Consider the following 57,671-nt stretch of genomic DNA (forward strand, 5'->3'; position numbering starts at 1 on the left):
TGTTTCCTTTTTGTAAGGGTTATATACTTTAGTATCCCAGTGCTCTGTTAGTAATGGATTTTGCATGCTATCGGTTTTAGCATTTAACTTAGTAATAGAGTCTTGTACTATTAATTGGCCTACAATATCTTGTTGTATATTGAGGATGTCTTTAGTTTGTCCGTAGCCATTTATATAAATACAAATGGAACATAAGAATAGGAGAGCAGATTTCATAATACTATTTAACGTGCTTTATTGGGCATAATTGCCTTACACATATAAAAATTATAAGTAGTTTAAAATTATTGTTCAAGGCTTTATTAATAATTGGGTATTTTACTATGTGTTTAATAAGCCATTTTTACAATTGCTTCTACATTGTCTGGTGTTAAGGATTTATGTTCACCAATACCTAACCAACCACGTTCTGTAAAACGTTTTGAGATTTTTTCGGCAGTTCCTTCATATTGAGAAGTGTATTCAGATAATTTAGTATCTATACCTAAGGAGTTGAAAAAGGCTTCTGTTTTTTCTATAGCAATATGTGCAATAGTTTCAGTATTTCCTTCAGTAATATTCCAAACACGTGTTCCGTATTGTGCTAGTTTTTCTTTTTTAGTTTCAAAATTAAACTTGTAATGGCTAGGCGCTATTACAGCCAATGTTCTCGCATGGTCTATACCAAATAACGCAGTTAATTCATGACCTATACCATGTATGGCCCAATCTGTAGGGACACCTTTTTGTATTAATCCGTTTAAAGCCATTGTACAACACCACATAAAGTTTGATGTTGCTTCATGATTAGTTGGATCTTCTAAAACTACTGGTGCTATTTCTATTAAAGTCTGTAAAATACTTTCTGCAAAACGATCTTGTAGTTTTGCACCAATAGGGTAGGTCATGTACTGTTCTAAAACATGTGTAAAAGCATCAGTAATACCATTGGCTAGTTGTCTTTTTGGTATAGAAACTACTACTTGTGGATCTAAAATAGAAAAGGTTGGGAATAGTCCAGGTCCTCCCATTCCTAATTTTTCTTTTGTTTCTGCGTTGGTGATAACGGCTCCCGAATTCATTTCCGATCCAGTAGCTGGAAGTGTTAAAACGGTACCAAATGGCATACCTTTAGTTGTGCGGATTCCGTTTTTAAGTATATCCCAAGGTGTATCTCCTTTATATAATGCTGCTGAAGCCAAAAACTTGGTGCCATCTATTACAGAGCCACCACCAACAGCTAATAAAAATGTTATATTTTCTTCTTTAATAATTTTTAAGGCTTGCATTAAAATGGAGTATTCTGGGTTAGGAGGGATGCCACCAAACTCTAATATTTCTGTATTTTTTAATGCTGCTGTTACTTGATTGTAAATTCCATTTCGTTTAATGCTTCCGCCTCCATAGAGCAGCAACACTTTAGCATTTGTAGGTATTTCTTGTGCAACTTTTTTTATAGTGTCCTTACCAAATATAATTTTGGTAGGGTTTACATATTCAAAATTATTCATAATGTTTAATTATTGTACCTTAAAGAGTTTTAAGGTTTAGTAATTAAACAAATTTAAGAAACCTTGAGACTACTACTATTAAAGGTGGGTTTAATTAACTTTTTATTTAGAAAATATTTAGAATAAATTACAAATAGAGGAGTGGTTTGTTATTTAATATAAGGTATAAGCTTAGAGTTGTTTTGTTAAAAAGAAACTCTAAGCTTTTATGTTTTTGTTTAATAACAGGTGTTTTCTTTAAATTTTATCGTTTTAAAACGTTGCCATATATTATGATTAAACGCCTGTGGAGATAGCTTAAAAATAATATCTGATGTGTTTAAAACCTTACAATAGCGATAGGTTACTTGTATGTTAAAAGTAATAATTGTTTTAGTATGAAACGAATCGTAAATTTTAGCTTTCCCTACATAAAGTGGTGATTTATCTAAAGTTTCTGTTTCTATAAATAGAATATTACTGTCTGGAACTTTAAACGTTTTATCTTTGTTAACAACGCCCATGAGTCCATTATAATAATGTTTTAAATTGGTTTCTAATGTTTCCACTGTTGGCTTTATTTCACCTTTTACGTGCCATGTAAATAGATAAGACCAAAATTCGGGATGTGTTTTATCGCTCCAATGTTTCGCAAAACGGAGATCTTCAAAGCCTTGATATTTAATTTCTGGAGCGAACCTTATAGGAAAAGGAATAACCTCTTCTAACCAAGTGGTATCTGCTATAAGTACACTTTGTTTTATTTCGTCTTGTTGTGCGTTACTTTGTAAAGCACATATTAGTAATGCGATAGATGCAATTATATGTTTCATTACTTTAAGTTTAAAGTTGCTTCAAAACCGATAGCATCAGATATAGCGTTATCTTTTATATCGCTATTATAGTTTATTCCCCAACGGGTTCTGTCTATTTTAAAGCGTGTTGTCATTTGTTCTTTTTCGAAATCGACTTCTGCATTAAAATTTATAGGTTTTGTTATGCCTTTAATAGTTAAATTGGCAAATACCTTCATAGTAGTTGCTGTGTGGTAGTTTACACTTGTAATTACTAGTTTAGCTTCTTTATAGTTTGCAACATCAAAAAAATCGGGATCTTTTAAATGCTTAACAAGACCATCTTTTGCCTTTTGAGATTCTAAATCATTACATATTATAGAAGTCATATCTATAATAAACTCACCTCCTGTAATAACATCTCCTAATTTTAGAAAATAACCTTCTTTAAAACTAATAGTGCCATCGTGTCCGCCAAAATAAAAAGTATATTCACCAAACCATTTTAATTGACTTGTAGCGGCATTAATATTTAAAGGTTGTTCTTGTGCTGTACTAAATGATAGTGAGCAAATTGTAATAATAAATAATAGAATACGTGATTTCATGTCTGTTTGTTTTATGATTAATTCTGATGGTAAAACTATTGGTAGCACTCGCAAAAAGTGTCAAAAAAGTGTAAAAGAAGTGTCAACGGTTGTAAAATGTCATGAAATTGCATGTTATTTGCATAAACTATGAGTAAGAAAAAAACATATATTTATATCGTACTGCTTTTATTAGTTATAGCAGCTGCTTTATTTTTTAAATCGAAAAAAGAGCAGGAGACATTTAACGATCGTGCTAAAATTGCAATTAGAGAAATAGGGAATCAATTATTGTTATCTAATAAAGATTCTACTTCATTAATTTTACCTATAATAGAGAATAAAAAGAGTACTTACCTATTATCTTTTGAAAAAGAACTGTCTTTTGAGCCTCATAATTTGGTATCTATTGTAGATAGTGTATTTACTAAAACCGATTTGTCCAAACATTATCGTGTGTCTGTATTGCAGTGTTTTGAGCAATTAGTAGGTTATAGTTATGAAATGAGTATTCTTGAAGAAAATACAATTATACCTTGTTCTGGACGCTATTTACCTAAAGGTTGTTATACTATTGAAATAAAATTTACTAAACGAGATCAGCTTTTTTTTAAGACGCAAATAATATTATACATTATAGGTTTTGTGTGTTTACTATTATTATTAGATGTTTTTATATTAAAAAAGAAAAAACAGCAAACAAAAGAAGCAATAGAAACAATAGAAACAATAGAAACTCTTGATGCAACGTATACACGAGTAGGACGTTTTCGTTTTTATCCTGAACAAAATAAATTGGTTAAAGAGGCCGAAGAGATTAGTTTATCTAAAAAAGAATGTGAACTTTTAGAGATACTTGTGGCTAATCCAAATCAGATTATAAAGCGTGATGAGTTTAATAAGAAGGTTTGGGAAGATAATGGTGTTTTTGTTGGTAGAAGTTTAGATACTTATATTTCTAAATTACGTAAAAAACTGCAAGACGATGATGCTATTAAAATTACTAATATTCATGGTGTTGGTTATAAATTTGAAATAGAGTAAGTTTATATTATTACCAATTTTTCCGTTCGTCTGCTTTAAAAGCACCACGTTTGTGTAGTATCCATTGCGCTTCGTCTAGTGGCGACACTCCTTTATAGTCTCTTATTTTTTCTGTAGTAGTGGTAGTTTTTTCATACCCATCTAAATTTAATTTTAAACGTCCCTTACCAGAGGTTGTCGCAGAGAATTTAATACCGTAATCCATAGCTTGTTCTACAGGAACTCTTCCTGTTAAAGTAAAATGATTCTCGTTAAATTCCGGAGCATCAATTTGAGCATTCATTTTATTTAAATCGCTAGAAATAGCACCCAATGTGTCTTGATCTGCTTTTATTTGAAAGGCATACATGGGCTCTAACAAATCGGTATCTGCTAGTTCTAAGCCACGTAGTATTCCCATAGGGGTCGCTAGCAGAAAATCTCCTGGATTAGAATGTATGTTATGTTCAGATCCTTCTATTAAAGTGATTTTTACATCGGTAACTTCCCATCCTTTAATGCCTTGACGTAATGCCCATGGCACTGCTCGTTTAACTTCGTTCTGGTATTTTACAGAAATGTCTGTAGTGCGCACTTTGGAGTTAAATTGTACACCGCTTCCTTGGTCTCCGGGTTCTATTAAAAAGGTCATTATAGCCCAGCATGGTTTTGGCATCCAATAGCGGACATATCCTTCTGCAGCTTGCTTAGGCGTTTCTTTATATATTACTTTAGGCTTTAAAAAGTGTGCAGCAATATTAAAACGCTGTAATAAGCTGTCTTTAAGTACTTCTGTTTGAATAGGGCCTAGTATTCGTAAATGAAACTCACGATCTTCTTTATACCATTTAAAGTCTAGTTGAGGATCTTCTATATTTAATAAGTCTAAAGCCTCTCCAAGTTTTTGGTAGTCTTTATCATTATCGGCGATAGCTTGTACACTTAATACTGGTTGTGTAATTGTAGTATAGGTATTAGCATAAGTAGTTTCACCTAAAACGTCTCCAGCTAAAATAACATCTGAAGTTGTTATAACGCCAATATCTCCAGGATATAATTCTCCTACGGGCTCAAAAGTTCCTAGTTTACGTTTAAGAATCTGATTAATTTTTATATCCTTTTCTAATTGTTGAGACCAAATACTGTCTTTGTTTTTTATATAACCACTATAAAGTTTAATGTGAGCTAATCGGCCATACCTTGAATCGTATTCTACTTTAAATACTTTCGCTGAATTGTTACTGGTGTTTTGTGTATTGGTTTTAAAGACGGAAGTAATAGTGTTTAATAAAGGCGTAATACCCATATCTAATTTAGCACTTCCAAATAATAATGGCACTAGTTTTTGTGAAGCAATTTGGCTAATTGCTCTATGTTCTATTGTTTTTAACTCTGGAAGATTATCGTTTAAATAAGCGCCTAAAAAAGTATCGTCGTATTCTGTTAAATTCTCGAAGCTTTTTTCAATAATCGACTGAGATAGGTAAGGAGTTGTCTCTAAAAATGGCACTAGTTTTGGTGCATCTGGATTGCTTAAATCTGCATAATTTAAGGCAAACAAATGTGTATGTAAATCGGCTTCTAAATCTGTAAATACCTCCTCAATATCGGCACCATTTCTATCTATTTTATTAATAAAAATTAAAACAGGAATGTTCCGTTCTTGTAACGATTCCCATAAATTAAGTGTATTGGCTTGTACGCCTTCTACAGCAGAAACCACCAATACCACAACATCTAATACAGAGAGTGCTCGATCTACTTCGGCAGAGAAATCTATATGTCCTGGTGTGTCAACTATAGTAATTATAGTGTTATTCCACTCAAAATCTACCGTAGCCGTTTTTATAGAAATACCACGTTCTTTTTCCATTTCTAAACCATCGGTAATAGCAGAGCCTTTATCTACATTACCACGTAGTCTAGTTGCACCAGCTGTATGTAACATACCTTCAGTTAAAGTTGTTTTACCTGCATCTACATGAGCAAGAATACCTATCGTAATTTTAGTTTTATTTAAAGACATATTCATGAATAAACAGATAGCAAAAATAAACTTTTAAGTAACGCATAGTTAAATGACATTAATATATAGTGTATTAATTAAAATAGTATTAATTATAGGTTTGTTAAATTATTCTTAACATTTTAATTACTTTTATTTTGTTTAATTATATTTATTTTAAATTAAACAAAACTATTATGGATATTTTACGAGAAGCTACACAGTTTGAAAACACGAAAATGAGTCATATGTCTACAAGTGATAGAGTAGTTGCATCTAGAGAAGCTAAACGACTTATATTGGCTATAAATGAAATATATAAAAAGACAAAAGATTCTGCTTTAATGGATGTAATGAAAAGATTAACAGTTAAGAAAAAGAAAATTGAAAAACGACTTCAAGGAAGACCAACAGTGTAAATAATTATATGTATTTAAAAACCAAATTCCAATGCTATGTTTGGATTGTTCAAAAAAAAATCGGAAAAAGAAAAGTTAAGAGCTAAATATAAGAAACTACTAAAAGAAGCGCATAGTTTGTCTAGTATTAACAGAAAACTGAGTGATCAAAAAACTTTTGAAGCTGAAGAAATAATAACACAGCTCGAAAAAATGAACTAACGTGTTTATAATATGATTATTGGTAAAGTATTTAAGGTAAATAGAAGTAGACTGTAATTTAGTTTCATAAAAACTCTATTTTACATAATATTAATTATAGTACATTTATACAACAGATTGGCGTATGCTTGCATTTTACATAATTGAAGATATAATAACACGCTAGTGTTTTATATCGACAGCCATTATGTAAAAGCCAATTTGTGTCTTCGTTAGAATAATTTAGATGTGTAACTATAATGTTATATTATGTAAAATATCCCAGAGTATTTATAGCTCATTATAATATTTAGTGCTTGGGTCGTTAAACTTCATCGTTTTTGTTTCTCCTATAATTTTAATATTCTGTACAATCCTTCAACATTTTTTAAATACGTGATTCTCAAGAAACATTAGAACTAAATAAGTGTACTATAATTATGTAAAATAGACATTCAGCTTTTGAACTCTTTAAGGTTTCATGATATCTTTTTTTCTTGATAAAAAAAGAAACAAAAAAATCAAGGCTGCATAAAACTTTGGAAACAATTACGGCTCAATCGCTATATTTTAGAAAACATTGTAACTTGTTAATATTCTTTTGAAGTAGCCTTAAACACTATAATTATTAATAAAATGGATTACTAGCCCTCTAAAATATGTACGCTCTCTCGCCTATTGTTTTACCAAAGTTTTATGAGGCCGTTTTAACATCGTGCTTCTATTTTAAATTTTTTCTCCAATTCCAATTCTTTTTTCGATTGAATCATGGAAATACATAATCAGTCCGATTAATATGTGATAAATTATTAGAGTTATTCCAAATAACTCGCTAGAGTTACTAGAATATAAAATCAGTAATCCAGTAATTATATGGTATGCTGTTAAGATAAAAAGTGCAATATTAGACTTTTTAATAATTAATGCTATGAGAATAAATTGGAAAATCAACCTACCAAATTGAGTTGGCATTCTCTCGCTACCAACCTTATTATAAACTAAAATTATAAAAAATACTTCTACTATTATAGTTAGAATAATTGCATAAAATAAAACTGGTCTTTGTTTCATAATTCATTAATCATATTTTCCAATGAGAATTTGCTTAGTTCTGGAATGGTATTACTAGATACTTTAATTTCCCAATTGGATAAGCTTGGCATTAAACTTACTTCGTTTTCTATAAAGATATTATTATCAGACTGTGATAATTGTTTGGATGGAATTAAATAAACAACCCTTAGTTGTTTCTCCATTATTAATACTAAAGCGATAAGCAAGTTATCTTTTAATTCTCCTAAATCTTGTTTAGAGATTTTAATACTGCGCTGTGTAGTATCTAAATCAATTGATTGTAGATATAACTGATTATCTCCTATTAAAAAATCTACTCCTTCCCTCCCATTGGGTTTTGTGGTTAATTCTAAATCAAAACTTGCTAATTCAGATTTTAAGGAGTTTAATAAATTATTCATTGTATATTAATAATAAATACTAAGTTAGGTAAAAGAAATATCTTTTATCTTTATTAATTATTATATTAACCTTTAGTACGCTATTAGTATATTTACACTATGAATGTAAGATTATCCAAGGAACAAAAAATTAAAATACTCAACTCGTCTGATATCTATAAAGTAATGCAACAGGTATTACTTCGTGAGAATAAAATTAGGCGTAATCAAGAACATTTTTGGGTTGTTGGATTAGACAATGAGAACAAGATTTTATTTATTGAATTAATAGGTCTTGGAGCTGTTAATAGAGTGAATGCAAATCCGCCCGATATATTTAGAATGGGGATTTACAAGTTAGCTGTAAAAATGATTCTTGTACATAATCATCCTAGCGGTAATATTGAGCCTTCAAAAACGGATAAAGATTTTACCGATAAAATATTAAAAGTTGGTAAACTTATTAATATTGAAGTGGTTGACCATTTAATTATTTCCGAAGAAAAATATACAAGTTTTGCAGATAGCGGTATTATTACTGAATTACAAGGCTCTGGAGCTTATGAAATCATTGATAAAGAAAAGAAAGAGTTTGCAGAATGGCGTATAAAAGTGGAAAAAGAGCGTTCTGTTAAAGTTGAAATTGCAACAAGCTTAAAAAATCAAGGAATTGATATTGACACAATAAAAAAAGCTACTGGTTTGACTAAATGGGATATTAGGAAATTGTAGTAATATGTTTTCCTGAAATTTCATCAACTAGTTTTATTACTTTTTTCAACTAAAGCAGAAATATTTGATATAAGTTTGTTATTAAGCTTACCATTTGCTTGATAATAATCAATTTCGTTAGAAATAATATTTATAAAACTATCTAAATGTTCTTTGTTAGTAAATAAATTTTTATAATCATCGAAAAGGGATTTGTCTTTATTAAAATGGTTCGTAAGTCTAAAGAATATTAAATCAATAACAATTGGCCTTTCATCAGGTTTATCACTTGCATTTGCTGGAAATTCGGGTTGTTCATCTACTCTTTTTATTTCTTTATCTCTTAAGTTATTTAATTTGTTTATGTATTCAATTCCTACTTCGTCATCAAAATTTATTATTGAATTTATAGAATCTAATAAAGATTGTGTTTGTTGTACAAAATCAGAATCTTCATCCAAAATTGAGAGTATTTCAGTCGTTATACATTCTGGTTCTACTTCAAAATTTAATAGAGAATGATTACTAATAAATTTAGAAGGAGTAAACATAAACCACTTTGTACAACTTCTATTTTCTTTAAAATATTCTTTTCTTACTTTAAAAAAAGTTTTATCCCAAGTAATAAAAATAGGGTCAATTGGATGTACATCTACATTATCATCTGCTAAAAATTCAAGCATTCTTGAGTCATATGTAACTGCTTGTTGTTTCTTTTTTCTATTCATTCCAGCTCCATCTTTTGCTTCAAAAAACCTAACTGCATCGCCTATAGAATATTTTCTAGGGAAATCAATTATTTCAATACCACTAGCATTTAAAAGGTATTTAACTTTATTAAAGTAATTATTAGAACCATTATGGCTTTTATACCTGAACCCTAAAATTTCAAGAAATCCTTCATATGTAACATTTTCATCTATAAAATTATTTTCATTAAGCACTTCATAAAATTGAAAAAATACATTTTTACTTTTTCCAAGAGATTGATATTTATCAAATTTTGTAAACGGAACCAAATTCAATGCGTTTTTAAAATGATTTATTACTTCATAAGCATAATCCTTAGATGTACTTAAGTTTAGGTTGTTTTTTTCACTATAATTAATAAGGTTTCTTGTAGACCTTAAAAAAGGGCTTTCGAATTGTAATTTAGGGTTAAAAGAAACACAAATTGACCTTAATAGAATTTGAGTATCTAAATATATCTGAGTTAATCCAGACTTATATAAACTAGCAAATCTTTGCATGTTTTCTGGTCTTGTTACTTTAGAAAAGAAATTTCCTGCACTAATTTTTTGAATAAAATCATTAGATTCACATATAGAAAATAAGTCTTCTAATAACTCATTTACATTTTTAGTGTTAGATATTTTTTGTAAAAATTTTTTAAATGATTTTGTTTCTTTTTCGAATGATGTAGTGTCTGAGTCTCTAGTGTCAATTTCTCTAATATTCACCGCATAATTTGTGTCATAAACTTTTTTTAATGCATTTATAACTTCCTTTGTTTTTCCATTAATTCCTTTTTCCTTTAGCTTTTTTTCAATAGATATAACAAATAGGTTTTCAGTTAATTCGAATTTTTTAATTACATTTTCTAAACGCTCTTTTTCTTCATCAGTTAGTTTTATTCTATTGTTTGTAACTTTTATTTTGGAGTTTGAACTTAAATTATTAATTATATTATCATAATAAGATTTAACTCCAACTGTCTTAAAATACTTATCAATTCTTTCGTAAACTTCAAGTTTAGGAAGTTCATCTTTTTCAATTAAAAGTAAATGTAAAATGTATGATTTTATTAAATCTCCTTTTATATCAACTGCACTACCAAATGATATTAAATCATAAAGCATTTTGTATTTTTCATCATCTTTACCAAAAACATCTTTCTGAGAGCTAGTAATATTTATTTTGTTTAATTTAAAAATCAGTTCTGCAATAGCTGGATAATCAAAAGCAGACTCCTGTGATATTTGTTTTGCTTCTATTAATATTAATATTATACCATAGTTAAGTAATGCTTTTCTAATTAACTCATCACGTTTAACATTTGTCAAAGGTTTAGAATAAAAAAAGATTAAAGAATTTGAAAAACCATGATTTTTATGATTTTTTTTTGCTTTGTCTAAATCTTCATTTAATTTACTTTCAAAATTAGATTTTTGAACTGTTAACTGGTATTGATTTCGTACTCCTTGAATATCAAATACTCTAATATCATTTCCTCCATCGTTTTTTCCATCAGTATTAATTATTCTTTTATAATTATATACTTCAGATAAATATAAACGTACGACTTCATCAAATTCTGGTTTTTTTAAAGCTTTAATGTTTTCAAGAAGTAGGTTATCTAATGACATATTTATTGTGTTAGTAACATAAATATATTATAATTAAAAATGATGTCAAAGTATTTTATTCCCACATTCTATCTTAATGTTAAAAATGATTAAGAAATCTAGTGTAATATAACCATTCCATACACATTTTGCCTCCACACCTCTGCCCTTTCAGCAAAAAGAGTATTCCATTACATTTTTTAAAGAACCATTTGAGAAAAAAAACAAGAAAATTTGTCTTTGATAAAAGCTTTTTACCAAAGCAAAGTTACATAACGCAGAACATTATAGTACATTTTATAACAATTAGCGTAATAGCGCTTTTGGGAGCCGCTACTGTAATTAAAGCTATAAAAGTAACACTAATACTTTATATGCCTTAATATTAGTTTTAATTATATTAAAGATATTGTATTCATTGCGCAATGTGCAATAATAACAGGCCATAAGTTTCGGTCTAGTTTTACATAAGCAATACCCATAATGATCCCGATTAGGAAAACAGAAATTGAGCGTTCTGAAATATCATACGAATGACGAAACCCCCAAATACAAGCCTGAAAAACAATAGCAATAATAGTTTTAAATTTTGTGTTAATGCACAAACCCTCAACCCAAGTGATAAGAAATCCACGTTCTAATAATTCTTCTAAAGCAGATTGTAACCATACAAAAATGATAATTGAAAAGACATAGCTATAATCTCCGTTGCACAATGAATGTCCTGTATTAGTACCACTAACTGCTTCGCTACTTTCTTTAGTAATTGCAAATGAATCTTGTATGAGGTTAAAAACAAGTAATGTAGCTATAATAGTAATAAAGATTACTACAGAACTTATAAGTGCCTTTTTAATACTTTTTGGCTTAACTAAACCCAGTGCTTTCCATGTTAAACCACGTCTTTTCATCATCAAAGTAGCTACCAATAAAGTAGTACCTGAATATAAAAAACCGGTTACTAAATAGTGAGTATTGGGAATGGATGTTTCCCTAATTAAAAACATAATAGCTATGTAAATAATGAGGTCTAATGCATACCCTTTCCAATTTGATATTTGAGCAGTATTCTCCTTCATATTAATTTTTATCCTTTTTATAGACCTCTCACCTACCGCAAACAGTTTTAGCAGTCAATTCCAGATCGTTATTTTTAATTGAAAAAATAGTCTTACATCTGTAAGTTTACCGTAGATGTCTGTTTTTTATTAATACATCAAAATTGAAGAATCTTATTTTCTTTTTAAAATGAAATAGATGTCTATGGATGATTAATAGACGTTTCGAGGAATTTTACCTATTATTGAAAATCTGATTTGATAAATTTTAGAAAAGTGTCTTTATATTTTTCTGAAACAGGAATGTATTTATCACCAAAAACAATACGATTGCGCTCTATTGTAGTTATCTTTTTTAAATTTACCATAAACGACCGATGCACACGCATAAACTGGCTTTTTGGCAACTCTTCTTCTAAAGATTTCATACTTTTTAGGGTAAGAATTGGTTTTTCAGAATTAACTGTATAAAATTTTAAATAGTCTTTAAGTCCTTCAACATAAATCAGATCTTTTAAATCAATCTTAATTAGTTTATAATCTGATTTAACAAAAATATAATCATCTATAGCCACTTGGCTAGTATCTTGAAGTAGTTGTTGTTTGGCTTTGTTGGCAGCAGTGAAAAACTCAGGATAACTGATGGGTTTTACTAAATAATCAATGGTGTTGACTTTATAGCTTTCTACTGCAAATTCTTCAAACGCAGTCGTAAAAATAATTTTAGCCTTGTTATTTAAAATTAGTTTTGAAAACTCCATTCCAGATAAATTTGGCATTTGAATATCTGTAAAAATTAAATCAACAGGTTCTTTTTCTAATATTTCAATGGCAGTAATAGCATTATTACATGCTGCTATCAGCTTTAAAAATGGTGTAGCTTTAACATAATCTTCTAACAAGTTAAGCGCTAAAGGCTCGTCATCAATTAAAATACAGGATAGCATTACTCTTTATATTTAAATGTTAGTTGTGCAATATAGGTGTTGTTCTCTTCTTTGGTAATTAAATTGAATTGATTTGGATATAAAATATCTAATCGTTTCTTTAGGTTTTCTAGCCCAATTCCAGAATCTGTGATTTTTTCTTTTTCTGGAAAGAATGAATTAATTACTGAATAGTTTATGTGGTCTTTTTCAATTGTCAAATTAATAGTTATACAACTGTCTTTTATTGCGTCAATTCCGTGTTTAAAAGCATTTTCAATAAAAGTGATGAATATGAGTGGAGCTATTTTTATAGGTTGATTAATAATTGGGAAATTTTTTTGTACCGTTACATTAGAAGATACTCTCAATTGCATTAAATCTAGGTAACGCTTTAAAAATTCTATTTCTTTAACTAGTGGAACTTTATTATTAGAAGCGTCATGTAATAAATAACGCATCATTTTACTCATAGTATGTATGGATTGTTTGGCTTTAACAGGAGATGTATCAATTAATGCATATATATTATTAAGTGTATTAAATAGAAAGTGTGGCTGAACTTGGTATTTTAAATATTTAATTTCTGCGTTTAATTGAGTTTGTTTTATTTGTTGCAGTAATAACTTATTTTTATTTAAACGTGTATTTACTTTCAATGCGACACACATACCAATACTTAAAATTATAGGTAAAATAACTTGAACTGTAGTCATTGCACCACTTCTAATTTCACGTTGTGGCTCTCCAGTGAATGATGGATGAAATAAATTATTACCGACTATATTCCCTATTAAAATATATAGAAATACAATAAGAAATACATTTAGTATATAAAATTGAAGTTTTCTATTTTTTAGAAAATAGTTATCCACTAAAACAAAAAAATTAAGGTAAAAGGCTATAAAAATAGCGCCTAACGATAACCAATTTCTAAAAATAAGATATTGCTCATTTAAAGATGTCAACGGATAAATGAACAATAACAGCCATAATAAAAAATGCAACCCTATTTTTAAATATTTTAATTTCATTTTTAATATTAAAATACTAAAGTACTATAAAGAAAATGAGTGTTATAATTTTATGGATAATCTCTAGTTTATTATAGAAGTTTATAAAGTTTTTATCTATTAATGAATAGATACCCCATATTATGTAAAATATCCCAGAAGCATTTGTTTTAAAACGAATTAAATTTCATGAAAAACGCCTCATTTAATGAGGCGTTTTTTTTATAAACTAGAATTATTATCCGTATAATTTTGATCAGATCTTGTTCCAAAGGGATCTATTGAAATGTATCTAGGTTTCTCTTTTACAATTAACTTAATCTTAGTTATTTCTTTATTGATGTGATTTGATTGAAAATATAAAATAGACCTATCATCTTTCACCTGAGAGGGATGCGTAGTAAAAACACCAATTTTTACAGGCTCATTAATAGCTATTTGTTTTACTTCTCCAGTATTTAAAGTCTGAAAACGCTTCGCTTTTATTGTTGCTGAAATTTCATAAGTTCCATTCTCTAATAGCTTATAAGAACTATCTTCTAAACTTAAATCGTAGGTAATAACGCGTTTAAACCAGTCCGCAATTAAAAGATGTTGCTCTTTAGGTGCTACTTTGTAAACTTCGTCTAAAAATTCAATGGTATTTGCTTCTAACTTATTAACATTACGATGTCTGTCTGTAATTGTTTTTAGTACTTCATTTAGGTTTTCTTCTCCAATTAAATCTCGTAATGCTAGCATAACAGTTAAGGCTTTACCATAGGCTATATAGTCTTCATTGTATACTTTATAAACAGGCGGTTCAATTGTAGTTGCAAATGAACGTCCTGAAAAATATCTGCTTCTGGCATTTTCAGTTAATTGATAAATGGCGCTTTTACCAAACAATTTTTCCATTACAACTGCTTCTGTATATTTTGCAAAGCCTTCAACAAATAAAGAAGCCCCTGCGACTGGTTTTGCTGTTAAAGTGTGTCCCCAATATTGATGAGCAACTTCATGAATCGTTCGCTTTGCGACCAAATTAAAGGTTTCAGGATGGCTAACATTTTTTAAATACAATCTGTCCTCAACCATACTAATCACTCCCGGATGCGCAAAGCCTCCAAATGGCCAATGTGCAGGAACTTCTACAATTCTTAAATAATCGAAATTATAGGATCCAAAATGATCTTGACAATAGTCTAAAGTTTCTTTGATGCTATTTTCAATGGTTTCAATATTAAAATCATGATTTGCATCAAAATATTGTTCAATTGAAATGCCGTTATACATCACTTTTTTTGTTTCATAATTTGCTGAAAAATAACCTACAGCTGGCATGATTTTGTCTTTAGATTTATAGTGGTAATAAAGCCTTCCGTTCTCAACCCATTGGTTTATTAAATTACCAGAACTAATTGCAGTTTGGTCACTTTTGGTTGAAATAATGGTTTCAAAATTCACTTTTTCAAATTGGATGTCTTCCATGACCATGTGTACATCTGAATTATCTTCTACTTCACGTTCTGGTAAATTCCTTTTTTTACGCTCTATATTATTTGCTATTTCTAATCCAGAACTATACCCTAAAATAGGTTCAAAATTGCTCATACGATTAATATAAGTGCCATTATTTACAATGGATATATCTGTGTCATACCCTTTTAACTCATGCTTTAAATTATACAAAAGTTTAACCGAATCGTTAGGTTGTAAAGGGGTGTTTAACTTAAACAAATACGTTTGGTAAACACTATCATGAGTAACTAGTTTTGCATTCTCTAAACGAATGTTTTCTAACGGAATCCGTTCTGTTATAAATACTTCTGCTAAAGGTTTTTCGCTTTTGTTTTTCAACATATTTGATGCTTTTACCGTATAACTTCGCTCTTTGGGGAAGATGGCTACTTCCGTTTTTATTGCTGTACGCACTAACCGTTCTAGGCTATCATATTTTTTAAAATTTCGTTCATAATTTTCACGAAAATCCAATCGTTCGCTTTTAGTTGTATAGTCATTTACAATATTTGTATTGTAAAACACTAAACTTCCAGAGCCAATAAATAATAACATAAAAAATGCAAATGCTAGTTGCTGTAATTTAGACCAATTTTGTTTTAATTGTTTCCATTTTAAAGAAAACGTAGCTACTACGCCTCTACTCCATATTTTAAAAGAAATAATGACTAACAGTACCCCTAATGCCAACCAAAACATAGCTAGATGATTAAATAAGTCAGAAAATGCATTAAACCCATCCATATTATTAGAATGTAACCTTGGCAAATAACCAATGCTCGTTAATGGATGCTCAAGACCTAACATGCTAGATTTAAAACTTAAAAGCACAACTAACCCAAAGATTCCCATGCCCAAATATTTATTTTTAACCAAGCTATTTACAAATAAAGCCATCATACAAAATACTGCTAGCTGAATTCCGTAATGATAAAAAAGCGAAGCATATAAACCGAATTCAAAATTTGAATAATCTAAAACTGATTTGAAATGCTAAACACATTAAAATACCTGTGGTTATCAATAGTATTGGCAACAATAATAAGGCGAAGAACTTTGATAAAAAGAACACCCAATTTTTGGCTGGTGTAGCATCAAGAATACTATTAAAGTTTAAGCTTCGCTCTCTCCATACGATTTCAGAACTATAGAAAACGATTAATATTAAACTAAAAATGGTTAATGGATCTACAATCAAGCTTATTAATTGATTGGTGAATGGATATATGCTTACACTATATTCGCCACCACTTACTACTGTGGCATATAATTCTGAAAAAACAATACATAGCCACATAATTAGCACCGCAATAAAAGGCAAGCTTCTAACACTATTTTTTAATTCAATTTTTAATAAGGTGAAAAAAGCCATACTTTGCCCTTTAAAATTATAGCATGCTTTTACTGTTTTATATGCTATTGGCAACTGCTGTATGTTATTTATTACGCTTGATTCTTTTTTGACTTTTTTTGTTAACTTTCTGAATGAAAACAATTTATAGGTAGCGAATAGAACCCCTATTGAAACAAGTATCCAAATAATTCTGTTTAGAAGAAATAATCCTGAAAACGACAACAACTGCGTATTTTTTTGAAAAGGAGTCCAATACTGTGTTTGCTCAAAAAATGCAGCAATACCAAAAGGATCTGCAATTGCTGCCAAAGCCATACTTTCTGGGGAAGCTGGAACAGATTGTGCCAATAATGGCGAGTTTAAAAAGATAGAACTCACAAAATATAGCATATAAATAAACACAGCACTAACATAAGTCGCTGTACTATTTTTGGTGAGTGTGCTCACAGAAAATATAAGTGTTGAACAGATAAAAATGTTAGGAATTACGATATAAAGAAACGGCTGTAAATACGTTAGCAAATTAAAATCTGCGAGGCGTTCTGAATCTAAATTTGAAAAATGCAATCCTAAAAAATACCCTAAAAGAAAAGGTGAAAAAGCAAGAACACTAAAAATAAAAGTTCCTAAAAAACGACTCCAAAAATAGTGACCTTTTTTAATGGAAGAGCTGTAAATTAAAGATTCCATATGATGCTGTTTGTCTCTAAGCATAGCACTTATAGCAAAAAACATAATGATAAAAACACTACCTAATGTGAAAAGACTGGCATGAAAATAGACTTGAAACGTAGCATTAAAGTTAATACCTGTTGGTGCATGACCTTGGCTAGCAACAAACATCCCCATTGCTAAAAATAAGATTGAAAATATAGGGAATGCGCGCTGTTTTAATTGATAAAAAACTTCGAATTGTAATAATTTTTTAAACATGGCTTACCCTTTTAAATTGTTGTGATTAAACAATGTTGCGAAATAATAATCTTCTAAATTAGGTGTGATGATGTTAAACCCAACTTCAGGTTTGTTTTCAGACAATACACGAATTTGTGTTTCTCCAGAAACTAGTTTTATAGAGATAACATCAAATGTTTTCTTGTAACTATCAATAGCTGTTTTAGGTATTATTTTTGTCCAAATTTTGCCTTCAATACTCGACACTAAATCTGTTGGGTTGCCTTGAGATATAATTTCTCCATCAGCAAGTATGGCCATTTTTGGACATAAATTTTTTACATCTTCTACAATATGTGTGGAAAGAATAACAATGACGTTCTCCCCTATTTCACTTAACAAGTTTAAAAAACGATTGCTCTCTTCTGGGTCTAAACCAGCCGTGGGTTCATCTACAATAATTAATTGCGGATTTGCTAATAAGGCTTGTGCTATGCCAAAACGTTGACGCATTCCACCAGAAAATGTATAAACAGCCTTCTTTCTGTGTTGGTACAAATTAACTTGTTGTAATAATGCAGTAACCTGTTCTTTACGTTCCTTATTATTAATAATACCCTTTAAAACGGCCAAATGATTTAATAATTTTTCAGCAGATATTTTTGGATATACACCAAACTCCTGAGGTAAATAGCCAAGATGTTTTCTAATTTCATGAGGTTGCTTAACGACATCTATAGCGTTAAACAGAATATGTCCTGAAGAGGGTTCTTGCAAAGAAGCAATGGTGCGCATTAATGATGATTTTCCTGCGCCATTAGACCCCAATAAACCAAACATACCATTAGTAATTTCTAGATTAATTCCGTTTAAAGCTTTTACACCATTGGGATAGGTCTTGGTAAGGTTATTAATTTGTAATGTATTCATAACTATTTGTTTTTAAATTGATTGATTTGTAATGTCTTTTTTATATTCCAAGTCACACATTAATGCATCTTGTTTCATTCTTATTTTAGTATGCTTTAAAGTGTGCTTTGTTTTAGATTTCATTTCATTTTAATACAAACATATAGGCATGATTTTGGGTATTAAAGTATATTTGATAAACAGGTTTATAAAGAGGTTACACGCTATGCCTACTACTATAAATTGGGTTGATATTAAAAAAGTACATGTTTATATTAAAAACAATACTGTTTGTACAATAAGTTGTGAAGACGAGATAACGTGACTATTTTTGAGGTATGATTCAGTTTTTAAAAAAATATAAAGCCTTTATTTTTGGGTTGCTCTTTATAGCCCCAATTTTCTATATTTTGGATTACTTTAGATTTATTCTACTTCCTAAAAACCAACCTATTGAAATTATTATTTATGCCCTATTTTGGGGACTTGTTATTGCTTTGCCTTTTCATCACTTTAACTACTTAAAAGAAAAAAGAACGACCGTTTATAAAATATTAGGGTTAGTTACGCTCTTTTTTATTGCGCTAATTGTAGATAGTTTAATGCGTCTTCCAGACAACCCAATAACCTTTATTTTACTAATAGGATTTTGGATTGGTTTGGCTTATGTTTTAATACCAACGTTTATTAAAAAATACTGGAAATTAATAGCTTTTATTTACAAACCATTATTGTTGTATTTTTTGTATTTAAGATTGTTTTCTGGCGATTTAGAAGCCTATTTAAAAATTAAAGAAGACTTTCCGTTTTTTATATTCTTTTTGCCAATTCCTGTGTTGTTTTTGGTTTGGATTTTTGAACAATGGAAATGGATTCAAAACTTAAAAGCTGAAAAATCTAAAACAGAATTGTCCCTATTACGAAGTCAGATAAATCCACATTTTTTCTTTAATACATTAAATAACTTATATGCTTTAACTATTAAAAACTCTAAACAAGCACCAGATGTCATCCTAAAATTATCTGATATGATGCGTTATACCATCTACGAAGGTGAAAAAGAAACTGTAAAAGTTGCTGATGAGATTGAATACCTTAACAACTATATAGAGCTTCATAAAATTCGATATAAAAAATCTGTTAATATATCATTTAAGCACGATATAAATACCGATGAATTAATAGCTCCTTTATTATTTATCATCCTATTAGAAAACGCCTTTAAACATGGTGTTGAAACGCTTTCTGAAACTGCATTTATTAATATAAATCTATATGAAGTGGACAATTTTATTGTTTTTGATATTGAAAATAATTTCGACCCTAAAGAAATTAGCTTATCAAAAGGAATTGGACTTACAAATCTAAAACGTAGATTGTCTTTAATTTACCCGAAAACGCACGAACTAAATAACTATAAAGAAGGTAATATTTATAAAACAACTTTAAAAATTTCTAAACATGCTTAAATACATAATTATTGATGATGAGCCTTTAGCCCATGAAATTATTGAAGAGTTCTGCAGTATGTTACCACATTTACAATTAGAAAAAAATTGTTATAATGCTATGGAAGCCATGCAGTTTTTAAATGAAAACACAGTAGATTTTATGTTTTTAGATATTAATATGCCTAAACTTAAAGGTCTAGATTTTTTAAAAACGCTTACAAACCCTCCAAAGGCTATTATTACAACAGCTTATAAGGAACATGCCATTGAAGGTTTCGAGTTGAATGTTGTAGATTATATTTTAAAACCTTTTAGTTTTAACCGTTTGGTGAAAGCTGTAAATAAAATAGCAGACACCTTAACTCCAAAAAGGGGTATTAATGAAGTTTCAAATTCTGAAAATACTGCAACACGATTCTTTGTAAAAGGTGATAAAAAGCAACATCAAATAGATTTAAACAACTTGTTATACATTGAGGCTTATGGCAACTACACCAAACTTTTTTTAGAGGATGAAATGATTGTAAGCCATGAAAAAATATCGCATTATGAAGAGGTGTTAAATACATCTAACTTCTTACGTGTTCATAAATCTTTTATTGTTTCCATTAGCAAAATAAAGTTTATTGAGGGTAACCGTATTTTGATACGTGAACATAAAATTCCTATTGGTCAAACGTATAAAAGTAGTATTAATAAACTATATGGTGGTTAATAACTACGCTATACACCTCCTAAGTCGTCGCATAAAAAGTGTTTAATTAACTATTGTAGTTGAAACTTTTTAATGTATTTATTCGTGAATAAAACTTTATTATAGCGTTGAAATAAAATCTACAATTTTTTGTTTGGTCATAGCATCAGCCTTCGCTTTACTTTTACTATAAAAGTTGCTATAGGTAAAATCAGTCCAGTCTTTACTGTTTTTATTTGCTGGAACCATCATTACAAAACTTTCATCATCGTAAGTAATCATATAAAGTCCTACAGCATTGTAAAAAACTGGTACCTCCATTATTTCGCTCTCTTCTTTATTGTATTTATACATTGCAGGCGAACACCGCTCACAAGCAGCTACAATTAATACCTTATCGCTTCCCCATGTAGCATATTGAAATAATTTTTCTTTAGTCATTTTACTCCCAATTCCTTTTTCTGCAGCCATTAAATAATATTTTCCGTTAATGGCTTCTGTAGGCGCTTTACTTTGAGAAAAAAGCATACAGGGTATTAGTAATACTATTAGGTATTTAAACATAATTTTAAGATTGTTTTGAAGTTAGTTGATATTTACTGTGTTACCACAACTCCAAGATGCTGTACTTCCAGCAGGTATTTTTGTTCCAGGATTACGGCTACCACTTGTGCCCACATAAATAGTACGGCTACTATTATTACGAAGCGTTACTACATCTCGTTTCTGAGCAGATTGATAATTTAATTCGTTCTGTCTTTTTCTTCGTTCTAAATCTTTATATTCTGGTGTTGCCTTAACAGAATCGTTATATCTTTTTGCTTCTGCCCATTCGTCTTTCTCGGCTTGAGCGTCTTTAGCAATTTGTCTCTTTTTAGCTGCTTTTACATTATTTTCTTTTTTTAATTCAGCAGGTGTTCTTGCATCTTGTTTCGCTTTCATAGCAACAAGATAATCGGTTATCATTTTATCTATATTCTGACTTTGTAAAGCGCTGTGCTCAGGACCAAAAAATGCACCTCCAGTTTTGGCGGCTTTTAAAGCTTTTAATTTATCTTTAAAAGAGAATTTTTTCTTCTTTTTCTTTCCGTCAGACTTTGGTTCTTCTGCTCCGTTCTTAATAAAAACTCTATCAATTTTTGTAAAAGAAACGCCATCTTTTTCAGCTCCCCAAAGCACAAAAACATAGTCATCTATCGCCACAAAGCTCCTTTTAGGAGATGGCGTAGTTAAAAGACTCTCGTACGGCTGTCCTTTACATACTACTCCTTCTGTTGTAGCATCTAATAAATACCTCGATTTTCCTTTGTGTTCACCTTCATTATCAACTATGATTTCTATTTTATAACCTTCTCCAGTAGGTAAATATTCTTTATGAAATTTAACTATCGTATATTTGTTTTTTATTACATATTTTCCATTTCTTCCTGATGCTTTAACAGAAGAGTATTCCGTATATTGATGCTCAGTAGAGATATTATCAAACAAATTGTTTTGTGAAAACGCAATTGTTGTTATTAATAAAGTAAGTGTTAGAATTATTTTTTTCATGATTAGGTTATTTTGGGTATCTATAGCAAATATCTCATACTATATCTGTTTAAAGTTAAGTGGACTTCTGAAGTACTCTTTTCAATTTCTAAAATGAAAAATCTCGTAAGCAAAAGCACTTACGAGATTTAAAACTTAATTATTGTTTAATAAAACGTCTTGTTAAAAGTTTCCTTGTTTCGTCTTCTATAATAATTAAATACATACCATTTCTTAAGGTAGTAGTAGTAATATTTTAATACCGTTTTAGAGTACACAAAATTGTATAAAAAACTCTTTAGGGTATTGATTACTCATTTATTTAATAATTTTAAATGAACGTTATGGTACAGTGTTTAAAAGATAGTCTACATATATTTCTTAATTAGTTTTCTAATATGTCTAGGCATGAAAAAAGCTCAGTCATTATAACCGAGCTTTAAACAGTACCTAATTTTGAGGTAAACTTATTTTTTAGCAAATCGTTTTACACCTATTTTACCATCTTTTGTATGCACTTTTAAGAAGTACAATCCTGAGGATAAGTTTGAAACATTAATACTAGAGATCTCACTTTCTAAAACTTTTTTTCCTACAACATTAAAAATCTCCATACTTACCAAAGTTTCTTTTAGTTCTATAAATAAAGTATTCCTTACTGGATTTGGATAAATAGAAATGTTTTCTAGTTCAAAATCATTAATACTTAGCGTACCACAATTAGTATTATAACTTGCAGTTGCATCTTTTTGCCAGTTTGCAGAAGGCGTAAAACCTGCGTCTATTTGTATACAAGTTAAATTAGCATTATTTAGAGTGCTAAAATTATTAATACCTGTATTATTACCATTTGCTATATTTAAATTGGTTAGTTGATTATTTTGAAGAAATAGTTGGGTTAATGCTGTATTTTGACTTACATCTAAGCTAGTTAACTGGTTATTAAGAGCCTGTAAAGCGATTAACATAGTATTTTGACTTATATCTAAACTAGTTAATTGATTGTTATAACAGTAAAAATATTGTAACATAGTATTTTGACTTACATCTAAACTAGTAATTTGATTATCTTGAGGATAAAGTTCTGTTAATGCTGTATTTTGACTTATATCTAAACTAGTTAATTGATTATCTGCACAACGAAGCATTGTTAATGCCGTATTTTGGGTTATATTTAAGCTCGTTAATTGATTTTCACCACAATTTAACTCTGTTATATTTGTAAAAGCCTCAATACCAGTTAAATTTGAAATGCTTTTATTATCGGCATACATTGTTCCTGTAAAAGCACTTGCTTCGCTACATTGTATTTCGGTGTCGCCATTGGTATTTATGGCGGTATTTCCTACTAAATAATTTTTAAAGTTAGTATCTGGGATGGTTACTAAACATTGTTGACTAAACGTAGCAGTTACTATTTTGTCTGCATCCATAGTAATGCTTATTGAGTTTGTAGTTCCTGTAACGTCTCCACTCCAACCATCAAATTGATAACCTGAAGCTGGTGTTGCCGTTAATGTTACTACCGTTCCATCGGCATAGGTTCCGTTAGTTGGTGTAGGGTTGGCAATTATGCTACCATTGGTTGCGTTGAGGGTTAAAGTTCTTGTTACTGGTGCTGCTCCTCCAAATTCATAAGCGCCTATATCTACTGTAGTATTAAAAATACGTTGGTTTCCTGCTAAATCTAGTGTAATTCCTGTTGGAACCCTAGCATTATTACCAGCATCAATTGCTGGAGAAGACCCTTGCAAACTGTAATTGTTTTGAGAGGCATTTAAAAATAATGGATTATTATTTGTGCCTAATTGCTGTCCTCCCTCAACAATAGTGTTTGCTACTTGTGTTGTATTACCAGAAATTAAAAATGGAGTTGTACTACCATTGCCCCAAATAATAGAGTTAAACATATAGTACTGTAGGTTTGTACCACTATTATTATTAATTCTTATAGTATTACCATTTAAACCTGTGTTATTAGAAAATGTAGAATTAATAACTTGAACGTTTATGCCATTTGAACCTGGGTTACCTCCTCCACTAGTTGTTACATAAAATACTGACGCTCCATTGGCTGATGTATTATTATTAAACAAACAGTTATTTATAATAGAATTAAGTCTTTGAGAATATCCATCAGCACCATTAAGTAGAAAGGCTGAATTTGTAGCAGAATAATTATCTCTAACTATGCACGATTCAAAATTTATTGTAGATGAAATATTTTGCTCGCCACAAGGGTAAAAACTTGAAAACACTGCAGTATCTGAAGCCGTATTTTTTTCAAATACACAGTTTACTATTTCAGCTTCAATATCACCAGAATTGTAGGGCTGAGTATATAAAGCGCCGCCTCTTCTATTATCGTATTGCGAGCTAGGTGTTATATTACAATTACTGACTATAATACCATTTGCATTTCCGCCAGAAATAGTAAATCCATCTACAATTATATTTTTAACATTACCTTTTAGTGTTATAACATGAATTGCGTTTTCTTGTCTTGTAGCTTCTGTATCTATTAAGTTAACAGTATCATCGTTATTAAAATCGCCACTTAAAGTTGTAATATTTGCTCTAAAATCACGTTGAGAAATACTGGTCTCTGTACCAACAAAACCACCATATAATTTTGCATTATCTGGTAAATTAAAGGTACGGTTTCTCCCATTGCCCCCAGTTGGAACAGTTGGTAAATAGGTGCCTTGTGCTACCCAAATTTCATTAGACGAATTTGCTAAAGCAATAGCATCGGTTAAATCTGTAAAAGCGTCTGCCCAAGAAGTTCCATTATTATTTCCTGTAGCATTTTGGTTAACATAAATTATTGGTTGTGCTGGTGTAGTGGGTGTAAAGACAATATCGTCTACCCCAAAATTAGAACTTGAACCGTTAGTTCTGGTAATCTCAATAAGGCGAACATTTGTCCAATTTAATGTAACTACACTAGCGTTTTGGCTTACGTTTGCGGTTGTTGTATTAAGTACATTTCCAGAAGCATCTAAAGATTTGAATGTCCAATTTTGATTATTACTTCCTTCAAACACCTTAATACTTTGTATGTTAAGACTACTAACTGTAGTACCTACACTTTCATTAACACCTATAGTTACAGAAGTTTCAAGTTGTTGGTTTATAACCGATAAGCCAGATGTTCCTTGACCTGCTGTGGTTAAAAGAATAGGACTCTGGTTAGGTGTACTAAAACTCGCAAAGTATTGCCCATTTATAACTTGGCTTACATATGAGTTAGGGTTTTGACTGGTTCCATTTAGTGTAGCAGTTTCCCAATCAAAGGTTTGCGCATTTGCACTAATAGTAAAAACGGCAAGCAGCATATAATAAAGTAGTTTCTTTTTCATTTTAAATAGATTATGTTTTTATAAAAACCAAAGAAACTATGCTTGTGTGAAATACTTACAAAGAACTTTATAAAGAGCCATTTGGCTTTGTAAAAGAAAAAAACATGAAGTTTAGTAAAATTAAAACCCTCAAAATTCAATTGAATTTTGAGGGTTTTATAATTTATAAAAGCGATTACCTATTTGCTATTTATAAAATAAACGCTTTATTTTTTTCTAGGACATTGTCTATTACAAAATACAGATCTATTTACTTCCTTACTTTCTACTTCAAGTAAATACTAAACACCATTAATAGCGATCGTAGATCCACATCCTGAATTTGAGCTATAGACTTTATTATTTGTAGTGCTATAATTATAGCTGCCACCAGATTTTGTTTCTGTTTGCAAGTAAGCATCTACATCACAACTCCAAGTTGCTGTACTACCACTTTCAATTTTAGTTCCTCGATTACGGCTCCCAGATTTACCTATATAAATGGTGTTTCCTGTATTATTTTGGAGTGTTACTTTATTTCTTGCTTTTGCGCTTTGATAGTTTTGCTCGTTTTGCTTTATTCTTCTCTGTAAATCTTTATACTCTGGTGTTGCTTTTATAGAGTCGTTGTAACGTTTAATCTCTGCATCTCCTGGATTACGTGCTGCTTTAATTTTAGCAATATCGTTTTTATCTTTAACGGTAAGTGTATAGGCATTTTGTTTTGCTTGCATAGCTTCTACATAATTGGTAAACTTTTCTACAAGATTTACACTTTTTAAGTATTTATGAGTTGGGCTAAGTCCTGTACTCTTAAACTTCTGTTTCATTTTCCTTAGAAGTCCGCCTTTCTTTTTTTTATTAGTGGTAGTTTTATCATTTTTAACCAGTACGTAAATCTTAGTTATATCGTTAACCGAAGGTAATCCTTCATCTGGAATTTTATCTAAAACAAAAATAATATCGTCTATAATAACATAGCCTTCTTTTGTATGGGTATGTTTCATATACATGGTATGTGGGTAACTATCCATTCTACCATAATCACTTAATTCTGTCTCACCTATTTCTCCCCAATCTTTCGATACTGGTTTTCCAACAAAACCAACAGGAATTCCTGTACCTATACGTTGTATGCTTATGTTAACTTTTGGTAGCGATCTTGCAAATTTACAGGTACCACCTCCATTTGGAGAGATACCAGCAAAACCCTCGTAAATTGCATTTTCTCCATTAGCTTCAAGGGCTTCAAAGAATGATTTTTGTGCTTGTAATGTAATTGCACATAAGATGCAAATATTTAATAAAAGTACTTTTTTCATTATATATTTTTTTAAGTTTCTAACAATATTAACGTATAACACTTGTTTTAAGAGAAACTAGTTAATGAATAGCACTTTGAGTTTGTAAAAAGATTAATAATACAATTTCATCTAATCAAAATAACGTTTTAAATGGCATTGAAACAATTACCTTAGTACCTATAGCCATTCCTTCTTTATATAAGTCTTCAATATGATACCCTATATTACCATCATATTGTTTTTTAAAGGCTTCTAAACGCTTTTTTATTGAATTTAAAGCAAACGATTCGTGTTGGTTACCTTGGCGCTTGTTTATTCCTTTACTTTTTTCTCTTCCTACACCATTGTCTGTAATAACGCATTGCAATACATTATTAGTAAAATTAAATGTTACAGAGAGTTCTTTTTTTCCTGCTTTATGCATTAATCCGTGAATTAAAGCATTCTCAATAAAAGGTTGAATTAGTAATGAGGGGATTTCTAAGGCTTCATTGGGGTTAGAAGATATTTGGTAATTAAAATCGTCTCCAAAGCGTAGTTTTTCTAATTGTAAATAGATATTTAAAAACTCGATTTCTTTCTCTAATGGAATAAAATCTTGACTAGAATAATTAAGTGTATTTCTTATTAATTCAGCAAATAATACAATATAATCGTATGATGTGTCTGTGTCTTGTTTTAAAACTAAATCTTGTATTGAATTTAAGGCATTAAATATAAAGTGCGGGTTCATTTGCGAGCGCAAGGCTGTTAAATTCTGAGAAATTAATTCTTTTTCTAAGTTTATTTTTTCTAATTGTGCAAGGCGTTCTTTTTCTTTATTTCTTATTTTTTGTTTATAGTATAGGGTGACGCTTCCAAAAACAAATAATGAGACGCCTAAAATAAACCACCAAGTTTTCCAAAACGCTTCTTTTATTGTAAATTCTAACTCTTTTATGGCATATTCTTTTTGGCTACCGTCTATATATGGTTGTACCTGAAATGTATATTTTCCTGAAGGTAAACTATTATATTTTACGGTACTTATTCCTGTTTCTGTAGTGGTCCAATTATTATTTAATTCTTGTAATCGGTATTTGTATTTTCCGTTTTGATTAAATGAAAAACCTTTAACATTAAACCCGATTTTTATAGTATTTTGAGTATGATTTAAAACATATCCTAATTTTACCAACGTATCTTTCTCATTAATTTGAAAAATGTTAAAATAAACATCTGGATTATATGTTTTAAAGCTTTTTTTCTTGTCTAAAGAAAATAATCCAACATTAGAAGAGAAAAATACTTTATCGTTAACGAATTCTATACCAGAGATATCATAAGAAGGAATACCTTCTTTTTTTGTTAATTTTTTAAATTGTAGACTAGCACTATTAAACTTTTGAATGCTATTATCTGTTGCAATCCATAATTCATTTTCATCTGCTTTAATTTTTTGAATGCTATTTGATGTTAATCCATTTTTAGTAGTGTAATGTTTAATTACGGAATTATTTTTTATTTTGAAAATACCATTTTTAAAAGTACCAACCCAAATAACACCATTTGCTGTTTTTGTTATAGATTTACCGTAAATAGTTTTGTTTTTATATTGAATTCGTTTAGCGTTCCAAACGCTGTCATAAACCATTAAGCCATCCACATAAGAAATATAAACTTCTCTAGTTTTCTTATCATAATAAGAAGTATAGGTTCTTTTTTCGTCAGAAATAAATTTAAATATTTCTTTGTTTTCTTTGATAGCAAATTCATTGATAGATTTAGCTTGAATATGATTTGTGTATAATAAATCACCTTTACCTAAGTTTAAAAAGCTTTTTACATTGTTAAACATTCTAGTTTTTAGGCGTTTAAGGGTTTTGTAGTTTATTATATAAGAAGATTGATCTTTACTTACAATAATATTTCCACTTGGATGGTATATAAGATTAGAAACTCTATCCTTAGTAGGTAAGTTTATAATTTTTGGTAGATGATTATGAGTGTTATAAAAACCTATATTACCATTTTTGAGTCCAAATAATAGGATACTATCATTTATTTTATCTAAACTACTAATGTTTTTATTTATAGTTGAGATATTACCTTTTTCAATATTAATATTAGGAATAATATATATACCAGTGTTTAATGTAGTACACCAATAATTATTATCTTTATCTCTTATGATGCTAGTGACATTTTTATCTTTTAAAAAGTGCTTTTTAAAAAGAAAACGTTTCCCAATATATTCATACACCCAAACTCCGGTTCTAGTTCCAAACCAAATTTTATTATTAATTACATATGTTTCATAAATTAAGTTATTAGCAATATTTTCTAATCCTTTTACAGTCTGAAAACTTTTTTTTGAAACATCAAATTGAAAAAAAGTATTAGTACCTGCTCTATTTTGCCTAAAAAATAGAGAAGTTTCAACTTTAAATATTTGAGATTTTCCTTGAACAATTCTCCTTCCGTTTTTGTTTTTAATATCTAAGTTTATTTTTATTAATTTTTTAAGGGAGTTGTCTGGTGAGATTTTAGAGATGAAATCGTCAGAACCCAAAAAAATAGCCTTATTATGTACAAAAGGATTTCCATAACGTTTTGTAGGATCATTAATAACACTAATAACTTTAGTTTTTATGTTTATTTTATAAATCTTTATCGCAGTAAATACCCATAAATAATTAGGTTTAATAATAAAACTTGCTAATTCTCCTTTTAGTTGTTTTTTTAAATCTATAAAAAGTTTTAATTGATTGTTTTCCGTATAAAAAAACTGTCCAGAAATATTATTACACCATATATTGCCTAAGTTATCTTCCTGAATGTTAAAAGTTGATAAGCCTCTTTGCTTGGTATTGGTATAACTCTTGTATTCTTTGCCATCATAACGAAACAGTCCTTTATCTGCACATAGCCATATAAAACCTTTACTATCTTCTAGGATATCATAAAATTCTTTATCGGGTAATCCTTCTTTTTCTGAGAGGTGTATTGCTGTAGGTTTTTGTGCATGCAGTATAAAAGAAGTAAAAAAAAGTATTAGTATTAAAACTTTAGCTAGGAAGCGTATTATTTTTAATAGAAAACTATTTAAGAGCTTTTTCAAAATCTTCTATCTTGTTTCTTGATATTTTTACTTTAAGACTACCTTTTGCTAAAATTACAACTAAATCTGTTTTATTTAAAGAATCTACAAAATTTAAGTTGATAACCCATCCTCTATGAGAACGAAAAAAAGAAGATTCTTTTGAAAGGATTTCTTCAAAATATTTAAGGTTTTTACTCGTAGTAATTTTTTTATTTTCTTTTAAGTGTATAATACTATAGGCACCACTAGCTTCAAGAGCAATAATGTTTTTTAAATCAACAATATGTCTATTACCTAATTCGGGAAGCACTATTTTTTTATAGTTTTTATCTTTTATAGTTTTTAATAATGAATGGTAATCAATTAATTGCTTTTGTTGTTTTAACTTTTTTTGTAATTTTTCAAGTGAGATATTTAATTTATTTCTATCAATAGGTTTAACTAAATAATCAATAGCATTTAACTCAAACGCTTTTATAGCGTATTGATCGTATGCGGTTACAAATATAATTTCGAAGTTTATTTCATCAAAAAAACGTACAATTTCGTAACCCGCATAGTTAGGCATTTGAACATCTAAAAAAACAACATCTGGTTGAAGATCTTTTATTTTTTTTATACCCTCTTCTAAATTACTGCAAGTAGCAATAATATCTATATTTGTAGTGGCTCTGTTTAATAAACTTACCAAAACGTCTCTGGCTCTCTGTTCATCATCTATAAGTATTGTTTTTATTACAGTCATAGGTACAAATATATCCAATAGCATTGAAATTTCTTTAAAAGACCTAATGAGGAGTAATTTGGGTTTGTAAGCAAGTACAAGTTGTAGATAAAAGTAATTCTTTAAAAAAGAAGTTATTTTAAACCTGTATTATTAAATTCTTAAAAAGTAAGCAACAGAAAGCCCTGCTTGACCTCCTCTTATTATTAAATTATCATATACCTTTATTTTATCATAAAGCCATTATAAATTTAGCATGAAGCAGAACAACAATCATTATTTGTTTCCTCTTCATTAAAAGAACAATCTATACCTTCATCTATGGCGCTTTTTAATTGATGAAAGGCTTGTTGAATTTTGGATAATGGAGAAGCTACATTCATGCGCATAAATTGCGTGTGTGAACTTTCAAACCAATCTCCTGGGGTTAAAGCTAATTTTGCTTGATGTACTAACAAATGTTTTAACGCTGCATTAGATACGTTAAGTTTACTAAAATCTAACCATATTTGGTAGGTGCCTTCTGGCTTAAAAAATGTTACTTCTGGTAATTCATTCTGAATAAAATTTTCAATCCAATACATTGTTTTTTCAAGATACACTAATAAATCATCAAGCCACTCCCCTCCTTTTGTGTATGCTGCTATTGTTGCATTTGCAGAATGGATGCTTCCATGATCTAAATATAAAGAACCAATGGTGTACTTTACTTGTTTTAATGTGTCTTGATTTGGAATATATATATAACCATTAGAGATGCTCTGCATACCAAATGTTTTGGCTGGTGAGCCTAAAACCGCGATATGGTTTTCGCTACTTTCTAATGAAACAATACTATTAAATCTTGATTTTGAATACACTATATCTGAATGAATTTCATCACTAATAATAGTAACATTATACGTGTTAGCCAAATGTACTAGCTTTTGTAATTCTTCTTTTGTCCAGACACGACCTATTGGATTATGAGGATTACAAAGCAATATTGCTTTAATATTTAATGTTTTAAGCTTGCGTTCTATATCTTCAAAATCCATTTGATACTTACCATCAACGATTTTTAATTTATTATAAACGACTTTACGACCTGCAGACTCAATAACTTTAAAAAATTGATGATAAACTGGTGTTTGTACAAGTATACCATCTCCTTCTTTAGATAATTCTCTAATTAGCACCCCAATCCCTGTTAAAACTTTAGAAACTTGCACAAACGCTTTTGGATTTAATTGTAATTGATGACGCTTTAAATTCCAATCTGTAATGGCTTTAAAAACAGCTCCAGTATTAAACTCGTAAGCATAAATATTTCTAGTTACCAATTTTTGTAAAGCATCTTGAATAGGTTTTGCTATTTCAAAATCCATATCTGCTATCCACATTGGCATTACTTCTGTTGCGCCAAACATGCTTTTTAAATAGTTTGGATTATACTTTGCAAAGTTATGTTCTATGTTATGTATTGTATCAAATTGACTCATTTTCCTTTTTTATAAATTTAATTAGTTCCACTCCTTTTTTGCTGCCTCAAAATCGTTTTGAAACTTTTCGGTATGCCAACTAAGCATCAATATTTTATGGGCAATTTGCCTTGCTACTTCTTCATCACTAGGGAAATGTACACCCATTATTTCTCTAGACAAACCAATGTTGTAAGCTAACGCAATATATTCAGCTCTTTTTTCTGGCGCTAATTCACTTAAAGTATAGGCTTGAATATAAGCCAAAAGTGTATGACCACTTGCAAATGATGGTGTTGGTATTTCACTTAAAGGCTTTATATTTTTATCTAAATGATAAGGTCTTGCTCTTAATAAGTTGAATTTTACGGCAAATTCTATTAAACGAGTATCATGCATTACTCCTTTTAATAATTTTGTTGTTTTTGGGTAATCTTTAGCATTATATTTTTCTCCAGAAACTTCTCTTGCCATAAAAAATAGGTCGTTTTCATTACGCTCATATCTATCATCTGTTTTTGTATGATTTTTATGAGGCCAATACCCTATTTTGGCTAACTGCATAACACGTTCTATTTGCTTTTCTGTTCTCTTATTTTGCAAATCGAGTAAAAAATCGAGTTCTGCTCTTGTTTGCTCCGAGCTATTAGCTGGGAAACTAACAGAGTTAGTAATAAAATTTACTTGAGAAGAACTTAAGTAATGAGGTTTGTTTAAGGCATAAACCAATATAAAATCTAAATAATTATCTGTTGGATAAACAATATTATCCATAGCTGCAAAAGCTTCTCGCTTTTCGCCACTTAACGACTTTAATTCTTTATAATGATTACTTATAGCTTATATTTCGTGAATTGATGAAAAAATAGAGCTCTGACTGTATATACTTGTGGTAGTAATAAGTACTAAAATGAATGTGAAATTTCTTTTAAAATTGCTCATAATTAATTGTTTAATATTATATTTTATAGCCAACCTAATAGTAACCCGAAGCCTAGTACAACTAATGTAACTCCGGATATTTGACTAATAATTTTCTTGTTTTTTAAGAGTTTATTTGAAAACTTGTTGAAACCAAAACCAATGCCAATTAATAATGCTCCTAAAGGAATACTATAACCAATGGCAAATACAAATAATGTAAACCAGCTTAAAAAAAGACTGCCTTGTAAATAAGACGTACCTAAAATAATTGGAAATATTGGGCTGCATCCTACAGAACATGCTGTAGCAAAACCTCCTAAGAGTAAACCAAACAAAAAGCTTTTATTTGCTAGTTTTGATACTTTAGCTGAGGCATTTAATCCTATTTTTAAATTAAAAGGAAGCATATTTAAACTCATTAATCCTAAATATACGATTAGAATACCTGCGATAATAGTCCAGTATTGACCAACTATTTGACCTATGGAAGCACTAATTAAACCTGTTAAAGCTCCTACGAGCGATAATGAGATAATGTTTCCTAATAAAAACGATAACCCTGTTTTTAAATGTGAGGCTTTGTTTTTAGAACTAGTTTCTGAACCAGCATAACTAGTAACTGCTGCCAAAACACCAACATTACAAGCAGAACCAACTGCCGCAACTAGGCCTAATACTAGAATAGCAATAAAAAACAATGGTGAATTTAATTGACTTTCAATAACACCATTAGTCCATTGTTGTAAGTGTTCTAACATCTGTATTAATTTAATGTTTTAGAACCACTACAAGCCGCTTTTTGTTTTGGAGAACAAGACGTTTTACTTTCTCCTGTGCAACTAGCATTTTTAGTGGTTGTACAGGATGCCTTTGTAGTTAAAACAGCATCATAGGCTCTAATTAGATTCATTGAATTTACATCTTTTGCGTTTATTTTTGTTGCACTTTTTCCTAAAACTACAATAGATGGTGTTTTTTCTATTTTTAATTTAGAAACCACATCTTTATAATTTGCATTACCTGCTTCTAAAGCAATAAAATAGGCAGAACCTTCCGTTGTATTTAATTCGTTAACTATACTTTCTACTTTAGAGGTCATTTCCTTATTCTGACTTGTATTATTACCTTTTAAAACGACATAAGCCACCTTTTTGTCTGTTTTTATCCATCCAAAATCTGCAATAGATAGTGTTGGAGTATTTATCGTTTTAATACAAGATACTTCGGCTTTAGGCGAACTTTTAAAAGCTGTTATAAAAGCAAAAATGAATGCTAGACCTAATATACCTAGCCCAAATTTTTTCTTCATAACAAAATTTTTATTTGATGAATTGTTGTTTGATACACAGCAATCTGTGTTGTTTGAATTATCCATTATCCTTATTTTTATATTATTTTCAATCTATAGACGTGTCATCTAAAAAAAGACGCAAAAAATAGCCTTACGTTTATTAGTAAGGCTAAAATGTTATTAATCTGTTATAAAAAAAAGATTATTTTTCTGCGTAAACACCAAGACTAATAACATTATTATTACTTGTTTTGAATTTTTCTAATTCTTCTGGGCAGCATACGTAATTCATTAACACATCATCTGGCATATCTATAATGCGTTCTTTAGTAAGGCTAATGTTTTTAAAGCCAGCATCTTTTATTGCTTGTATATAGTCTTCTTGCTGTAAAGCGCCCGAAATACAACCTGCGTACATTTCTGCAGCTTCCATAATACCTTTTGGTAACCTACCTCTCAACACAATATCTGACATATTAAAGTGTCCTCCTGGTTTTAATACGCGATATACTTCTTGGTAGGCTTTCTTTTTATCTGGAACCAAGTTCAGCACACAATTACTTATAGCAACATCAATAGAGTTCTCTTTTAAAGGTAAAGCTTCTATTTCACCTAAAACAAAATCTACATTAGTATAACCTAATTTTTGTTTGTTTTCATTTGCTTTTTCAATCATAGCTTCGGTCATATCTACGCCAATAACATGACCAGACACTCCAACAATTTGGCGAGCAACAAAGACGTCGTTTCCTGCACCAGATCCTAAATCTAAAACAGTATCGCCTTCTTTAATTTTTGCATCGTTTGTTGGAATACCACAACCTAATGCATAATCTGCATCTGCTTCATAACCTTCAACTTGAGAATAGTTTTCGCTTAATGTCCAGTCTTGTGCTGGCGACCCACAAGCTGTTGGTCCACAACCACAACCAGCTCCAGAATTTGCAACTCTTGTATAAGCTTCTTTTACGTGTTCTATAATTTCTTTTGACATACTATATCTATTTAAAGTGTTTTTAATTTAATTTTCACTCTATAGACGCTAGCTTAAAAAAAAAGACGCAAAAAAATAATTAATCACAAGATGGGTTGCAATTTTTTGCTTTGTAATCTATTACATCACCATATACATCTGTAGATATAGCACAGCATTGATCGTATGAAGATTTTAATAACTCTCTACCTCGTTGTACTCTCGATTTTGCTCCTGAATACGAAATATTTAACCGTTCTGCTATTTCTTTTTGTGGTATGTTTTCAATATCTGCTAAAATAATGGCTTGTTTATATTTTTCTGGAAGTGAATTTAGAAACGGGCTAATACAATGTGTTAGTTCTGAAGTTAGTGAATCGTTAGAATAGTCTTGTGCTTCAATAGCATCAGAAGGTGTGTCGAATTTTAATTTTCTAAAATGAGAAATTATTTCGTTACGTGTAATTTGATAAATCCAAGACACCAATTTTTCTTTGTTCTTTAGCGTATCGAACTTTGTAAATGCTTTTAAAAAAACATCTTGAACAATATCTTTTGTAAGCTCAGGGTCCTTAACTTTTCCTTTAACAAAATTTGTTAATCGGTCATTCATATCATTCCAAACGTGTATAATTTCTGTGCTCATAGTTGTAAAAATAAATCTTTGATTTATTTATAGACGTAAATAATAAAAAAAGACGCAAAATATTTTAAATGAAGGTTTGCCAAAGTGGTTATTTAGCTTTTAAACTCTTTAAGGTTAATTATATCTTTTAATATGTATGCTGAATACACATTGTACTTCGCTACTGTCCTTGTATAAGGGAAAGCGTATTACAGTACACTTTTAATATAGGATTACTCTGTGGAGAATTTAATATTAAAATAATGTCTAGTTATCGATTTAACTATTTTATTACAAACCTTTAATTTATGTACATGAATTACTATTTAGTTTAATAAAAAAAATGGCCTTTAGAATTTATTTTTTTCTTCTTATAGATTAACCAACTATAAGATTAAAAATCCTCATTATTAGATTCCAAAGGCTCATTTTCCCATTTTAACCAAAAAATGTAGAATAATAACTAATTTTAATAACTCACAGGTTATTGCAACTAAGTTGCTAATATAGTATAAAACATATTTTAATACAACTTAGTTGCATTAAAATTATATTATATTTGTATTATGGGCATTTTAAGAAAAACTAAATCAGTAAAAATATTGCTTGATGAATTCGAGAAGAATTCTAGCGCAATTTCTGTTATTGCATTGGTAGAGCAACTTAGTTCACAAATGAATAAAACTACAATTTATCGTATTTTAGATAAATTAGAAGATGATAAAATTTTACATTCATTTCTAGGAAAAAATGGAAATAAATGGTACGCAAAGTGCAGTGATTGTTCTGTTTCAGGACATAAAGATCATCATCCTCATTTTCAATGTTCAAATTGTGGTAAAGTAGATTGTTTACCAGTAAATATTACAATCCCAAAAATTGATAAACGAAAAATAGAGGTTTCACAGATATTAATACAGGGTAAATGCGAAGAGTGTTTTGTTTAAAGAGTTAACAATTATGACTCTACATGGTGATTTTCTTCTTTCATGCATTTTACTTTTAACCACTCTAAAGTAGCTTTGTAATAAACAATACTTTCTGTTTTCTGCCAATTCTACAGCTAAATCGTATTGCTTATTTGTTTAGTATGCTCCTGCCAAACTATCTTATATATTGAAGCTTGTAGTAATTATACCAAATGTTTTTTAAATGAAGACATGATTATTAATCATTAAAAAATATCCTATTACTCATCTATTTTTAGGAAAGCTAATTTTTTGTGAGTTTATAAATCGTTTATTGTTGCTATTGATAAGATAAAGTCTATTGAAAGACACCAAATTTTAATTACTACACATAAAATACCTGTAGGTAATACCTATAAGCGTAGTATGACTAAATTATGTAATAATTAATTCTATTTTACGCACAATACACTCTGTTCTATTAAGTATACACTTGCAAAAAACAAGTTTTAAATTACATTAAAATACCATTTTTAGGTTTAATGTTTGGAGGTAAGTTAGTTTCTCCAAGCATTTCCCTTAAATCTATTTCTATAGTTCTACATAACGATAGCATAGGAATATCGTTTGCCATGCCTTGAAATGGGTTTTCAGAATAATCTGCTACAAGTTCCATACAAATATAAACCCATCCTACTAAAGCTGTTATGGGTATAGATAACCATTGAGCCCAACCGCTTAACTCAAACATTTCTGGTATTAAAGTAAATGGTAATAATGCAATAAATATGCCTACAAAGTACCTACTCATATTGGCATATTGTCTTGGTAGTGGAAACTTTTTTATACGTTCGTTTTTTCCTTGAAGTGTATAAAAGCTACGTAAAACATTTTCCATTTCCATGTGCCTAAAATCTTCTATTAACCCCTTTTTTCGTAGTTTATGTAAGGCTCTAGATTGTTCATTAATAATTTGTGTTGCCGTGTTAACATTATTAATTAAGCGATCATGTTCTTCTGGTTGTAAAAACAGTTTCAACTCTGTTCGGGTTACTTCATCATCAATTAAACCTACTCCAAATTTTTTCTGATAGTATTTAGCTGTTCTTCCAATATGTCCGCCTTGACTGGCGTGTTCCCATGAAGTTGTTGCTAAAAGTTGGCTTCTATGCGCATATAACCATGCGATGTGTCTGTAAATTAATTTTCGTTTTGTTGCTTTCAAATCTTCTTCAGATATCTTTTCAGTAGCAAATAAGTTAGATACAAAACCATCAACTAACATTCCCCAGGTTCGACTTTCATTAACAATGCCTCCCCAAATTTTTCGAGCTTCCCACATGCGATCGTACGATTGGTTGTTTTTGAAACCCACATAAAATGCTAATGCTGTACCTATAACAGATACTGGAACCCACGGTATCTTGAAGTTAATAATACCAAAGTGATATAGAGTTGCTATTGACGCCATTAAAAGAATTAACCACACAAAATGGAATCCAGACCATCTTAACATGGTTGAGAAACGTATGCCTTTAGTTATAATCATAAATGAGTTGATTTAATTATTTAATTTATAATCTTTTAAGTGTTGATAATAATTTACTGCTCTTTCTTCTAAAAAATGGTCAACAACATAAGTAGCAATAGTTACTAATAATAAAGCTATACCTATGAACATTAATACAGAAAATATAATAGCATAATTATAAAATATACGTAAACTATTTATATAATTTTTAAATTTATTAGTCTCGATTTAATATGTACTAAATACGTTAAATTAGATAATAATTAGGCCTAAAAAAAGCTCAAAATTAATTGAGCTTTTTGTTTTAATAATATGTAACTAGATAGTTTCTGTTGGTCTACCATGCAAACGTTTTTCAATTTTGCGTTTCTTTTCAGTTAAACGCTTCATAACGTCCATTAATGTGGAGTCCTTTGTTTCTTTATATATTTCGTTTAATGCTAATATAAGCCTTTTCGCTTCTCTTGAAGCTGCTACACGATCACTAGTTGACATATGACTCATTTTAGCGTTTTCAAATTCTAATGCTTCTTTTAATAAAATGTCCATAAATATTTTTGTCAAATTTTGGGGTAAAATTAGTTAAATACACTGGTTTTACCATAGAATTTATTAATGATTGTGATTATTTTAACATAAATAAATCTTATAGCACTTGTAAATAAGGAAGTAAATAACTATTACGCAATTTTTTGTACGCTATATTATTTGTATTATCTGTGGCTAAATAAACTTTTATTTCTTTTAAATTTTATAAAATACCAAAAGCTTTAGTGGTTTACTGTAGTTTTAAACTATTTAATATAAAATCGAAGTTTTTATTAGAGTTACTATTTGTTAAATACGCATCTGTGTAATGTTTAGAAGGTTTAGCTAAACCTAATGCTTGCATTTTCTCTATAACATCTTTATACTCTAAAGTAACTTTACCTGTTAATAAAACATTTAAATCGTTGCCCGTTTTTGCATAGTTATATATTTTATTTAAACCTGTTAAATACAAATAATCCTTTGTAAAACCACCGCCACGATGTATACGTAGTGTTATTATATATGCTTTATCTCTGTTTAGTTTGTATTGGTTATGCAACAAATGGAAAGTAGACTTAAAATCGTAGCCTTTGGCTAAAGAGTCTGCTGCTATAACTCTATATGCTAGTTCTTTTAATCGGTTAATAGTTAAACAATCAGACATATATTCTGCATAAACAGCTAGTCCTTCTTGTGTTTCTACATTATTGGGTAGACCATTAGAAAATATTTTTAAAGGCTGTTCTACGGCATTAAATGTTGTTACTAAATGGACTCCTATTTCATGATTTGCTAAAACTTTCAATTGGTTCTTGCTATACTTATGGTTTTTATGTAGTACTAATGTTTTTTGGTTATTTAAAACCATTGCTGCCGCAGAAATATTAGTCGATTTTTTTATGATATATTCAAAATCGTAACGTTTAGCGTATTCTTCAAAATAGGCAATTGCATCATCTGCATTATACATTGGTAGTAAATCTTCTTCAAAATCACTATCATCAAAGCGTAAAATAAATTTAGCATTTTCTATATCGCACTCGGTAGGTGTGCCAAAACTTTTTAAGCTGTTATAATAAAATCGTTTGCCTTGTCCTATTGTTTCTATACATTCTATTAACCCAGAATATTCATAAATGATATCTTTATATAAGTTTCTTATATCGTCATCGTTTATTCGTTTTAATTTTTGCGAAAATAGTTTTCTATGTAATTCGTAACCATTAAACTTAATTTTCGGGTATTTAAATTGCGGATTATAGTTGTATTTAGAAGAAAAGAAATGTTTTTTTTCGCTTTCTATATTTAACGGATTAATATAATTAAGTAACTCTATTCTTTGCACCAAATCGTGCAAATCGTTATCTATTTTAATTAAATCTCCGTGGACTTTTACAACATCTTCAGTCATCATTATTTATTATGTCTTTTGTAAAATGCATTTGCATGGTTTATAACACGCACTCTAAGTTGTTTTTCTACTGCAGAAACGACTTCGGGATACATTATATAGTTATACTCATCGCAGTATACTTTTGCTATTTCGGTTGCCAAAACTAAGGTATTTTGAAAGTTTTGTGTAATGAATTTTAAGAAAAATCCATTTCCTTGAAATGTATCGTTAATTTTTGAAGTAGATTTTATACCATTTGGCAATTGTAATTCGCTTAAACTTTGTCTCCATGCTTCTATGTCTTCACCAAAACGGTTATTGTCTATATTGGCTGTTCCAAGATTCCATGTTGGTACTTCCCTATCCCAACGTTTCCAATTATAACTGTGCATATCGTAAACGATAGCAAGGCCAAACTTAGATTCTATTTTTTGTATTAATGAGTGTACTACTTTATAAAAAGCATTATGTTTTTCTAACGATTTTTGTCTCTCGGTATCTGGTAATGGTGTTTTCCAGAGTTCTTTTCCCCAAGCATCATTGTATATTGCTGTTTCTGGAGCTCTATTTAAGTCGTATTCAAAACGCGAATCGCATCCTGCTAATATGATAGGGTGAGAAATAACCATGTTTTTTGTTTCTGGGTCTTCCTCGTACCAACGTTCGTACTCTGTGTGCAGGCAATTATCCCATAACGTTTTTCTAAATTGGTGCCCATCGTGTACAGCTCCGCAAACATAGGGTACATAATTTTCTATTTTTAAAGTAAAAGAGTAGTCGCTAGAAACGGCATGGAATGTTTCTTCGGCTTCTATTTTAGAGATAATTTGTTCTACAGTTAATTTTTGCATGTTATTTGGTAATTAAACTACCATATTCTGTCCAAGATCCATCGTAAACGCTAGTGTTTTTATATCCTGCTATTGTTGCTGCAAGGTCTAAAATACAGGCTGTAATACCAGATCCACATGTAAATATAACGGGTTTATTTACATCATTTATTATGGTACTGAATATATTCTGTAGTTCGTTTTTAGATTTTAATTTTCCATTGTCTAAACAATTAGTAAATGGTATGTTTTTAGAGTTTGGTATTGTACCGCTTCTTAACCCTTCTCTTGGCTCTGGAACTTCGCAATTAAATCGGTTTGAAGCTCTAGCATCTATAATTGCCACACTTGCATCGTTTGGGAGTGTTTTTATATCTTTTAAATAGACAACGTATTCTGGTTTAAAATTGGCTTCAAAATCTCCTACAGGTCTAGAATGGTGCTGTTTCGTTTCGGTTGTATAGCCTTGAGCTACCCATTCTGGTAAACCGCCATTAAGTATGGCTACATTTGTAAACCCAAATAGTTTAAACAGCCACCAAACTCTAGCACTAGAATAAAGCCCTTTATCGTCATAAACTATAATGGCACTGTTTTTATTTACCCCAAGTTTTCGTGCTTCTGTTTCAAATTGTGTTTCTGAAGGTATTGTGTTTGGAAACTGACCTGACGCATCACTAAAGGCCTTTTTTATATCAAAGAATTGGGTGTTTGGTATTTGTTCTTTAACTGTTGTTATTTTATTTGCAGTAACTTTTGGAATACTTGCATCAAAAATTAATAGGTTTTCACTCAATAAGTTTTGATGTAACCAGTCTACTGAAACAACAGGGGTTTTTATTTTAGTAATTATATTCAAAATACAATTTTATATGTTTTATTTCTAACCTTTTGCTTGCCCAACCATTGTTTAATACAATTTAATCTTTAACAGATTTAAGGTTTAAAAACCTATTTTTTGGGAGTACTATTATTTGCTGTCTTCTACTGTTTTACGCAAACGTGAACGCCTGTTAAAGGCTTCTAAGTTATCTAGGACTTTACTTTCTAAGAAATCAATAACTTTTTCTTCTACTCTAACTTTGTTTTTGTAGATTTTGTTAATGTATGTAATACCTCCTGGAGACATGACATTAACTTCTACAAGCTTCCCTCCTATAACGTCTAAGCCCACAAAATAAAGTCCATCTTTAACTAATTTTGGACCAATTTGTTTACACAATGCTTTTTCTGTTTTTGTTAGTGTATGTTTTTGTATGCTACCTCCTGCTGATACATTAGAGCGATGATCGTCTGTTCCTGGTACTCGTCTCATAGCACCTACTGGTTCTCCATTAAGCATTAATATGCGTACATCGCCTTGGTCTGCTCCTTCTATATAATCTTGAAGAATTACATAGTTTGATGAGCCATCACTACTTGTGATATAAAAATCTAGTAAAGAGTTTATATTACTCATTGCCGATTTTTCAATTAAAATAACACCAGAGCCTCCAAAACCATTTAAGGGTTTAAGAATCATTTTATCTGCTGTTGATTCTTTTATTTGTTGTACTAAATATTTTTTGTTTTTAGATACATGGGTATTGGGAATAATGTTGCTATGTGCATCTCCAAATGCGGCTGTATATAGTTTATTATTAGCTTCTCGCATGCCTTGTAAAGAGTTTACAATAAAGACATCATCTTTTACCGAATCTAAAAAATTAAGCATTATAGGGTCTAGTGGTGGGTTTGCTCTAAAAAAAATGGTATCGAAACCAGCTAGTGGTAACATCTCTTCTCTTAATACCGCTTTTTTGTAAAATGCTTTTAATGACGAGGGGACTTTATCCATTCTACTAACAACTGTACAAAATGCATTTGTAACACTGTTACGTATTGTTAAGTTAGCGGGTGTACATAATGCTACACCATGACCTCTTTTAACACACTCTTTAATTAGTGCTAAACTACTGTCGTTTTCTGGATCTATTTTCTCCCAAGGGTACATTAAAAAGCAAACATTCATATTCTATAAATTTGGTTAGGCAAATAAAGTTAAACTAAAAATTGAAAAAATCTATTTTATTTTTTTGGGTAATCGTCATCCCATTCTACTGGTCTTGGTTCGTGTAGCTTTCCTAAGGATTTAGCTACTAATGTAGAAACCGTTGCATCTCCAGTAACATTTACTACTGTTCTACACATGTCTAAAGGTCTATCTACAGCAAATATTAGTGCTAATCCTATTGGTAATAATTCTGCTGGGAAGCCTATAGATTCTAATACAATAACTAACATTACCATACCTGCACTTGGTACAGCCGCACTACCTATAGAGGCTAATAAAGCTGTTGCAATAATAACTAACTGGTTAGTAAAAGTTAAGCCTTCTGGCCAGATAACTTGCATTATAAAAACAGCCGCAATACCTTGGTATAAACTTGTACCATCCATATTTACTGTGGCTCCTACTGGTAATACAAAACCAGAAACTTCTTTATCTACACCAATATGCTCTTCTACACGCTCCATTGTTACTGGTAAGGTCGCTGCACTTGAGCTCGTTGAAAAAGCTAATAATTGCGCTGGACTTATTTGTTTTAAAAACCATAATGGTGATTTTTTTGCAAATACTTTTATTAAAATCATGTAGAACCCTATCATTAAAACTAACCCAAATACAACACAAAGTGCATATTTTAGTAACTTTAAAAGAATCTCTGGGTCATCAAAAGCAATAATAACATTTGCTAATAGGGCAAAAACGGCATACGGTGCAAATAACATAATTAAGTCTACCATTTTCATAACAACTTCATTAAGCGAATCGAAAAAATTAACTAATGGTTTTGCTTTCTTTTCTGGAATTAATAATAGACAAATCCCTACAAATAATGCAAAAAAGATAATTTGAAGCATTTTAGCCTCTCCCATTGCCTTAAAAATATTACTAGGAAATATATCTACTAAGGCTTGTAAAGGCCCTGAATCTTGTTGTGCCGTAGCTTTATTTAATTTATCTATAACTCCCGAAGATGTTTCGTATTTCATTTTTATTTTCTCAATAGTATCTTGAGGCATTCCATCTCCAGGTTTTACTATATTAACAATACTTAAACCAATAATAATGGCTATTAATGTTGTACCAATATAAATCCCTATGGTTTTAAGTCCCATAGTTTTAATTTTAGAAATATCTTTTAAATCGGAAATCCCTTTTATTAAAGATGCTAGTATTAATGGAACCGCTATTAATTTCAATAGATTGATAAATATTTTTCCAAATGGCGCAATCCAATCGCTTACAAACCCTTTACCTTCATCTACGGAATTCATTATAAAGCCAAAAATGATACCTAGTACCATTCCTATTATAATTTTCCAATGTAATGCTAGTCTTTTCATCTATAATATTTTTAATGAGCTCTTAGAGTTTAAGAGTTAATTTTTGTGTTAATCGTAATTAATATGTTTTATTTAGTAAAAAAGCATCAGCAAGTACCATTGCTGCCATAGCTTCTACTATTGGTACTGCTCTTGGTACTACACAAGGGTCATGCCTTCCTTTACCATGCATTTCTACTATATTTCCGTCTTTATCTATTGTTTGTTGTACTTGCATTATTGTTGCTACGGGCTTAAACGCAACTCTAAAATAGATATCCATTCCGTTACTTATTCCGCCTTGTATACCTCCAGATAAATTTGTCTTTGTTGTACCATCTGCATTAAATAGGTCATTGTGCTCACTCCCTTTCATTTTTGCTCCACAAAATCCACTACCATATTCAAACCCTTTTACTGCATTTATAGATAGCATAGCTTTACCTAAATCGGCATGTAACCTATCAAAAACAGGTTCTCCAAGTCCTACAGGTACATTTTTAAGTACACAGGTTACGGTGCCGCCAATAGTATCTCCTTCTTTACGGATCTCTTTAATACGGGCAATCATTTTTTCTGCTGATGCTTCATCTGGACAGCGTACTGCATTAGACTCTATATTGTTAAAGTCTAAATCTTGATAGGGTTTGTCTATAAATATATCGCCTACAGAAGATGTAAAAGCGTGTATTTGTATGTCTTTTAACACTTGCTTAGCAATAGCTCCAGCGACTACTCTACTTGCCGTTTCTCTTGCAGAACTACGGCCTCCTCCTCTATAATCGCGATGTCCATATTTTTTATCGTAAACATAATCTGCATGACTAGGTCTATACGCGTCTTTAATATGTGAATAGTCTTTAGATTTCTGATTTGCATTTTCTATAACGAAACCTATTGGAGTTCCTGTAGTTTTACCTTCAAAAATACCTGATAGAAACTTTACTTCATCTGGTTCTTTACGTTGTGTAACTATTGCAGATTGCCCAGGCTTACGTCTATTCATTTCGTTTTGAATAGCATTAAAATCAATTTCAATTCCCGGAGGGCAACCATCGATTACACCTCCTATTGCTATACCATGCGACTCTCCGAAAGTTGTAAGGTTAAATAATTTTCCAAAGGAATTACCAGCCATATAATTTATTTTTATGCTAATGTAATTTTTATATCACAGAAACAAAAATTGTAATTTAAGTTTATAGTTTTTAAGTTAAATAAATTACTTTCGCAAAATCATAAAACCCAACACTATGAAATTATACAAATACACTTCACTATTTTTAATTACCTTATTTACAATAACTTCTTGTTCTGATGATAATAATTCTGATAACCAAGGAGGAAATGGTGGTGGTGAAGAAACAGCTACAAACGCAAATTACTATCCTTCTACTTTAAATGATTTTTGGAAATATGATGTAGCAAATACTAATAATGATACTAATGAAACTACGAATACTACAGATGACATTTCTGTAGCTACAGAAACAGCAACAAACTTTACATTAGAAGCTAACAACAATACTGTTGCTAATGGAACCATGAATGGTTTATTAACAACAACTACATTATCGCGTACTAACACAAAATTAATTATAAATGGTAATTTAGAGTTACCTCCTGCAATTAGTGATTTAATTGAATTTGATATTAATTTAAATAATATAGCATTATATGATGTCGATGCTAATAATGGAACAGAATTATCTACTACTACAAATACTGTACAGCAAGATTTTAACGGATTTCCAGTTAGTATTACTTATGTTATAACAACAAAAGCTTTAGGGAGTTCTGCTTCTATGAGTTTAAATGGAGAAACTTACAATGATGTTTTAAAAGCTAACTTTAAAGTTAATTTAAAGGTTGTTACAACAGTTACTGTTGCAGGTTTCCCTATAGATATCGATATTATAGAGCCTCAAGATGCTATATCTATTGATAACTTTTTTGCAAAAGATATTGGTTTAGTTCGCTCTGAAGCGAATTCTGGATATTCTATTAGTGCCGCAGCTATTACAGCATTAGAAGCTGCCGGAATAGATTTAGGGGGTATTCCTACTTCTATATCTACAACTAACATACAAGAGTTAACAGATTATATGGTTGCAGAATAAACTTTATTTTCTACTAAATAATAGGGTTTAGTTTTTAATAAACATTAAATAACTGACTGCTAACATTTAAGTAATAATAGTGCGCGTATTTTGTATAACAAAACACGTGCACTTTGAATTTAAAACGCAAAATAGAAGTAGTTGTTATCTCAGATGTTCACCTCGGAACTTTTGGTTGTCATGCTAAAGAGCTACTAACTTACCTAAATAGTATCGATCCTAAAAAAATAATTTTAAATGGAGATATTATAGACATTTGGCAGTTTAAAAAACGCTACTTTCCAAAATCTCATTTACGCATTATTAAAAAAATAATGGATTTCGCTGCAGATGGTGTAGAAGTAATATATATTACTGGAAATCATGATGAAATGCTTCGTAAATTTAGTGGAACTACAATTGGTAATATTTCTATAGTAGATAAAAAAGTCTTAGATCTAGATGGTAAAAAAGCTTGGTTTTTTCATGGAGATGTTTTCGATGTTTCCATTCAAAATGCAAAATGGTTAGCTAAGCTTGGTGGTTATGGTTACGACTTACTTATTTTAATTAATCGTGCAATAAATTGGGGATTAACTTATTTAGGTAAAGAGCGTTATTCGTTATCAAAAAAAATTAAAAACAGTGTAAAAAGAGCGGTTAAATATATTAGCGATTTTGAAACCGTTGCAGCCGATTTAGCTATAGAAAATGGTTATGATTATGTTGTTTGCGGACACATACACCAACCCAAAATGCTACTTAAAAAAAATAAAAATGGCCAAGTTACCTACTTAAATTCTGGAGATTGGGTAGAAAACTTTACCGCTTTAGAGTACCAGTTTAAACGTTGGAAAGTGTACAATTATAATAATGACAAACGTACGCCTTTCTTTGCAGATGAAGACATTAAAGAGATGGATATGCAAGATTTAATTGCGGCTATAACTATTGTAAAGCCAAACGACTAGTTTATAATAAGGCTTCTTTTAAAATACTTATTGGATGCATAGCCTCTCTAGAAGTTCCATCTTTAATTTGATGCCTACAACTTGTACCATTAGCAGAAATTATGGTGGTTTCTGGCGCTTTTCTTATAGCAGGAAATAAGGTTTGCTCTCCAACATCCATACTAACCTTATAATGTTCCTTTTCGTAACCAAAACTACCTGCCATACCACAGCAACCGCTTGGAATAATAGTAACTTTATAGTTTTTAGGTAAATTTAAAACATTAAAACTGTGTATTTGGTTACTTAATGCTTTTTGATGGCAGTGCCCATGTAATTTTATAGTTTTCACTTCTGTTGTAAACTGAGTCTCCTTAATATTACCAATAGCAATTTCATTACTTATAAACGCTTCGATTAAAAAGGTGTTTTTCGCTATTTTTTTTGCTGAAACTTTATCTTCTGCTAGCTTTAAATATTCATCTTTAAATGTAAGAATTGCTGATGGTTCTATACCTATAAGTGGGGTTTCTTTTGTTATTAAATCTTTATAAAGTGTAACATTTTTATTAGCAACTTTTTGTGCTTGTTTTAATAAACCTTTAGATAAAAATGTGCGTCCAGATTCGGCATTTTTTATTAATTCTACATTGTATCCTAAAGCATTTAACAGGTGTAAAGCATCCACACCTATTGTTGTGTCTAAATGATTAGTAAATTCGTCATTAAACAAATAAACTGTTTTTTTAAAATTACCTTTAACTATTTTATTTTTAAATACTTGAAATTCTTTATTTAAACTTTTACTTGACAGCAAAGGTAAACTTCTTTCTTTAGCAACATTAAGCGATTTTTTTAATATTGAAGCTGTAAAACTATTTGAAAATAGAAAATTTGTTAAACCTGTAGAGAATCTTCCTAATTCATTTAATGTATTATTGTAAGCAAAAAGTTTTGTTCGTAATGATACGCCATTTGCTTTTTGATATTGATACTGAAACTCTGCTTTTAAACTCGCTACATCTACACTACTTGGGCACTCGCTTGCACAGGCTTTACAACTTAGACATAAATCGAAAACCTCCTTTAATTCTTTATGGTTAAACTTATTCGTTTTTTCTGACTGTGTTAAAAACTCTCGCAACGTATTTGCTCTTGCTCGCGTTGTATCTTTTTCATTACGAGTTGCACGGTAACTAGGACACATTGTACCTCCAAATTCTGGCGCCTTTCTGCAGTCTCCAGAGCCATTACACTTCTCTGCTTCTCTTAAAATACCAAGAGAATCGGAAAAATCTAAAAGTGTTTCTATTTCTGGTTCCTTTCGTCCTGCCTCATATCGTAAGGCTTTATCCATAGGGTATGCGTCTACAATTTTACCTGGATTAAAAATATTATAAGGATCGAAAGTAGATTTTACTCGTTTTAATAACTCATAGTTAGCTTCACCTATCATTAATGGAATAAACTCAGCTCTTACTATACCATCTCCATGTTCTCCACTAAAAGACCCTTCATATTTTTTTACAAGTTTAGCTACATCTGTAGTTATTTCTCTAAATAATACAACATCCTCAGTTTTCTTTAAGTCTAGTATAGGTCTTAAGTGTAATTCTCCAGCGCCAGCGTGTGCATAGTATACAGCACTTTGGTTAAACCCTTTCATTAGTTGAGTAAATTCTGTAATGAAATTTGCTAAGTCTGGTAGTGCTACCGCAGTATCTTCTATACAGGCTACTGCTTTTTTATCGCCAATAATGTTACCTAGTAAACCTAAACCAGCACTTCTTAATGCATTGGCTTTATTAATAGCATTTCCATATAATATTGGATTTGCATAACTTAACTTAGAGGCTTCTATAGCTTTTATAAGTGTATTGGCTTTGTTCTGTGCTTCTTCTAATGTTTTTGCTCTAACTTCGCACATTAAAATGGCCTCTGGGTCTCCTTCTATAAACGAACGGTTTTCTTGCTGGGTTGCATTACGTTTTGTACAGTCTAAAATGGTTTTATCCATCATTTCGCAAGTAAATAGATTATGTTTCATAGCTGGTTCTACAGCTTTTAAACAGTTTTCTATACTGTTAAAGTGTGCAGCTACCATAACGCCTTCGTTTGGCGGAAGCTCATCTAACTTAAGTGTTATTTGCGTTGTAAATGCTAAAGTACCCTCACTACCTGTAAGCAGTTTACACATATTAAAGGCTTCAGTTGTTTCTGTAAATAATTCTGTATTTAATAACTCGTCTACTGCATAACCTGTGTTTCTTCTATGAATTTCTGGTTTTGGGAAATTGTCTTTTATCTCCTTTTGCGTTTCTTTTGAAGCTAACTCATTATATATTGTTTTGTATATATGGCCTTCTAAACTGCTTAGTTGCTTTTTTTCTTCAAAATTTTCTGGACTTATCTCAGCAAATACAGCTTCACTGCCATCACTAAGTATGGTCTGTAGTTCTATAACTTTATCTCTTGTTACTCCAAATTGAATAGAGGTCGTTCCTGAAGAGTTATTCCCTACCATTCCACCAATCATGCACCTATTAGAGGTTGATGTGTTGGGACCAAAAAACAGTCCAAATGGCTTTAAATAGTTATTTAATGCATCTCTAACAACACCTGGTTGTACTGTAACTGTTTTTTTAGACTCATTAATGTCTATAATTTTAGTAAAATGCTTAGAAACATCTACAACGATACCTTCTCCTACACACTGTCCTGCAAGAGACGTTCCTGCTGTTCTTGGAATTAATGATGTTTTGTGTTCTTTAGCAAAAGCTATTAATGTTTTTAAATCTTGTTTATGCTTAGGGTATGCCACAGCCATTGGTAACATTCTATATACAGAGGCATCTGTTGCATAAAGCGTACGCATTAAAGTGTCGTAATGTAGTTCTCCTTCTAAAAGAGTATTTAATGCTTCTAATTTAGTGTTTTCCATTATTTTATTTAAGAAATTACTGGTATAGATCTATTAAAATTTGTTGTAAAACAGATGAATGAATCTGTACCTCCAACTCCATCTATTTCATGTATTTGATTATACAAAACTTGTCTTAAATGATCGTTATCTTTAGCATAGATTAATACGAAGATCGCATATTTACCTGAGACATAATTACATTCTTTAATTTCTGGTATTTTTTCTAAATAATCTACAACTTGTGCTGCTAACCGAGCTTCCTTTAACCTAATGCCTACATAGGATTTTGTACTATACCCAATTTTCTTTTCGTCTAAAATTAAATCTGCTTTTTTTATAACGCCATCATCTTTCATTCTTTTAATACGTTGATGCACTAAAGAGTTTGAAATTTTTAAATCTTTAGCAATTTTAGAGTATGCTTTTCTAGCATCTGCTTTTAATTCGGATATAATTTGTTTATCTATGTAATCAAGTTGACTCATTTGTCACGAAAATTTAAGTTTAAAAAATCAAATTAACTATTATTCAATTCAATAGAAGTCTATTTTAAAAAATATCAACTATCAATAAACAAAAGTAATCAATTAATGCCGTATAAATAATTAAATTGATTTAATTTTGCTTGCATAAAATTTATAGTTATGACTACTACAGTATTATTTAACAAGTTATGGAATGAATACGTTGAGCGTACACCTTCTGCTCAAAAAGTAAAACAGTTATTTGAATCTCAAGGAAACACTATTGCAAACGATCATGTTGCTTTTAGAACTTTTGATGACCCTAGAGTAAATATTAATGTTTTAGCTACAGCATTTATTAACAATGGTTACGAGTTTAAAAACGACTATCATTTCCCTAAAAAGAAATTATATGCAAAACATTTTGAACATAAAACCGACAAAAATGCGCCTTTGGTATTTATTAGCGAATTGATAACTAGTGATTGTTCTATAGAGACACAATCTATTATTAAAAACACTTTAAACACTGTAGATTTTAGTACAATAAATGCAGAAGAGTTAGTGTTTTCTGGTCGTTTATGGAGTACCCCTTCGTTTGAGTTATATAATACTTTATTAAACGAATCTGAATATGCCGCTTGGTTATATGTTAATGGTTTTTGCTCTAATCATTTTACAATAAATGTAAATGAGTTAAGTACATTTAATACTCTCGAAGAAGTCAATGCCTTTTTAAAAGAAAATAATTTTAAGATGAATGTTTCTGGAGGAGAAATTAAAGGAAGTCCTGAATTACTTTTAGAGCAATCTAGTATTTTGGCCGATAAAATAAATGTGCGTTTTGAAGAAGGCGTAAAAGAAATAACCTCTTGTTATTATGAGTTTGCATATAGGCATATTACTAAAGAAGGAACTCTTTTTAAGGGGTTTATAGCTAATTCTGCTGACAAAATTTTTGAAAGCACAGATGTTAAGCTCAATAAGCTAGTTTAAAAAATACACAGAAGTAAAAATATATTTACCTTTTTGGCGTTATTTTTGTAATTAACTTCTTATTAAAAAAATATGATCTATTTTTACTAAATGAATCGTATATAGATTTTAATTAAACTAAAACTAAAAACTTATGAAAAAATTATTTTTATTAGCCGTATTCGTATTAGGAGCTATAACTTATACAAACGCGCAAAGTATCTCGGACAATGCCATAGGATTACGTTTAGGAGATAGCGATGGTTTTGGAGCAGAAATATCATACCAACGTGCTTTAAATAGCAATAATCGTTTAGAGTTTGATTTAGGATGGCGCTCTGGAAAAAACTATGACGGCTTTAAGCTTGCTGGTTTATACCAATGGGTTTGGCAATTAGATGGTAATTTTAATTGGTATGCCGGTGTAGGTGGTGGTATTGGATCGTATAGTTTCGATTCTCCAATACCTGGCGGAGACGATAGCGAGTCTTTTGCATTTGCAGCTGGAGATGTTGGTATAGAATATAATTTTGATATTCCGCTATTAATTTCTCTAGATTTTAGACCAGAACTAGGTTTTGGAGACTTTAGAGACGATTTGGATTTTGATATTGCGCTTAGTTTAAGATACCAATTTTAAAACAAATAAAAATATATACTAAACCACCTTTTTAAGGTGGTTTTTTTGTTTAATTTAGTTTTTATGAAAAAAACTGAAATTATTTTATTTATACTCATAATCATTTCATTTATAATGAAGATTATGAATTTACCATACAATACACTATTAATAACGTTTTCTACGATACTATTAGCATTTTTGTACCTAACCTTTGGCTTTGCTTTATTAAATGGTATTAGGTTTAGAAACATTTTTAAACCAGAAGGCTACAAAACTGTTTCCATTTTACGAATTTTTGCAGGTATTGCTTTAGGTTTCGTTTTATCTACACTAGTTATTTATTGTTTGTTTAAACTTCAATTTTGGCCCTATGGACAACAAGGGCTGCAATTAAGTTTAGTAATGTTAGCTATAGTAGTCGCAGTAATGTTTGTTTTTTATTTTATGGGTAGAAAACAATTTTTAAAAACTAACCAAGTTAGGCTACTAATTATTGGGATATTAAGTTTATCTCTATATTTTACAAGTAGTGATAATCTTGTAGATTTATATTATGGTGATAATCCTGAGTATGCTAAAGCTTTTAAAGATTACTTAAATAATCCTAGCCCTAATGCAGAAAAACCAGAATATTACGATATAGAATAATAGCACTACTCTTTTTTAAATACATTTTAGAAGACTTTATAATCTATGAAACAACAAAAAGCATTAGCAATAATGGCCGCTGGATTAGGCTCTAGATTTGGTGGTTTAAAACAGCTACATTATATTACACCTAACCACTACTCTATTATAGATTTCTCAATCTATGATGCTATTCAAGCTGGATTTAATACTATAATTTTTATACTAAGAAAGGAGATTTTAGATGAATTTAAAGATCGCTATGAAAATACATTCGATACTTCTGTTACCATGCATTTTATTATACAAAGCAATGACAGCATAACTAATAAATATAACCATCAAAGAAAAAAACCTTGGGGAACAGGACATGCTTTATTAACATTAAAAGACGTTGTTACTAATAATTTTGCACTAATTAATGCTGATGATTTTTATGGCAGATCTGCTTTTGCAACAATGCATGATGCGCTTTTTAATTTTGAAACAAAAAACAGGAATTTCTTTTTAGGTTATGCATTAGAAAACACACTTTCTAGTAACGGAAGCGTATCTCGAGGAGAATGTGTTATAGATAATAATAGCCTATTAATAGATATTACTGAAAGAACCGAAATTAAAGCGCAAAACTCTGGTATTATTACTTATATAGATTTAGATACTAATGAAGTACAATTACCAGCAGAAACGATTGTGTCTATGAATTTTTGGGGATTTTCACCTGAAATATTTAAAATTGCAACAAATCAATTTAATCAGTTTTTAGAGACTCCTAAAATTAAAGAGAGTTCAGAGTTTTACATTGCTCAAATTGTTGATTATACCATAAAAAATAATTTAATGACCTTTAAAATGTTATCTACAGCATCACAATGGTATGGCATTACATATAAAAGCGATATCGATAATGTTTCTAACAGTATTTCAGAATTAATTAAACAGGGTGTTTACCCTAAGGAATTATGGTAGCTCTAAAAAACTTACAGGTTATAGCCAATCAATTTAATATTCAATCTGGTTTAAAAAAAATAAAGGCACTTGAATCTGGACATATAAATGACACTTATTTAGTAACTTCAAACAGTAACGAGCATTATGTTTTACAGAAATTAAATGCAACTGTTTTTAAGGATGTAGAAAGTATCATCGCAAATAAAACAGCTGTTAGTGAGCATTTAAAGCAATTAGAATCGTCATACAAATCTGTACGTTTTATAAAAACCATAAATTTAGAATCTAGTTTTAAAGATAGTGATGGTAATTATTGGAATATGATGGAATATATTTCTAATAGTGTTACTCATGACATTGCAACTAATACAAAAATGGTGTTTGAAGCTGGTAAACTCTATGGAGATTTTATTAAACAGACCGCATCTTTATCTTCTAATATTATAAAAGAAACTTTACCCGACTTTCATAGCGTTCCGTTACGTTTTTTACAGTTTGAAGCGGCTCTTAAAAAAGCCTCTAAGGACAATAAAGCCAATGCCCAAAAAGAAATTAATTTTGCTATACAATGCAAAGAAGAAATGATGGAATTAGCTAGGCTAAAAGATAATGGTGCATTTCCTATAAGAGTAACACATAATGATGCAAAATTATCTAATATATTGTTTAACCATAATGAAGAAGGTTTAGCTGTTATAGATTTAGATACAATAATGCCCGGCATTATTCATTTCGATTTTGGAGATTCTATACGCTCTATATGCACTAGTGCTGTTGAAGATAGTGACGATTTTGATAATGTTTCTATTAAACTAGACTACTACAAAGCTTTTTGTGAAGGGCATGCACAATCTACAAAAGGTATTTTAACGCCTCAAGAGATAAATTATTTACCTCTTGGGGTTAAAACAATAATTTTTATAATGGGATTACGTTTTTTAACAGATTACCTTAATAACAATATTTATTATAAAGTAAAATATGCGTCGCATAATTTAACACGCTGTAAAAATCAATTTAAATTAGTTAAAAGCGTACAAGAGCATTACAATAACATTATAGAAATAACGAATAAATGTTATAACTTAAATAATATCTCTTAATACTTCTGCTTTTCTATATTTTTCCCATGTTCCACCTGTAAAATCTGGAATTTTTGTACTTGCGCTTTCATTAGCTACAGATATTTCAGACAATGGTGTTATAGCACTCCACAATACGCTATCGTATAAGTTTATATCTAAAGGCAAGCCTTCGTTTAAACAGCGAATAAGTCTATAAATCATTACAAAATCCATTCCTCCATGTCCAACTGCATTAGCATCTATTTGTGTTTTTAGCTTATTCCATAACGGATGATCGTATTTTTCTCTATAACTTTTATACTCTTCTTCTTTTAACCAATTATGTCCCCAGTATTTTAATTCAGGTTCATTAATAAATAGTCTAGAGGGATAACCTTGGTGTACTGCTTTAGTTCCTGTTAAGGTATTTAATCTGGAATATGGTCTTCCTGTATGTACATCAAACTGAAGCATTATACTCTTGCCTTTTTTTGTTCTAATTAAAGTTGTATTCATATCTCCACAGGCAAATTTAGAGAACTTACTATTTTGCTCTTTTGCAGCCATAGAAAGGCTTTGTTCTCTAGAGCTCATAGACACTAAATGATCGTAATTATCGCCTCTACCAATATCCATATAAAAACTTACAGGCCCAAGACCATGTGTTGTATAAAAGTTACCGTTTCTTTTTTCGTGATGTTTAATACGCCATTGGTCTTCATAATAAACATCATCTAACATGTGTTTTCTTAAATCATGAATGTATGCTCCTTCTGCATGGTTTAAATCGCCAAAGACACCTTGGTCTACCATATTTAAAACCCATAACTCTTCTCCATTAAAGCAACAGTTTTCCATCATCATACAATGTTTTTTTGTACGCTCTGCTGTTTCAATAATTTTCCAGCAGTCTTCTAATGTATAGGCTATAGGTACTTCACAGGCTACATGTTTTCCTTTCTCCATACCATAAATAGACATTTCTGTATGGTATTTCCATGGTGTTGCTATTATAAGTAAGTCTATATCGTCTCTATCTGCAACTTTTTTCCATTCTTCTTCTCCTCCAAAATATAAATCGGCTTCTTTATCTTGAATCTTTTTTAAATAGGTATTGTTTTTTTGAACTTTATCCTCTTTTAAGTCTGAAAGAGCTGCAATCTCGGCAAAGTTATTTTTTATTAAATATTCAAACATTTGAATTAAAACACTTCCTCTATTTCCAAGACCTATTATACCAACTCTAACCTTACTAATAGGGGCTGCTTTTAGGTTTACGACAGCGCCTGTTGCTTTGCTATTTAAAAGTAAAGCATTTGCTTCTTCTTTATCTATAATAGTCTCGTCTTTGCAGCTACTTAGTACAGGGGATAGCCCTAAAAACAAGCTTGCTCTTGCACTTAAATTTAAAAAGGATTTTCTATTCATGATATCTTTAGTTTTAAGTAAGGAAAGTTATTAAAATAAAACTACTTCTTAAAATAAAAGATTATGAATACTTAATATCTAGAAAAAGGCTTAATTAACTTCTTCTCTTATGCATTTAGATAATGTTGCTTCGTAAATAGCTTCATATTGTGGTACTATTTGAAGAATATCAAATTTAGCTGCTTGTGCTTTTGCATTAACTTTAAACGTTTCGAGTAAGTGCTCATCTTTAAGAATGTTTATTGCATTTTTACTCATAGCTTCTATATCTCCTACATCGCTTAAAAAACCTGAGAATCCGTTTTCATTAACTTCTGGTATACCTCCTGTATTACTAGATATTACAGGAACTCCAGACGCCATAGCTTCTAATGCAGACAACCCAAAACTTTCGGTTTCACTTGGTAATAAAAATAGGTCTGAAAAACAAAGAATACGGTCAATCTCATTACTATTTCCAAAAAACACAACTTTGTTAGATATGCCTAATTCTCTACAAAGCCTTTCTGCTGGTTCTCGTTCTGGTCCTTCTCCAACCATCATTAACTTGGCAGGGATTTCTTGCTGTATTTTATAGAATGTATTAATAATATCTGGTATGCGTTTTACTGGCCGCATATTGCTAATGTGTGTAATAATTTTTTCATTATCATTAGCCATCATACCACGTTGACAGTCTGTAAAACCATGTTTAAATTTCTTTAGATCTATAAAATTGGTTATTACATTAATGTCTTGTTTTATATCAAATAAACGTAAAGTATCTTCTTTTAAGCTATGAGAAACTGCTGTTACTGCATCAGATTTATTTATACTGAATGTTACTGCTGGTTTATAGAACGGATGGCTTCCTACTAAAGTTATATCTGTACCGTGTAATGTTGTTACTATTGGTACATATATATTATCTTCTCTCAACATTTTTTGAGCCATATATGCCGCATAGGCATGTGGTATAGCATAATG

The 57,671-nt window shown here is 30.2% G+C and carries 52 protein-coding genes (2 of these 52 running past the window's edge); 14 read left to right on the plus strand and 38 right to left on the minus strand.

Going from position 1 to position 57,671, the window contains the following annotated elements; all coding sequences use genetic code 11:
• The 4 genes from ACVC08_RS15340 to ACVC08_RS15355 form a co-directional block, all read right to left on the minus strand.
• Positions 1-216, minus strand: partial view of a peptidoglycan DD-metalloendopeptidase family protein gene (locus ACVC08_RS15340; RefSeq protein WP_452602687.1) — the 5' end (the start) only. Its footprint begins 693 nt before the window's first position; 216 of the gene's 909 nt are visible here — the first part of the coding sequence; the start codon lies at positions 214-216; its stop codon lies off the left edge, out of view.
• Positions 217-329: 113 nt separating this feature from the next.
• Positions 330-1,490: an iron-containing alcohol dehydrogenase gene (locus ACVC08_RS15345; RefSeq protein ID WP_452602688.1), complete on the minus strand. Its 1,161-nt coding sequence runs from the start codon at positions 1,488-1,490 to the stop codon at positions 330-332.
• A gap of 218 nt (positions 1,491-1,708) precedes the next feature.
• Positions 1,709-2,302, minus strand: coding sequence for a hypothetical protein (locus tag ACVC08_RS15350; protein ID WP_452602689.1), 594 nt, complete (start codon positions 2,300-2,302; stop codon positions 1,709-1,711).
• Positions 2,302-2,871, minus strand: coding sequence for a YceI family protein (locus ACVC08_RS15355; protein ID WP_452597709.1), 570 nt, complete (start codon positions 2,869-2,871; stop codon positions 2,302-2,304). Before ACVC08_RS15355 ends, ACVC08_RS15350 begins: the two co-directional genes overlap by 1 nt.
• A 129-nt stretch (positions 2,872-3,000) precedes the next feature.
• On the opposite strand from ACVC08_RS15355, the gene ACVC08_RS15360 reads away from it, so the two are divergent.
• Positions 3,001-3,894, plus strand: a complete 894-nt coding sequence (locus ACVC08_RS15360) for a winged helix-turn-helix domain-containing protein (RefSeq protein ID WP_452602690.1) — start codon at positions 3,001-3,003, stop codon at positions 3,892-3,894.
• A gap of 10 nt (positions 3,895-3,904) precedes the next feature.
• On the opposite strand, the gene ACVC08_RS15365 is transcribed toward ACVC08_RS15360, so the two are convergent.
• Entirely contained in the window at positions 3,905-5,899 is a 1,995-nt protein-coding gene (locus ACVC08_RS15365; protein ID WP_452602691.1) for a GTP-binding protein, read from the minus strand.
• Between the two features lie 176 nt (positions 5,900-6,075).
• Between ACVC08_RS15365 and ACVC08_RS15370 the strand changes: the two genes are divergently transcribed.
• Together ACVC08_RS15370 and ACVC08_RS15375 are read left to right on the plus strand one after the other, a co-directional pair.
• A complete protein-coding gene (locus ACVC08_RS15370; RefSeq protein WP_452602692.1) occupies positions 6,076-6,297 on the plus strand; it encodes a hypothetical protein in 222 nt (73 codons plus the stop codon).
• 36 nt (positions 6,298-6,333) lie between these two features.
• Positions 6,334-6,498: a Lacal_2735 family protein gene (locus ACVC08_RS15375; protein WP_452602693.1), complete on the plus strand. Its 165-nt coding sequence runs from the start codon at positions 6,334-6,336 to the stop codon at positions 6,496-6,498.
• 705 nt (positions 6,499-7,203) lie between these two features.
• Here ACVC08_RS15375 and ACVC08_RS15380 read toward each other — a convergent pair.
• Complete coding sequence (locus tag ACVC08_RS15380; protein ID WP_452602694.1) at positions 7,204-7,548, minus strand: hypothetical protein; 345 nt, start codon at positions 7,546-7,548, stop codon at positions 7,204-7,206.
• Positions 7,545-7,952, minus strand: coding sequence for a hypothetical protein (locus ACVC08_RS15385; protein ID WP_452602695.1), 408 nt, complete (start codon positions 7,950-7,952; stop codon positions 7,545-7,547). Before ACVC08_RS15385 ends, ACVC08_RS15380 begins: the two co-directional genes overlap by 4 nt.
• Positions 7,953-8,051: 99 nt before the next feature.
• On the opposite strand from ACVC08_RS15385, the gene ACVC08_RS15390 reads away from it, so the two are divergent.
• Positions 8,052-8,663: a JAB domain-containing protein gene (locus ACVC08_RS15390; protein WP_452602696.1), complete on the plus strand. Its 612-nt coding sequence runs from the start codon at positions 8,052-8,054 to the stop codon at positions 8,661-8,663.
• Between the two features lie 23 nt (positions 8,664-8,686).
• Here the strand turns inward: ACVC08_RS15390 and ACVC08_RS15395 are convergent, their stop codons facing one another.
• The 7 genes from ACVC08_RS15395 to ACVC08_RS15425 all read right to left on the minus strand — a co-directional run bounded on the left by ACVC08_RS15395 (position 8,687) and on the right by ACVC08_RS15425 (position 18,662).
• Positions 8,687-11,008: a hypothetical protein gene (locus ACVC08_RS15395; RefSeq protein ID WP_452602697.1), complete on the minus strand. Its 2,322-nt coding sequence runs from the start codon at positions 11,006-11,008 to the stop codon at positions 8,687-8,689.
• Between the two features lie 374 nt (positions 11,009-11,382).
• Positions 11,383-12,066 carry a CPBP family intramembrane glutamic endopeptidase gene (locus ACVC08_RS15400; RefSeq protein WP_452602698.1) on the minus strand — a complete coding sequence of 228 codons (684 nt, stop codon included), beginning with the start codon at positions 12,064-12,066 and terminating at the stop codon, positions 11,383-11,385.
• A 221-nt stretch (positions 12,067-12,287) separates the two neighbouring features.
• Complete coding sequence (locus tag ACVC08_RS15405) at positions 12,288-12,992, minus strand: LytR/AlgR family response regulator transcription factor (protein WP_452602699.1); 705 nt, start codon at positions 12,990-12,992, stop codon at positions 12,288-12,290.
• Positions 12,992-14,005, minus strand: coding sequence for a sensor histidine kinase (locus ACVC08_RS15410; protein WP_452602700.1), 1,014 nt, complete (start codon positions 14,003-14,005; stop codon positions 12,992-12,994). The genes ACVC08_RS15405 and ACVC08_RS15410 overlap by 1 nt, the downstream gene beginning before the upstream one ends.
• A gap of 201 nt (positions 14,006-14,206) precedes the next feature.
• The gene (locus tag ACVC08_RS15415) at positions 14,207-16,384 is read right to left on the minus strand and encodes a M1 family aminopeptidase (protein ID WP_452602701.1); all 2,178 of its coding nucleotides are present in this window, start codon (positions 16,382-16,384) and stop codon (positions 14,207-14,209) included.
• Between the two features lie 58 nt (positions 16,385-16,442).
• Positions 16,443-17,771, minus strand: a complete 1,329-nt coding sequence (locus tag ACVC08_RS15420) for a hypothetical protein (protein WP_452602702.1) — start codon at positions 17,769-17,771, stop codon at positions 16,443-16,445.
• 3 nt (positions 17,772-17,774) lie between these two features.
• Positions 17,775-18,662, minus strand: coding sequence for an ABC transporter ATP-binding protein (locus ACVC08_RS15425; RefSeq protein ID WP_452599820.1), 888 nt, complete (start codon positions 18,660-18,662; stop codon positions 17,775-17,777).
• A gap of 317 nt (positions 18,663-18,979) precedes the next feature.
• Here ACVC08_RS15425 and ACVC08_RS15430 point away from each other — a divergent pair, with 317 nt between their 5' ends.
• Together ACVC08_RS15430 and ACVC08_RS15435 are read left to right on the plus strand one after the other, a co-directional pair.
• The gene (locus ACVC08_RS15430) at positions 18,980-20,110 is read left to right on the plus strand and encodes a sensor histidine kinase (protein ID WP_452602703.1); all 1,131 of its coding nucleotides are present in this window, start codon (positions 18,980-18,982) and stop codon (positions 20,108-20,110) included.
• Complete coding sequence (locus ACVC08_RS15435; protein ID WP_452602704.1) at positions 20,103-20,807, plus strand: LytR/AlgR family response regulator transcription factor; 705 nt, start codon at positions 20,103-20,105, stop codon at positions 20,805-20,807. Before ACVC08_RS15430 ends, ACVC08_RS15435 begins: the two co-directional genes overlap by 8 nt.
• Positions 20,808-20,906: 99 nt before the next feature.
• On the opposite strand, the gene ACVC08_RS15440 is transcribed toward ACVC08_RS15435, so the two are convergent.
• From ACVC08_RS15440 to sigZ, 12 genes are all read right to left on the minus strand, one after another.
• Positions 20,907-21,350, minus strand: a complete 444-nt coding sequence (locus ACVC08_RS15440) for a hypothetical protein (RefSeq protein WP_452602705.1) — start codon at positions 21,348-21,350, stop codon at positions 20,907-20,909.
• Between the two features lie 21 nt (positions 21,351-21,371).
• Complete coding sequence (locus ACVC08_RS15445; protein WP_452602706.1) at positions 21,372-22,337, minus strand: hypothetical protein; 966 nt, start codon at positions 22,335-22,337, stop codon at positions 21,372-21,374.
• A gap of 446 nt (positions 22,338-22,783) precedes the next feature.
• Positions 22,784-25,678, minus strand: a complete 2,895-nt coding sequence (locus tag ACVC08_RS15450; RefSeq protein ID WP_452602707.1) for an InlB B-repeat-containing protein — start codon at positions 25,676-25,678, stop codon at positions 22,784-22,786.
• Positions 25,679-25,959: 281 nt separating this feature from the next.
• A complete protein-coding gene (locus ACVC08_RS15455; RefSeq protein ID WP_452602708.1) occupies positions 25,960-26,979 on the minus strand; it encodes a hypothetical protein in 1,020 nt (339 codons plus the stop codon).
• Positions 26,980-27,094: 115 nt separating this feature from the next.
• On the minus strand, positions 27,095-30,061 hold the full coding sequence (locus tag ACVC08_RS15460) for a histidine kinase (protein ID WP_452602709.1): 2,967 nt from the start codon (positions 30,059-30,061) through the stop codon (positions 27,095-27,097).
• Positions 30,042-30,788 carry a LytR/AlgR family response regulator transcription factor gene (locus ACVC08_RS15465; protein WP_452602710.1) on the minus strand — a complete coding sequence of 249 codons (747 nt, stop codon included), beginning with the start codon at positions 30,786-30,788 and terminating at the stop codon, positions 30,042-30,044. Before ACVC08_RS15465 ends, ACVC08_RS15460 begins: the two co-directional genes overlap by 20 nt.
• Before the next feature lie 230 nt (positions 30,789-31,018).
• Positions 31,019-32,248 (minus strand): MalY/PatB family protein, encoded by a 1,230-nt coding sequence (locus ACVC08_RS15470; RefSeq protein WP_452602711.1) that lies wholly within the window; start codon positions 32,246-32,248, stop codon positions 31,019-31,021.
• 21 nt (positions 32,249-32,269) lie between these two features.
• Positions 32,270-33,001: a phosphatase PAP2 family protein gene (locus ACVC08_RS15475; protein ID WP_452602712.1), complete on the minus strand. Its 732-nt coding sequence runs from the start codon at positions 32,999-33,001 to the stop codon at positions 32,270-32,272.
• Positions 33,002-33,192: 191 nt separating this feature from the next.
• Positions 33,193-33,909, minus strand: a complete 717-nt coding sequence (locus ACVC08_RS15480; RefSeq protein WP_452602713.1) for a cytochrome c biogenesis CcdA family protein — start codon at positions 33,907-33,909, stop codon at positions 33,193-33,195.
• Positions 33,910-33,914: 5 nt separating this feature from the next.
• Positions 33,915-34,460 (minus strand): hypothetical protein, encoded by a 546-nt coding sequence (locus ACVC08_RS15485; protein ID WP_452602714.1) that lies wholly within the window; start codon positions 34,458-34,460, stop codon positions 33,915-33,917.
• 184 nt (positions 34,461-34,644) lie between these two features.
• The gene (gene arsM / locus ACVC08_RS15490) at positions 34,645-35,436 is read right to left on the minus strand and encodes an arsenite methyltransferase (RefSeq protein ID WP_452602715.1); all 792 of its coding nucleotides are present in this window, start codon (positions 35,434-35,436) and stop codon (positions 34,645-34,647) included.
• A 79-nt stretch (positions 35,437-35,515) separates the two neighbouring features.
• Positions 35,516-36,061, minus strand: coding sequence for an RNA polymerase sigma factor SigZ (gene sigZ / locus ACVC08_RS15495; RefSeq protein WP_452602716.1), 546 nt, complete (start codon positions 36,059-36,061; stop codon positions 35,516-35,518).
• Between the two features lie 545 nt (positions 36,062-36,606).
• Here sigZ and ACVC08_RS15500 point away from each other — a divergent pair.
• Positions 36,607-36,987: a Fur family transcriptional regulator gene (locus ACVC08_RS15500; protein WP_452597962.1), complete on the plus strand. Its 381-nt coding sequence runs from the start codon at positions 36,607-36,609 to the stop codon at positions 36,985-36,987.
• Positions 36,988-37,462: 475 nt separating this feature from the next.
• On the opposite strand, the gene ACVC08_RS15505 is transcribed toward ACVC08_RS15500, so the two are convergent.
• The 8 genes from ACVC08_RS15505 to aroC all read right to left on the minus strand — a co-directional run bounded on the left by ACVC08_RS15505 (position 37,463) and on the right by aroC (position 45,740).
• Entirely contained in the window at positions 37,463-38,497 is a 1,035-nt protein-coding gene (locus ACVC08_RS15505; RefSeq protein WP_452597963.1) for a bestrophin family protein, read from the minus strand.
• A 300-nt stretch (positions 38,498-38,797) separates the two neighbouring features.
• The gene (locus ACVC08_RS15510) at positions 38,798-39,028 is read right to left on the minus strand and encodes a hypothetical protein (RefSeq protein WP_452597964.1); all 231 of its coding nucleotides are present in this window, start codon (positions 39,026-39,028) and stop codon (positions 38,798-38,800) included.
• 229 nt (positions 39,029-39,257) lie between these two features.
• A complete protein-coding gene (locus ACVC08_RS15515) occupies positions 39,258-40,424 on the minus strand; it encodes a flavohemoglobin expression-modulating QEGLA motif protein (RefSeq protein ID WP_452602717.1) in 1,167 nt (388 codons plus the stop codon).
• Entirely contained in the window at positions 40,424-41,254 is an 831-nt protein-coding gene (locus ACVC08_RS15520) for an N-formylglutamate amidohydrolase (protein ID WP_452602718.1), read from the minus strand. Before ACVC08_RS15520 ends, ACVC08_RS15515 begins: the two co-directional genes overlap by 1 nt.
• A 1-nt stretch (position 41,255) precedes the next feature.
• Positions 41,256-42,092 carry a sulfurtransferase gene (locus ACVC08_RS15525; RefSeq protein WP_452602719.1) on the minus strand — a complete coding sequence of 279 codons (837 nt, stop codon included), beginning with the start codon at positions 42,090-42,092 and terminating at the stop codon, positions 41,256-41,258.
• A gap of 111 nt (positions 42,093-42,203) precedes the next feature.
• Entirely contained in the window at positions 42,204-43,244 is a 1,041-nt protein-coding gene (gene gshB, locus ACVC08_RS15530; protein ID WP_452597704.1) for a glutathione synthase, read from the minus strand.
• Between the two features lie 56 nt (positions 43,245-43,300).
• Positions 43,301-44,623: a dicarboxylate/amino acid:cation symporter gene (locus tag ACVC08_RS15535; RefSeq protein WP_452602720.1), complete on the minus strand. Its 1,323-nt coding sequence runs from the start codon at positions 44,621-44,623 to the stop codon at positions 43,301-43,303.
• 58 nt (positions 44,624-44,681) lie between these two features.
• Positions 44,682-45,740, minus strand: coding sequence for a chorismate synthase (aroC, locus tag ACVC08_RS15540; RefSeq protein WP_452602721.1), 1,059 nt, complete (start codon positions 45,738-45,740; stop codon positions 44,682-44,684).
• 115 nt (positions 45,741-45,855) lie between these two features.
• Between aroC and ACVC08_RS15545 the strand changes: the two genes are divergently transcribed.
• Positions 45,856-46,722, plus strand: coding sequence for a hypothetical protein (locus ACVC08_RS15545; protein ID WP_452597701.1), 867 nt, complete (start codon positions 45,856-45,858; stop codon positions 46,720-46,722).
• Between the two features lie 113 nt (positions 46,723-46,835).
• Positions 46,836-47,672 (plus strand): UDP-2,3-diacylglucosamine diphosphatase, encoded by an 837-nt coding sequence (locus tag ACVC08_RS15550; protein WP_452597700.1) that lies wholly within the window; start codon positions 46,836-46,838, stop codon positions 47,670-47,672.
• Position 47,673: 1 nt separating this feature from the next.
• Here the strand turns inward: ACVC08_RS15550 and ACVC08_RS15555 are convergent, their stop codons facing one another.
• Both ACVC08_RS15555 and ACVC08_RS15560 read right to left on the minus strand, forming a co-directional pair.
• On the minus strand, positions 47,674-50,592 hold the full coding sequence (locus tag ACVC08_RS15555) for an FAD-binding and (Fe-S)-binding domain-containing protein (protein WP_452602722.1): 2,919 nt from the start codon (positions 50,590-50,592) through the stop codon (positions 47,674-47,676).
• A gap of 8 nt (positions 50,593-50,600) precedes the next feature.
• Positions 50,601-51,059: an Lrp/AsnC family transcriptional regulator gene (locus ACVC08_RS15560; protein ID WP_452602723.1), complete on the minus strand. Its 459-nt coding sequence runs from the start codon at positions 51,057-51,059 to the stop codon at positions 50,601-50,603.
• Positions 51,060-51,218: 159 nt separating this feature from the next.
• Between ACVC08_RS15560 and ACVC08_RS15565 the strand changes: the two genes are divergently transcribed.
• From ACVC08_RS15565 to ACVC08_RS15585, 5 genes are all read left to right on the plus strand, one after another.
• A complete protein-coding gene (locus ACVC08_RS15565) occupies positions 51,219-52,034 on the plus strand; it encodes a 2-oxoadipate dioxygenase/decarboxylase family protein (protein ID WP_452602724.1) in 816 nt (271 codons plus the stop codon).
• A 133-nt stretch (positions 52,035-52,167) separates the two neighbouring features.
• Entirely contained in the window at positions 52,168-52,653 is a 486-nt protein-coding gene (locus ACVC08_RS15570) for a hypothetical protein (protein WP_452602725.1), read from the plus strand.
• 63 nt (positions 52,654-52,716) lie between these two features.
• Positions 52,717-53,283, plus strand: coding sequence for a hypothetical protein (locus ACVC08_RS15575; protein ID WP_452602726.1), 567 nt, complete (start codon positions 52,717-52,719; stop codon positions 53,281-53,283).
• Between the two features lie 45 nt (positions 53,284-53,328).
• A complete protein-coding gene (locus tag ACVC08_RS15580; protein ID WP_452602727.1) occupies positions 53,329-54,231 on the plus strand; it encodes a sugar phosphate nucleotidyltransferase in 903 nt (300 codons plus the stop codon).
• The gene (locus tag ACVC08_RS15585; protein ID WP_452602728.1) at positions 54,225-55,316 is read left to right on the plus strand and encodes a phosphotransferase enzyme family protein; all 1,092 of its coding nucleotides are present in this window, start codon (positions 54,225-54,227) and stop codon (positions 55,314-55,316) included. The genes ACVC08_RS15580 and ACVC08_RS15585 overlap by 7 nt, the downstream gene beginning before the upstream one ends.
• Here ACVC08_RS15585 and ACVC08_RS15590 read toward each other — a convergent pair.
• Both ACVC08_RS15590 and bshA read right to left on the minus strand, forming a co-directional pair.
• Positions 55,299-56,705 carry a Gfo/Idh/MocA family protein gene (locus tag ACVC08_RS15590; RefSeq protein WP_452600154.1) on the minus strand — a complete coding sequence of 469 codons (1,407 nt, stop codon included), beginning with the start codon at positions 56,703-56,705 and terminating at the stop codon, positions 55,299-55,301. The genes ACVC08_RS15585 and ACVC08_RS15590 overlap by 18 nt on opposite strands.
• A gap of 90 nt (positions 56,706-56,795) precedes the next feature.
• A protein-coding gene (gene bshA, locus ACVC08_RS15595; protein WP_452600153.1) for an N-acetyl-alpha-D-glucosaminyl L-malate synthase BshA crosses the window boundary here: on the minus strand, positions 56,796-57,671 show its 3' portion. The gene runs 270 nt beyond the window's last position; 876 of the gene's 1,146 nt are visible here — the last part of the coding sequence; the start codon falls outside the window, past its right edge; the stop codon is at positions 56,796-56,798.

It is taken from the genome of Pontimicrobium sp. MEBiC06410, from assembly GCF_053601615.1.

What these genes read in the sequence shown, in the direction of transcription:
- ACVC08_RS15570 (WP_452602725.1), top strand. Translation starts at nt 52,168, where the DNA reads ATGAAAAAATTATTTTTATTAGCCGTATTCGTATTAGGAGCTATAACT.
- ACVC08_RS15395 (WP_452602697.1), bottom strand. Translation starts at nt 11,008, where the DNA reads ATGTCATTAGATAACCTACTTCTTGAAAACATTAAAGCTTTAAAAAAA.
- ACVC08_RS15370 (WP_452602692.1), top strand. Translation starts at nt 6,076, where the DNA reads ATGGATATTTTACGAGAAGCTACACAGTTTGAAAACACGAAAATGAGT.
- ACVC08_RS15555 (WP_452602722.1), bottom strand. Translation starts at nt 50,592, where the DNA reads ATGGAAAACACTAAATTAGAAGCATTAAATACTCTTTTAGAAGGAGAA.
- ACVC08_RS15585 (WP_452602728.1), top strand. Translation starts at nt 54,225, where the DNA reads ATGGTAGCTCTAAAAAACTTACAGGTTATAGCCAATCAATTTAATATT.
- ACVC08_RS15575 (WP_452602726.1), top strand. Translation starts at nt 52,717, where the DNA reads ATGAAAAAAACTGAAATTATTTTATTTATACTCATAATCATTTCATTT.
- ACVC08_RS15420 (WP_452602702.1), bottom strand. Translation starts at nt 17,771, where the DNA reads ATGTTTAAAAAATTATTACAATTCGAAGTTTTTTATCAATTAAAACAG.
- ACVC08_RS15485 (WP_452602714.1), bottom strand. Translation starts at nt 34,460, where the DNA reads ATGAAGAAAAAATTTGGGCTAGGTATATTAGGTCTAGCATTCATTTTT.
- ACVC08_RS15520 (WP_452602718.1), bottom strand. Translation starts at nt 41,254, where the DNA reads ATGCAAAAATTAACTGTAGAACAAATTATCTCTAAAATAGAAGCCGAA.
- ACVC08_RS15360 (WP_452602690.1), top strand. Translation starts at nt 3,001, where the DNA reads ATGAGTAAGAAAAAAACATATATTTATATCGTACTGCTTTTATTAGTT.
- ACVC08_RS15510 (WP_452597964.1), bottom strand. Translation starts at nt 39,028, where the DNA reads ATGGACATTTTATTAAAAGAAGCATTAGAATTTGAAAACGCTAAAATG.
- ACVC08_RS15345 (WP_452602688.1), bottom strand. Translation starts at nt 1,490, where the DNA reads ATGAATAATTTTGAATATGTAAACCCTACCAAAATTATATTTGGTAAG.
- ACVC08_RS15500 (WP_452597962.1), top strand. Translation starts at nt 36,607, where the DNA reads ATGGGCATTTTAAGAAAAACTAAATCAGTAAAAATATTGCTTGATGAA.
- ACVC08_RS15440 (WP_452602705.1), bottom strand. Translation starts at nt 21,350, where the DNA reads ATGTTTAAATACCTAATAGTATTACTAATACCCTGTATGCTTTTTTCT.
- ACVC08_RS15560 (WP_452602723.1), bottom strand. Translation starts at nt 51,059, where the DNA reads ATGAGTCAACTTGATTACATAGATAAACAAATTATATCCGAATTAAAA.
- ACVC08_RS15480 (WP_452602713.1), bottom strand. Translation starts at nt 33,909, where the DNA reads ATGTTAGAACACTTACAACAATGGACTAATGGTGTTATTGAAAGTCAA.
- ACVC08_RS15580 (WP_452602727.1), top strand. Translation starts at nt 53,329, where the DNA reads ATGAAACAACAAAAAGCATTAGCAATAATGGCCGCTGGATTAGGCTCT.
- ACVC08_RS15410 (WP_452602700.1), bottom strand. Translation starts at nt 14,005, where the DNA reads ATGAAATTAAAATATTTAAAAATAGGGTTGCATTTTTTATTATGGCTG.
- ACVC08_RS15590 (WP_452600154.1), bottom strand. Translation starts at nt 56,705, where the DNA reads ATGAATAGAAAATCCTTTTTAAATTTAAGTGCAAGAGCAAGCTTGTTT.
- ACVC08_RS15535 (WP_452602720.1), bottom strand. Translation starts at nt 44,623, where the DNA reads ATGAAAAGACTAGCATTACATTGGAAAATTATAATAGGAATGGTACTA.
- arsM (WP_452602715.1), bottom strand. Translation starts at nt 35,436, where the DNA reads ATGTCAAAAGAAATTATAGAACACGTAAAAGAAGCTTATACAAGAGTT.
- ACVC08_RS15405 (WP_452602699.1), bottom strand. Translation starts at nt 12,992, where the DNA reads ATGCTATCCTGTATTTTAATTGATGACGAGCCTTTAGCGCTTAACTTG.
- ACVC08_RS15450 (WP_452602707.1), bottom strand. Translation starts at nt 25,678, where the DNA reads ATGAAAAAGAAACTACTTTATTATATGCTGCTTGCCGTTTTTACTATT.
- ACVC08_RS15400 (WP_452602698.1), bottom strand. Translation starts at nt 12,066, where the DNA reads ATGAAGGAGAATACTGCTCAAATATCAAATTGGAAAGGGTATGCATTA.
- ACVC08_RS15475 (WP_452602712.1), bottom strand. Translation starts at nt 33,001, where the DNA reads ATGGATAATATTGTTTATCCAACAGATAATTATTTAGATTTTATATTG.
- ACVC08_RS15470 (WP_452602711.1), bottom strand. Translation starts at nt 32,248, where the DNA reads ATGAGTCAATTTGATACAATACATAACATAGAACATAACTTTGCAAAG.
- ACVC08_RS15380 (WP_452602694.1), bottom strand. Translation starts at nt 7,548, where the DNA reads ATGAAACAAAGACCAGTTTTATTTTATGCAATTATTCTAACTATAATA.
- sigZ (WP_452602716.1), bottom strand. Translation starts at nt 36,061, where the DNA reads ATGAGCACAGAAATTATACACGTTTGGAATGATATGAATGACCGATTA.
- ACVC08_RS15355 (WP_452597709.1), bottom strand. Translation starts at nt 2,871, where the DNA reads ATGAAATCACGTATTCTATTATTTATTATTACAATTTGCTCACTATCA.
- ACVC08_RS15545 (WP_452597701.1), top strand. Translation starts at nt 45,856, where the DNA reads ATGAAATTATACAAATACACTTCACTATTTTTAATTACCTTATTTACA.
- ACVC08_RS15565 (WP_452602724.1), top strand. Translation starts at nt 51,219, where the DNA reads ATGACTACTACAGTATTATTTAACAAGTTATGGAATGAATACGTTGAG.
- ACVC08_RS15455 (WP_452602708.1), bottom strand. Translation starts at nt 26,979, where the DNA reads ATGAAAAAAGTACTTTTATTAAATATTTGCATCTTATGTGCAATTACA.
- ACVC08_RS15435 (WP_452602704.1), top strand. Translation starts at nt 20,103, where the DNA reads ATGCTTAAATACATAATTATTGATGATGAGCCTTTAGCCCATGAAATT.
- ACVC08_RS15515 (WP_452602717.1), bottom strand. Translation starts at nt 40,424, where the DNA reads ATGATGACTGAAGATGTTGTAAAAGTCCACGGAGATTTAATTAAAATA.
- ACVC08_RS15415 (WP_452602701.1), bottom strand. Translation starts at nt 16,384, where the DNA reads ATGATGGCTTTATTTGTAAATAGCTTGGTTAAAAATAAATATTTGGGC.
- ACVC08_RS15445 (WP_452602706.1), bottom strand. Translation starts at nt 22,337, where the DNA reads ATGAAAAAAATAATTCTAACACTTACTTTATTAATAACAACAATTGCG.
- ACVC08_RS15350 (WP_452602689.1), bottom strand. Translation starts at nt 2,302, where the DNA reads ATGAAACATATAATTGCATCTATCGCATTACTAATATGTGCTTTACAA.
- aroC (WP_452602721.1), bottom strand. Translation starts at nt 45,740, where the DNA reads ATGGCTGGTAATTCCTTTGGAAAATTATTTAACCTTACAACTTTCGGA.
- ACVC08_RS15505 (WP_452597963.1), bottom strand. Translation starts at nt 38,497, where the DNA reads ATGATTATAACTAAAGGCATACGTTTCTCAACCATGTTAAGATGGTCT.
- ACVC08_RS15365 (WP_452602691.1), bottom strand. Translation starts at nt 5,899, where the DNA reads ATGTCTTTAAATAAAACTAAAATTACGATAGGTATTCTTGCTCATGTA.
- ACVC08_RS15465 (WP_452602710.1), bottom strand. Translation starts at nt 30,788, where the DNA reads ATGACTGTAATAAAAACAATACTTATAGATGATGAACAGAGAGCCAGA.
- ACVC08_RS15390 (WP_452602696.1), top strand. Translation starts at nt 8,052, where the DNA reads ATGAATGTAAGATTATCCAAGGAACAAAAAATTAAAATACTCAACTCG.
- ACVC08_RS15375 (WP_452602693.1), top strand. Translation starts at nt 6,334, where the DNA reads ATGTTTGGATTGTTCAAAAAAAAATCGGAAAAAGAAAAGTTAAGAGCT.
- gshB (WP_452597704.1), bottom strand. Translation starts at nt 43,244, where the DNA reads ATGAATGTTTGCTTTTTAATGTACCCTTGGGAGAAAATAGATCCAGAA.
- ACVC08_RS15425 (WP_452599820.1), bottom strand. Translation starts at nt 18,662, where the DNA reads ATGAATACATTACAAATTAATAACCTTACCAAGACCTATCCCAATGGT.
- ACVC08_RS15385 (WP_452602695.1), bottom strand. Translation starts at nt 7,952, where the DNA reads ATGAATAATTTATTAAACTCCTTAAAATCTGAATTAGCAAGTTTTGAT.
- ACVC08_RS15430 (WP_452602703.1), top strand. Translation starts at nt 18,980, where the DNA reads ATGATTCAGTTTTTAAAAAAATATAAAGCCTTTATTTTTGGGTTGCTC.